The sequence below is a fragment of the Nocardia grenadensis genome (genome assembly GCF_050942415.1).
In the GTDB taxonomy this organism is placed as follows: Bacteria; Actinomycetota; Actinomycetes; order Mycobacteriales; family Mycobacteriaceae; genus Nocardia; species Nocardia grenadensis.
On the sequence record NZ_CP192054.1, the window covers coordinates 5,553,311 to 5,610,127 of the forward strand.

51 protein-coding genes, 1 tRNA gene and 2 pseudogenes (2 of these 54 only partly in view) are annotated in these 56,817 nt (G+C 68.0%); 25 read left to right on the plus strand and 29 right to left on the minus strand.

Going from position 1 to position 56,817, the window contains the following annotated elements; translation table 11 throughout:
- The 4 genes in view from egtA to egtD are tightly spaced (at most 26 nt apart) and all read left to right on the plus strand, a layout consistent with a single transcriptional unit that may run on beyond the window.
- On the plus strand, window positions 1–253 hold the 3' end of the coding sequence (egtA, locus tag ACQPYS_RS25550; RefSeq protein ID WP_433491039.1) for an ergothioneine biosynthesis glutamate--cysteine ligase EgtA. 1,124 nt of this gene lie to the left of the window's left edge; only the last 253 of its 1,377 coding nucleotides appear in the window; its start codon lies beyond the left edge, outside the window; its stop codon occupies window positions 251–253.
- A gap of 26 nt (window positions 254–279) precedes the next feature.
- On the plus strand, window positions 280–1,590 hold the full coding sequence (egtB, locus tag ACQPYS_RS25555) for an ergothioneine biosynthesis protein EgtB (RefSeq protein WP_431940188.1): 1,311 nt from the start codon (window positions 280–282) through the stop codon (window positions 1,588–1,590).
- Complete coding sequence (egtC, locus tag ACQPYS_RS25560) at window positions 1,590–2,426, plus strand: ergothioneine biosynthesis protein EgtC (protein WP_431940100.1); 837 nt, start codon at window positions 1,590–1,592, stop codon at window positions 2,424–2,426. The genes egtB and egtC overlap by 1 nt, the downstream gene beginning before the upstream one ends.
- Window positions 2,423–3,394 (plus strand): L-histidine N(alpha)-methyltransferase, encoded by a 972-nt coding sequence (egtD, locus tag ACQPYS_RS25565; protein ID WP_433491040.1) that lies wholly within the window; start codon window positions 2,423–2,425, stop codon window positions 3,392–3,394. The genes egtC and egtD overlap by 4 nt, the downstream gene beginning before the upstream one ends.
- A 116-nt stretch (window positions 3,395–3,510) precedes the next feature.
- Here egtD and pth read toward each other — a convergent pair whose 3' ends face one another.
- Both pth and ACQPYS_RS25575 read right to left on the minus strand, forming a co-directional pair.
- Window positions 3,511–4,086 (minus strand): aminoacyl-tRNA hydrolase, encoded by a 576-nt coding sequence (gene pth, locus ACQPYS_RS25570; RefSeq protein ID WP_063037052.1) that lies wholly within the window; start codon window positions 4,084–4,086, stop codon window positions 3,511–3,513.
- A gap of 17 nt (window positions 4,087–4,103) precedes the next feature.
- Window positions 4,104–4,700, minus strand: a complete 597-nt coding sequence (locus tag ACQPYS_RS25575; RefSeq protein WP_431940097.1) for a 50S ribosomal protein L25/general stress protein Ctc — start codon at window positions 4,698–4,700, stop codon at window positions 4,104–4,106.
- Between the two features lie 289 nt (window positions 4,701–4,989).
- Here ACQPYS_RS25575 and ACQPYS_RS25580 point away from each other — a divergent pair, with 289 nt between their 5' ends.
- Window positions 4,990–6,633: a peptide chain release factor 3 gene (locus ACQPYS_RS25580; protein ID WP_433491041.1), complete on the plus strand. Its 1,644-nt coding sequence runs from the start codon at window positions 4,990–4,992 to the stop codon at window positions 6,631–6,633.
- A gap of 162 nt (window positions 6,634–6,795) precedes the next feature.
- On the opposite strand, the pseudogene ACQPYS_RS25585 reads toward ACQPYS_RS25580, so the two are convergent.
- Window positions 6,796–7,287, minus strand: a pseudogene (locus tag ACQPYS_RS25585) (nuclear transport factor 2 family protein); the annotation flags it as partial.
- A 337-nt stretch (window positions 7,288–7,624) separates the two neighbouring features.
- Window positions 7,625–8,626, minus strand: coding sequence for an Abi-alpha family protein (locus tag ACQPYS_RS25590; RefSeq protein WP_433491042.1), 1,002 nt, complete (start codon window positions 8,624–8,626; stop codon window positions 7,625–7,627).
- Window positions 8,627–8,852: 226 nt separating this feature from the next.
- Here ACQPYS_RS25590 and ACQPYS_RS25595 point away from each other — a divergent pair, with 226 nt between their 5' ends.
- Entirely contained in the window at window positions 8,853–10,175 is a 1,323-nt protein-coding gene (locus ACQPYS_RS25595) for a hypothetical protein (RefSeq protein ID WP_431940095.1), read from the plus strand.
- Between the two features lie 101 nt (window positions 10,176–10,276).
- The gene (locus ACQPYS_RS25600; RefSeq protein ID WP_433491043.1) at window positions 10,277–11,026 is read left to right on the plus strand and encodes an Abi-alpha family protein; all 750 of its coding nucleotides are present in this window, start codon (window positions 10,277–10,279) and stop codon (window positions 11,024–11,026) included.
- A 10-nt stretch (window positions 11,027–11,036) separates the two neighbouring features.
- Here ACQPYS_RS25600 and ACQPYS_RS25605 read toward each other — a convergent pair whose 3' ends face one another.
- Entirely contained in the window at window positions 11,037–12,842 is a 1,806-nt protein-coding gene (locus ACQPYS_RS25605) for an ABC-F family ATP-binding cassette domain-containing protein (RefSeq protein WP_433491044.1), read from the minus strand.
- 222 nt (window positions 12,843–13,064) lie between these two features.
- Window positions 13,065–14,033 (minus strand): 4-(cytidine 5'-diphospho)-2-C-methyl-D-erythritol kinase, encoded by a 969-nt coding sequence (locus ACQPYS_RS25610; RefSeq protein ID WP_084481028.1) that lies wholly within the window; start codon window positions 14,031–14,033, stop codon window positions 13,065–13,067.
- Between the two features lie 390 nt (window positions 14,034–14,423).
- Here ACQPYS_RS25610 and ACQPYS_RS25615 point away from each other — a divergent pair, with 390 nt between their 5' ends.
- On the plus strand, window positions 14,424–14,633 hold the full coding sequence (locus tag ACQPYS_RS25615; RefSeq protein ID WP_433491045.1) for a heavy-metal-associated domain-containing protein: 210 nt from the start codon (window positions 14,424–14,426) through the stop codon (window positions 14,631–14,633).
- A gap of 27 nt (window positions 14,634–14,660) precedes the next feature.
- Here ACQPYS_RS25615 and rsmA read toward each other — a convergent pair whose 3' ends face one another.
- From rsmA to ACQPYS_RS25630, 3 genes are all read right to left on the minus strand, one after another.
- Complete coding sequence (gene rsmA, locus ACQPYS_RS25620; protein ID WP_373861424.1) at window positions 14,661–15,527, minus strand: 16S rRNA (adenine(1518)-N(6)/adenine(1519)-N(6))-dimethyltransferase RsmA; 867 nt, start codon at window positions 15,525–15,527, stop codon at window positions 14,661–14,663.
- A 63-nt stretch (window positions 15,528–15,590) separates the two neighbouring features.
- Window positions 15,591–15,779, minus strand: a complete 189-nt coding sequence (locus ACQPYS_RS25625) for a hypothetical protein (protein ID WP_433491046.1) — start codon at window positions 15,777–15,779, stop codon at window positions 15,591–15,593.
- A gap of 145 nt (window positions 15,780–15,924) precedes the next feature.
- Window positions 15,925–16,761: a TatD family hydrolase gene (locus ACQPYS_RS25630; protein WP_063037033.1), complete on the minus strand. Its 837-nt coding sequence runs from the start codon at window positions 16,759–16,761 to the stop codon at window positions 15,925–15,927.
- Window positions 16,762–17,039: 278 nt separating this feature from the next.
- On the opposite strand from ACQPYS_RS25630, the gene metG reads away from it, so the two are divergent.
- A complete protein-coding gene (metG, locus tag ACQPYS_RS25635) occupies window positions 17,040–18,605 on the plus strand; it encodes a methionine--tRNA ligase (RefSeq protein WP_433491047.1) in 1,566 nt (521 codons plus the stop codon).
- A 16-nt stretch (window positions 18,606–18,621) separates the two neighbouring features.
- Here metG and rsmI read toward each other — a convergent pair whose 3' ends face one another.
- Window positions 18,622–19,467, minus strand: a complete 846-nt coding sequence (rsmI, locus tag ACQPYS_RS25640; protein WP_245664600.1) for a 16S rRNA (cytidine(1402)-2'-O)-methyltransferase — start codon at window positions 19,465–19,467, stop codon at window positions 18,622–18,624.
- Window positions 19,468–20,019: 552 nt separating this feature from the next.
- Here rsmI and ACQPYS_RS25645 point away from each other — a divergent pair.
- Window positions 20,020–21,666 (plus strand): dolichyl-phosphate-mannose--protein mannosyltransferase, encoded by a 1,647-nt coding sequence (locus ACQPYS_RS25645; protein ID WP_433491048.1) that lies wholly within the window; start codon window positions 20,020–20,022, stop codon window positions 21,664–21,666.
- A gap of 6 nt (window positions 21,667–21,672) precedes the next feature.
- On the opposite strand, the gene ACQPYS_RS25650 is transcribed toward ACQPYS_RS25645, so the two are convergent.
- Both ACQPYS_RS25650 and arcA read right to left on the minus strand, forming a co-directional pair.
- Window positions 21,673–22,032: a GntR family transcriptional regulator gene (locus ACQPYS_RS25650; RefSeq protein WP_063037025.1), complete on the minus strand. Its 360-nt coding sequence runs from the start codon at window positions 22,030–22,032 to the stop codon at window positions 21,673–21,675.
- A 29-nt stretch (window positions 22,033–22,061) separates the two neighbouring features.
- Window positions 22,062–23,327, minus strand: a complete 1,266-nt coding sequence (gene arcA / locus ACQPYS_RS25655) for an arginine deiminase (protein WP_433491049.1) — start codon at window positions 23,325–23,327, stop codon at window positions 22,062–22,064.
- Window positions 23,328–23,453: 126 nt separating this feature from the next.
- Here arcA and soxR point away from each other — a divergent pair, with 126 nt between their 5' ends.
- On the plus strand, window positions 23,454–24,020 hold the full coding sequence (gene soxR / locus ACQPYS_RS25660) for a redox-sensitive transcriptional activator SoxR (protein WP_084481019.1): 567 nt from the start codon (window positions 23,454–23,456) through the stop codon (window positions 24,018–24,020).
- Here soxR and ACQPYS_RS25665 read toward each other — a convergent pair.
- Window positions 23,941–24,855, minus strand: a complete 915-nt coding sequence (locus ACQPYS_RS25665; RefSeq protein WP_433491050.1) for an SDR family oxidoreductase — start codon at window positions 24,853–24,855, stop codon at window positions 23,941–23,943. The genes soxR and ACQPYS_RS25665 overlap by 80 nt on opposite strands.
- A gap of 159 nt (window positions 24,856–25,014) precedes the next feature.
- Between ACQPYS_RS25665 and ACQPYS_RS25670 the strand changes: the two genes are divergently transcribed.
- Both ACQPYS_RS25670 and ACQPYS_RS25675 read left to right on the plus strand, forming a co-directional pair.
- Entirely contained in the window at window positions 25,015–25,299 is a 285-nt protein-coding gene (locus ACQPYS_RS25670; protein ID WP_431940089.1) for an NAD(P)H-binding protein, read from the plus strand.
- Complete coding sequence (locus ACQPYS_RS25675; RefSeq protein ID WP_433491051.1) at window positions 25,299–26,120, plus strand: SGNH/GDSL hydrolase family protein; 822 nt, start codon at window positions 25,299–25,301, stop codon at window positions 26,118–26,120. The genes ACQPYS_RS25670 and ACQPYS_RS25675 overlap by 1 nt, the downstream gene beginning before the upstream one ends.
- 60 nt (window positions 26,121–26,180) lie before the next feature.
- Here ACQPYS_RS25675 and ACQPYS_RS25680 read toward each other — a convergent pair whose 3' ends face one another.
- Entirely contained in the window at window positions 26,181–28,385 is a 2,205-nt protein-coding gene (locus ACQPYS_RS25680) for a hypothetical protein (RefSeq protein WP_433491052.1), read from the minus strand.
- Window positions 28,386–28,866: 481 nt separating this feature from the next.
- Between ACQPYS_RS25680 and ACQPYS_RS25685 the strand changes: the two genes are divergently transcribed.
- From ACQPYS_RS25685 to ACQPYS_RS25705, 5 genes are all read left to right on the plus strand, one after another.
- A complete protein-coding gene (locus tag ACQPYS_RS25685; protein ID WP_030522317.1) occupies window positions 28,867–29,310 on the plus strand; it encodes a GyrI-like domain-containing protein in 444 nt (147 codons plus the stop codon).
- Window positions 29,307–29,759: an effector binding domain-containing protein gene (locus ACQPYS_RS25690; RefSeq protein ID WP_433491053.1), complete on the plus strand. Its 453-nt coding sequence runs from the start codon at window positions 29,307–29,309 to the stop codon at window positions 29,757–29,759. The genes ACQPYS_RS25685 and ACQPYS_RS25690 overlap by 4 nt, the downstream gene beginning before the upstream one ends.
- A gap of 270 nt (window positions 29,760–30,029) precedes the next feature.
- Entirely contained in the window at window positions 30,030–30,803 is a 774-nt protein-coding gene (locus ACQPYS_RS25695; protein ID WP_433491054.1) for a hypothetical protein, read from the plus strand.
- Entirely contained in the window at window positions 30,793–32,943 is a 2,151-nt protein-coding gene (locus tag ACQPYS_RS25700) for an Rv1355c family protein (RefSeq protein WP_433491055.1), read from the plus strand. The genes ACQPYS_RS25695 and ACQPYS_RS25700 overlap by 11 nt, the downstream gene beginning before the upstream one ends.
- Window positions 32,944–32,960: 17 nt before the next feature.
- Complete coding sequence (locus tag ACQPYS_RS25705; protein WP_431940083.1) at window positions 32,961–34,823, plus strand: bifunctional diguanylate cyclase/phosphodiesterase; 1,863 nt, start codon at window positions 32,961–32,963, stop codon at window positions 34,821–34,823.
- Between the two features lie 234 nt (window positions 34,824–35,057).
- Here the strand turns inward: ACQPYS_RS25705 and ACQPYS_RS25710 are convergent, their stop codons facing one another.
- Window positions 35,058–35,552, minus strand: coding sequence for a DUF4254 domain-containing protein (locus ACQPYS_RS25710; RefSeq protein WP_431940082.1), 495 nt, complete (start codon window positions 35,550–35,552; stop codon window positions 35,058–35,060).
- Window positions 35,553–36,179: 627 nt separating this feature from the next.
- Between ACQPYS_RS25710 and ACQPYS_RS25715 the strand changes: the two genes are divergently transcribed.
- Complete coding sequence (locus ACQPYS_RS25715; RefSeq protein WP_433491056.1) at window positions 36,180–36,617, plus strand: SPW repeat protein; 438 nt, start codon at window positions 36,180–36,182, stop codon at window positions 36,615–36,617.
- A gap of 1,388 nt (window positions 36,618–38,005) precedes the next feature.
- Here the strand turns inward: ACQPYS_RS25715 and ACQPYS_RS25720 are convergent.
- The 5 genes from ACQPYS_RS25720 to ACQPYS_RS25740 all read right to left on the minus strand — a co-directional run bounded on the left by ACQPYS_RS25720 (window position 38,006) and on the right by ACQPYS_RS25740 (window position 42,404).
- A tRNA-Ala gene (locus tag ACQPYS_RS25720) sits at window positions 38,006–38,081 on the minus strand.
- Window positions 38,082–38,205: 124 nt separating this feature from the next.
- A complete protein-coding gene (sepX, locus tag ACQPYS_RS25725) occupies window positions 38,206–39,216 on the minus strand; it encodes a divisome protein SepX/GlpR (RefSeq protein ID WP_063037498.1) in 1,011 nt (336 codons plus the stop codon).
- Window positions 39,217–39,479: 263 nt separating this feature from the next.
- Window positions 39,480–40,130, minus strand: a complete 651-nt coding sequence (locus ACQPYS_RS25730; RefSeq protein ID WP_063037497.1) for a GNAT family N-acetyltransferase — start codon at window positions 40,128–40,130, stop codon at window positions 39,480–39,482.
- Window positions 40,131–40,142: 12 nt separating this feature from the next.
- Entirely contained in the window at window positions 40,143–41,402 is a 1,260-nt protein-coding gene (glp, locus tag ACQPYS_RS25735; protein ID WP_063037011.1) for a molybdotransferase-like divisome protein Glp, read from the minus strand.
- A gap of 36 nt (window positions 41,403–41,438) precedes the next feature.
- Entirely contained in the window at window positions 41,439–42,404 is a 966-nt protein-coding gene (locus ACQPYS_RS25740) for a UTP--glucose-1-phosphate uridylyltransferase (protein WP_063037495.1), read from the minus strand.
- Window positions 42,405–42,496: 92 nt separating this feature from the next.
- On the opposite strand from ACQPYS_RS25740, the gene ACQPYS_RS25745 reads away from it, so the two are divergent.
- The 3 genes from ACQPYS_RS25745 to ACQPYS_RS25755 all read left to right on the plus strand — a co-directional run bounded on the left by ACQPYS_RS25745 (window position 42,497) and on the right by ACQPYS_RS25755 (window position 44,363).
- Window positions 42,497–43,099 (plus strand): 5-formyltetrahydrofolate cyclo-ligase, encoded by a 603-nt coding sequence (locus ACQPYS_RS25745; RefSeq protein ID WP_084481015.1) that lies wholly within the window; start codon window positions 42,497–42,499, stop codon window positions 43,097–43,099.
- A 116-nt stretch (window positions 43,100–43,215) separates the two neighbouring features.
- Entirely contained in the window at window positions 43,216–43,524 is a 309-nt protein-coding gene (locus ACQPYS_RS25750; protein ID WP_084481013.1) for an FmdB family zinc ribbon protein, read from the plus strand.
- Window positions 43,525–43,667: 143 nt separating this feature from the next.
- A complete protein-coding gene (locus ACQPYS_RS25755; RefSeq protein ID WP_433491057.1) occupies window positions 43,668–44,363 on the plus strand; it encodes an SAF domain-containing protein in 696 nt (231 codons plus the stop codon).
- A gap of 113 nt (window positions 44,364–44,476) precedes the next feature.
- Here the strand turns inward: ACQPYS_RS25755 and ACQPYS_RS25760 are convergent, their stop codons facing one another.
- The 9 genes from ACQPYS_RS25760 to ACQPYS_RS25800 form a co-directional block, all read right to left on the minus strand.
- Window positions 44,477–45,145: an MspA family porin gene (locus tag ACQPYS_RS25760; protein WP_063037007.1), complete on the minus strand. Its 669-nt coding sequence runs from the start codon at window positions 45,143–45,145 to the stop codon at window positions 44,477–44,479.
- A gap of 74 nt (window positions 45,146–45,219) precedes the next feature.
- Window positions 45,220–45,894 carry an MspA family porin gene (locus tag ACQPYS_RS25765; RefSeq protein WP_433491058.1) on the minus strand — a complete coding sequence of 225 codons (675 nt, stop codon included), beginning with the start codon at window positions 45,892–45,894 and terminating at the stop codon, window positions 45,220–45,222.
- Window positions 45,895–46,222: 328 nt separating this feature from the next.
- Window positions 46,223–46,888 carry an MspA family porin gene (locus ACQPYS_RS25770; protein ID WP_063037005.1) on the minus strand — a complete coding sequence of 222 codons (666 nt, stop codon included), beginning with the start codon at window positions 46,886–46,888 and terminating at the stop codon, window positions 46,223–46,225.
- A 77-nt stretch (window positions 46,889–46,965) separates the two neighbouring features.
- Window positions 46,966–47,640: an MspA family porin gene (locus ACQPYS_RS25775; RefSeq protein WP_364600807.1), complete on the minus strand. Its 675-nt coding sequence runs from the start codon at window positions 47,638–47,640 to the stop codon at window positions 46,966–46,968.
- A 547-nt stretch (window positions 47,641–48,187) separates the two neighbouring features.
- Window positions 48,188–48,382, minus strand: a complete 195-nt coding sequence (locus ACQPYS_RS25780; RefSeq protein ID WP_433491059.1) for a hypothetical protein — start codon at window positions 48,380–48,382, stop codon at window positions 48,188–48,190.
- A gap of 15 nt (window positions 48,383–48,397) precedes the next feature.
- Window positions 48,398–48,892 carry a MogA/MoaB family molybdenum cofactor biosynthesis protein gene (locus tag ACQPYS_RS25785; RefSeq protein WP_039826743.1) on the minus strand — a complete coding sequence of 165 codons (495 nt, stop codon included), beginning with the start codon at window positions 48,890–48,892 and terminating at the stop codon, window positions 48,398–48,400.
- Between the two features lie 59 nt (window positions 48,893–48,951).
- Window positions 48,952–50,361 carry a trypsin-like peptidase domain-containing protein gene (locus ACQPYS_RS25790; RefSeq protein ID WP_433491060.1) on the minus strand — a complete coding sequence of 470 codons (1,410 nt, stop codon included), beginning with the start codon at window positions 50,359–50,361 and terminating at the stop codon, window positions 48,952–48,954.
- A gap of 254 nt (window positions 50,362–50,615) precedes the next feature.
- Window positions 50,616–52,052, minus strand: a complete 1,437-nt coding sequence (locus tag ACQPYS_RS25795; RefSeq protein WP_063037485.1) for a sensor histidine kinase — start codon at window positions 52,050–52,052, stop codon at window positions 50,616–50,618.
- 89 nt (window positions 52,053–52,141) lie between these two features.
- A complete protein-coding gene (locus ACQPYS_RS25800) occupies window positions 52,142–52,828 on the minus strand; it encodes a response regulator transcription factor (protein ID WP_030522341.1) in 687 nt (228 codons plus the stop codon).
- Between the two features lie 453 nt (window positions 52,829–53,281).
- Here ACQPYS_RS25800 and ACQPYS_RS25805 point away from each other — a divergent pair, with 453 nt between their 5' ends.
- The 3 genes and pseudogenes from ACQPYS_RS25805 to ACQPYS_RS25815 form a co-directional block, all read left to right on the plus strand.
- Window positions 53,282–56,068: an ATP-binding protein gene (locus ACQPYS_RS25805; RefSeq protein ID WP_433491061.1), complete on the plus strand. Its 2,787-nt coding sequence runs from the start codon at window positions 53,282–53,284 to the stop codon at window positions 56,066–56,068.
- Complete coding sequence (locus tag ACQPYS_RS25810) at window positions 56,065–56,472, plus strand: roadblock/LC7 domain-containing protein (RefSeq protein ID WP_058854582.1); 408 nt, start codon at window positions 56,065–56,067, stop codon at window positions 56,470–56,472. The genes ACQPYS_RS25805 and ACQPYS_RS25810 overlap by 4 nt, the downstream gene beginning before the upstream one ends.
- Before the next feature lie 176 nt (window positions 56,473–56,648).
- Window positions 56,649–56,817 (plus strand): annotated as a pseudogene (locus ACQPYS_RS25815) (DUF742 domain-containing protein); its annotated part runs 170 nt beyond the window's last position; the annotation flags it as partial.

Here is a 56,817-nt window from a genome sequence, read left to right on the forward strand (position 1 = left end):
CGCGGCGGCCGCGGTGGGCGCCACGGCCGGACGCTGGCACGACGCCGCCCGGCACGGCCTCGCCGAGCCGGAGCTGCGGGCCGCCGCCGTCGCCGTCCTGGAGGCCGCCGCCGCGCACAGTTCCCGTCCGGAGCCCCTGCTGTATGCCGCGATCCGCCGGTGCGCCGCCGGGCGGCCACCACAGGACGAGTCCGGCCATGGCGCGCCGGCGCACCCCACCGATCCCCCGTCGACGAGCGGAGCAGCATTGTGACCCGCACCCGGCCGAACGCCGACCTCATCGAGACCGAGCGCCTGCGCGAGCACATCGCGGCCACCCTCATCCGGGCCCGGCGACGGACCGCCGCGCTCACCGACTGCCTGGACGATGCCGAATTGCGCGCCCAGCATTCGCCGCTGATGAGTCCACTGGTCTGGGATCTGGCCCATATCGGCAGCCAGGAGGAGTTGTGGCTGGTTCGTGATGTCGGCCGCCGCGACCCGGTGCGCCCCGATATCGACGAACTGTACGACGCGTTCAAGCACGCGCGCCCGAATCGGCCGCAGCTGCCGCTGCTGGGCCCCGACGATGCCCGCGGCTATGTCGGCACGGTACGCGACAAGGTGTGGGATGTGCTGGACCGTAGCCCTCTCCAAGGCGACCGGCTGGTCGCGGGCGGTTTCGCGTTCGGGATGATCGCCCAGCACGAGCAGCAGCACGACGAGACCATGCTCGCCACGCACCAGCTGCGCGCCGGTGCACCGGTCCTGACCGCCCCCGCCCCGCCCACCGCGCGCACGGTGGTGCGCGGTGAGGTGGTGATCCCCGCCGGTGAGTTCGTGATGGGTACCTCCACCGATCCCTGGGCGCTGGACAACGAACGGCCGGCACATCCGGTGCACGTCCCCGCGTTCGCGATCGACGCGGCACCCGTCGGCAACGCGCAGTACCTCGCGTTCATCGACGACGGCGGCTACGAGCGACGGGAGCTGTGGTCGACGCGCGGTTGGGCGCATCGGCACGAGGCCCGGCTCACGGCCCCGCAGTTCTGGGAACGCGATACCGACGGCCGGTGGTGGCGGCGGGTGTTCGGGGCGCTGCGGCCGCTGCGCCCCGAACAACCGGTGGTGCACGTGTGCTGGTTCGAGGCGGAGGCCTACGCGAACTGGGCCGGTAAACGGCTGCCCACCGAGGCGGAGTGGGAGAAGGCGGCCCGCTACGACCCGGATACCGGACGCACCCGCGCCTACCCGTGGGGCGATGCCGAACCGGACTCCACGCATGCCAATCTCGGCCAGCGGCACCTGGAACCGGCCGATATCGGCGCCTATCCCGCGGGCGCCTCACCCGCCGGGGTGCACCAGCTGATCGGCGATATCTGGGAGTGGACCTCTTCGGGTTTCCATCCCTACCCCGGTTTTCGCGCCTTCCCCTACCGGGAATACTCGGAGGTGTTCTTCGGCGGCGACTACCGCGTACTGCGCGGCGGCTCCTTCGGTACCGATCCGGTCGCCTGCCGCGGCACCTTCCGCAATTGGGATCATCCGATCCGCCGGCAGATCTTCGCCGGTTTCCGGCTGGCCCGCACCGTGGGCCCGGAAGAGGCCTGATGTGCCGGCACATCGGCTATGTGGGCGCACCTGTGCCGGTGGGCGACGTGCTCACCCGCGGCCCGCGTTCGCTGCGCACCCAGGCATGGGCACCGCGTGAGATGCGCGGCGGCGGCACGATCAATGCCGACGGCTTCGGTGTGGCCTGGTGGCGTCCGGACACGGCGTCGGTGACCCGCTACCGCAATGCCGATCCGATCTGGACCGATCCCGCGGTGGACGAGGTCCTGCCGCAGCTGACCTCGCACGCGGTCCTCGGATCGGTCCGCTCGGCCACGGTCGGTATGCCGGTGGAACGCGCGGCGTGCGCGCCGTTCTGCGGGGCGAACTGGGCATTCAGCCACAACGGTGTGGTACCGGGGTGGCGTTCGGTGCTCACCGCGGTCCTGTCCGATCTCGACGTGGCGGCCACCCGGGCCGGGATGACCCGCCGCTACGAGACCAGTCATCTCCTCGAAGCCGAGGCACTGACCGATTCCGCCGCACTGTGGGTCCTGTTGCGTCGGCTGCTCGACCCCGAACCGCCGGCCGGCCTCGCCGAAACTCCCGGCACCGCGCTGCGGCTGCTGGTCACCGGGGTGCTGCACCACGCGCCCGACGCCCGGGTGAACCTGTTGCTCGGCAACGGCACGGCGCTGTGGGCCACGACCTGTTACCACTCGCTGTACGCGCTGATCGATGACGAATTCGCCGTACTTTCCTCCGAACCCTACGACGACGACACCCGGTGGCAGCAGCTGCCGGATCGGAGTCTCGTGCATGCCGAACCCGGCGAGCTGAGTGTCGAAACCCTCGACCTCGGCCGCTCCACCGCGACCGAAAGCCTGACGCCATGACCCAGCCGATCGTGGAAGTCCATCTCACCGACGCCGCCCTGACCGAGGCGCTGCGCGCCGACGCGCGACGCGGTCTCACCGCGAGCCCGAAATGGCTGCCGCCGAAATGGTTCTACGATGCCCGCGGTAGCGAGCTGTTCGAGCAGATCACCGCACTGCCCGAGTACTACCCCACCCGCACCGAACGCGCCCTCCTGGAAGCGGTCGCTCCGGCCATCGCCCGCACCGCGCAGGCGGAGGTCCTGGTCGAACTGGGGTCGGGATCGGCAACCAAGACCCGTATCCTGCTCAACGCTCTCACCTCGGAGGGCCCGCTGAAAACCTATGTCCCGCAGGATGTCTCGGCCACAGCGCTGCGTGCTTCGGCGGACGAGGTAGCCGCGGACTTTCCCGGCCTGGCGGTCCACGGGGTGGTCAGTGATTTCACCGATACCCTGGGTACGCTGCCGCGCGGCGGACGCCGAATGATCGCGTTCCTCGGCGGGACCATCGGCAATATGGTTCCCGACGAACGTGCCGAATTCCTCACCGGAATCCACGATGTCCTCGAACCGGGCGAACAACTACTACTGGGCGCGGGGCTGGTGGTGGATCCCGAAATCATGGTCCCCGCCTACGACGATACCGCCGGCATCACCGCGGAATTCAACCGCAATGTGCTGCGAGTCCTCAATTCCCGGCTGCGCGCCGATTTCGATCCGGATGCCTTTCGCCATATCGCGCACTGGGATGCCGGCAACGAATGGATCGAGATGCGGCTGGAAGCCATCCGGGACATGGCGGTGACGGTCGCCGATCTCGGTTTCACCGCGCGTTTCGCGCAGGGCGAGCAGATACGCACCGAGATCTCCGCGAAGTTCCGCCTTCCCGGGCTCGACGGCGAACTACGAGCCGCCGGTTTCGCGACCGAACACGCCTGGACCGACCCAGACAACCGTTTTGCTCTCGTCCTGGCTGCCCGGATCTGAAACCGGGCAGTAATTTCACAACAACCCGAGCTTCAACATCAGTGCCCGGTCCAGTTCGGACGCAGGTGGTGTCCGCTACCGCCCACCGCACTATCCCGACATCCGGTCGCCCGCGCTCAGTGCAGTTGATTCTGGGCGGCTTCCAGCCCCACCCGCAGCAGCAGTTCCACCGCGTCGGCGGCCTGCTCCACCACCGTCGGGAGCTCTTTGCGCTCAACCGACGAAAAGGGCTTCAACACATAATCGGCCGGGTCCTGCCGGCCGGGCGGTCGCCCGATACCGATCCGGGTCCGCAAATAGTCCTTGCTGGTGAGAGCCCCGGACACCGACCGTAGGCCGTTATGTCCGCCCTCACCCCCGCCACGTTTGAGCCGGATCTCACCGAACGGGATATCCAGCTCGTCGTGGATCACCACGACCTCGGTGGGCGGCACCGAGAAGAACCGGGCCAGCGCCGCCACCGGCCGGCCGGACAGATTCATGTACGACCGCGGTTTCGCGATCAGTACCTGTCGTCCGTCCAACCGCGCCTGCAACAGATCGGCGCCCGACTTCTTGTGCGCGGTGAACCGGCCGCCGACCCGCTCCGCGAGCGAGTCGGCGACCAGGAAGCCCACATTGTGCCGGGTGCGCTCGTAGGCGGGACCCGGATTGCCCAGGCCGACGACGAGCGCCGGCGCGGTATCGGCCATCGAGAGGGGCCGGTTCTTTATTCGGCGCTCTCGCCCTCGGCGCCCTCGGCCTCGGGCTCCGGCTCGGCGGCGCGGGGCTCGACGATATTCACGATCAGGGCTTCGGGGTCACCGGCCAGGCTGACGCCCTTGGGCAGCTCGATGGCGCCCGCGGTGATCTGGGTGCCCACCTCGGCGCCGGCTATGGAAACCTCGACCGACTCGGGAATGTTGAGCGCCTCGGCCGATACCGAGATGGTGGTGGCCTCCTGGGTGACCAGGGTGCCCGGGCCGGCCTCACCGGTGAGGGTGACCGGCACATCGGCGGTGACCTCTTCGCCGCGCTGGACGATCAGCAGGTCGGCGTGCTCGATGTAGCGGTGGATGGGGTGCACCACGACCGACTTGGTCAGCGCGAGCTGCTTCTTGCCCTCGATGTTCAGGTTCAGCACCGCATTGGTGCCGTGCTGACGCAGGATGGCCGCGAACGACAGCGCGTCCAGCGACAGATGCTGGGGGTCCGACTGGTGCCCGTACAGCACGGCCGGCACGTTGCCCGCGCGGCGGGTACGGCGCGCTGCGCCCTTGCCGAACTCGGTGCGGATCTGCGCTTCGAGAAGGTTGACGTCGGACATGACTGAAATAACTCCTACGGCTATACCGGACTGGTGGGCGGTGCCAGGGTAATCGCGCCCCTGGTCGGTTGGTCTGCTCGTCAGGCGAGGACCGATCGGAGGCGGCCGGAAGCCGCGCCGCGTCGATCACGGTGCCGCAGAAATGCGAACCCTCGCCGAGACAACCCGAATACTGTAACTCAGTCCCCGAATAACTCCTGAATCGGGTAGTGGGCGGCACGTGGACGCCTGGTCAGCACCGTCACGTAGCCTGGACAGGTTCTCCCTATCGTCCGAAAGGTTGTTTCCGTTGACCGCCTCCACCGAGGGCTCCGTCGCACCCGCTGCGCGCGGATTGGCCGCCGAGGTGTCGCGGCGCCGCACTTTCGCCGTGATCTCCCACCCCGACGCGGGTAAATCGACGCTTACCGAAGCTCTCGCGCTGCACGCGCGCAAGATCGCCGAGGCGGGCGCTATCCACGGCAAGGCCGGACGTAAATCTACGGTGTCGGACTGGATGGAGATGGAGAAGGCGCGCGGTATCTCGGTGAGCTCCACCGCGCTGCAGTTCAACTACCGGGCCGCCGGCTCCGAGATCGACAATGTGATCAATCTCGTCGACACCCCCGGTCACTCCGATTTCTCCGAGGACACCTACCGCGTACTGACCGCGGTCGATGCCGCGGTGATGCTGATCGACGCCGCCAAGGGCCTGGAACCACAGACCTTGAAACTGTTCCAGGTGTGCCGGCATCGCGGTATCCCGGTGATCACCGTCATCAACAAATGGGACCGGCCGGGCCGCGCTCCGTTGGAACTGCTCGACGAGATCGACGAGCGGATCGGTCTCACGCCGACCCCGCTGTTCCTCCCGGTCGGGATCGCCGGCGATTTCCGCGGCCTGCTGCGTCGCGGGCCCGACGGCACCCCTGCCGAATACATCCATTTCACCCGGACCGCCGGCGGCGCCACGATCGCGCCCGAGGAATCGCTGACCCCGGCGGCCGCCGAAGCCCGGGAGGGTGAGCCGTGGACCACCGCCGTGGAGGAGAGCGAACTGCTCTCGGCCACCGGTCAGGACCACGACCAGGAACTCTTCCTCGCCGGGCAGACCTCGCCGGTGATCTATGCCTCGGCCATGTTGAACTTCGGAGTCCGGCAGCTGCTGGAAACCCTGGTGGCGCTCGCGCCCGCCCCCGGCGCACGGGACGCGGTGGACGGTACCCCGCGGCAGCCCGCGGATCCGTTCAGCGCGGTGGTGTTCAAGGTGCAGGCCGGGATGGATACCGCCCATCGCGACCGGCTGGCCTTCATGCGGATCGTATCCGGGGAGTTCGAACGCGGCATGGTCGTCACCCACGCCCAGACCGGTCGCCCGTTCGCGACCAAATACGCTCTCACCGTATTCGGCCGGGAACGCGCCACCGTGGATACCGCCTATCCCGGTGACGTGGTGGGCCTGGTGAACGCGACCGCTTTGGCCCCCGGCCACACGCTGTTCGTGGACAAGAAGGTCGAGTTCCCGCCCATTCCGTCGTTCGCGCCGGAACATTTCGCCGCGCTACGAGCGCAGAGCGCGGGCAAGTACAAGCAGTTCCGCAAGGCCATCGACCAGCTCGATTCCGAGGGCGTGGTGCAGGTCCTGCGCAACGATTCGCGTGGTGACGCCTCCCCGGTTCTCGCGGCGGTCGGTCCCATGCAGTTCGAAGTGGTGACGGCCCGTATGCAGGGCGAGTTCGGTGTGGAGACCCAACTCGACAACCTCGCCTATACGATCGCCCGGCGCACCGACGCCGAATCGGCACCCGAACTCGACCGTCAGCGCGGGGTGGAGGTGTTCACCCGTAGCGACGGCGCGATCCTGGCCGTCTTCAGCGATAAATGGCGGTTGCAGTACATCCAGAAGGAGATGCCCGATCTCACGCTGGAACCGCTGGTCGCCGCCGCCGACTGACCGGGCTCAACCGGCCGCCCGGTTCTCCGGGCCGGGATACTCGCGGTCGGTGTCGACCTCCCCATCGCCGGCCGGGGGACCTGCCTCCGCGTTACCCGTTCCGGCACCCGCCTGCGGATGGTCGCGTGGGACGCGCTCGACCTCCTCGACCCCGGTGGCCTGCTGCATCAGGCCCCAGCGGTTGGCGGTCAGCCGCAGGCTGGGCAGGTCACTGAGCGAGAGCACCACTTCGTAGGTGCGTTCGTATCCGGTGCGCGATATCCGCCAGTGGCCATCGTCGCAGCGCACGTATTCATCGTTGTAGAAGGCGGAGCCGCGCAGCAGCATATTGTTCTCCGGAATCAGCGCGGTATCGGACAGGTACCAGATTCCGGTGGCCCGGTCTCCGTTCACATCGATCTCGGGGTGATCGCAGCGATGTTCGGTGATGACGTGCGGCCCGAGGGTATTGCGCAGGAATGTGAGGAATGCTTCCCGTGATTCGAACTGGAGGTATTCGCTGTAGGTGGCCGTCGCCTCCGGCACCATCGTGTCCGCGAGCTCGTCCCAGTGTTTGGTGTCCAGGGCACGCAGGTATCGGAATTTCAGGCGATGTATCGCGAGGATATCGTCGGTCGGCACAGCGTTCACCCCGGATCGTTCGCCGGGCCGCATCGGCCCCATCGTCAGCGGCACATCTGCCTCGGGCTCGAGCCGCGGAGGCAGCGAGACGTCGAGTCCGGCCCCCAATGCGGCCGCGAGTGCGGGGCCGGAGAAGGCCATGGTGTCGCTGCTCTGGCCCGGCCGCCGCGGAAAACCACCCGGGCGTGGCCCGGGATCGTTGCGCTCTTCGCCCTGGTCCATCCCTCCACCATCCCACCTGAAATGGACAAAATGGGAGGTAATTCAGATCTGTATCGGATTGCTATCCTGCGTCGGCGATATCACGGACTCCGGGCGCGGATCACCGATTACGAAAAGGTCCGCGCAGGCCCGGTTCGCCGGATCGATATCAGGGCCGCTCGCCGTTGCCCATGGTGAAGCAGGTCCGGCAGAAATCCTCTCCGAACTCGGTCAGACGCAAGCTTTTGCGGACAATTTTCGGTGCGCGGCCCGCTTTTTTCAGCGCTGCCTCCACGATCGGCTGAACCTCCAGCACCATATAGCGACTCAGTACCACCGGATCGTCGGAATTATCGGTCAGACCCAACCGGCCGAGGTTGATCAGGTACGAGCGCGCGCGGTCCATGTACCGAACCCCGGCCTGCTCCGGCACCGACGTCAGCCCCCCGGCGATCAACTCCGATCCGATACCCAGTGGGCGGTTGGTGCGCACATCGACCGTCGGCTGCGGCCCGTTGAGGGCCATATAGCGCAGGATGCGGGCCTCGTCGGGCGCCAGTTCGTCCAGGATCCGGTCATAGGCCGGATGCACCTCTTCGGTGAAGTACACATCCGCCGACCGGGCCAGCAGGGCGTCCCCGCGGCGGCGCAGTTCGGCGACGCTGGCCGAACGCAGATAGGAGCCGACCGCCACGGTCTGCTGGGGCGGGGTCTGCCCGGTGGGGACATAGCTGACGATCTCGCGCACCGAACCCTCGGTGACGCCGAGGGCATTGCGCGCGATGGAGCGCAGCGCGTTACCGGTCCGTTCGGCGATCTCGGCCGAGGATTCCCCGTCCAGGGCGGCCTGGGTGATCTCCCGGGTCATCTCGTAGGAGGTGTTGACCGCCCACTGGCCACCGCGCACCACACTGCCCGCCGCCAGGCCGGCCGCCCGGAACACACCGCGGATGAGACGGGCCTCATTGCTGATCTGCCGCTGTTCGATATCGGCGCCGCGTTCCACACTCGACGGGGGCCGGCGTTCGACGTCCGAGGTAGCCGCGCGCACACCGTTCGGGGACGCACCGCGCGCGTTTCCCGATACCCGCCCGGCCCCCGGGGGCCCGCTGCGCTGCACGGCACGGGAACCGGTCCGGGGGATCTCCTGTCCGGTCCTGTCGTCTGCCACGTCTACTCCGATATCGCCAGATGAACGAATCCGCTCACCGATTATTGCCCATTCGCCGCGATCACTCGCCGCCGGACCATGAATCCGGCTCTCGTCTGGGACACTGGTGTGCCGGACCCGAACGCGCTACCGCCGGGACGTCCGCCGCGGCGCGGTCGCCGTCCGGTGGTGGTGCTAATTTGAGGGTCCCGGTGAGGCGGCGATCACCGGAGCAGGAGGGTGTGTCGTGTTGGAGAGTGTATTCGGGGTACACCCGACGATCCTCCTGGAATTGCTGACCATTCCGCTGTTCACTGGAGTCATCGGCTATGTCACCAACTGGACCGGTGTGCTGATGCTGTTCCGGCCGATCGCATTTCACGGTATCCGGGTGCCCGGCCTGCGGTATCTGTACCCGTACCTGCCCAAGCGTATCCAGATCCTGCCGTTGCTCAGCGATGACGGCCGCTTCGGCTGGCAGGGCATCGTCCCCTCACGGGCCGACAAGATGGCCAGTATCGCGGTGGACAAAGGCCTTTCGAAACTGGGTAGTGTCGCCGACTTCTATCGAGAACTGGAACCCGACGCCCTCGCCGAGCATCTGGCGGGGACGGCCGAGACCCAGATCCGCGATATCGTCGAGTCGATCCTGCGCCGTGAGCATCCGCAGCTCTGGTACAACCTGCCCGGTCAGGTCCGGGAGATGGTGCACGAGAGAGTGCGCCAGCAACTGCCGGATATCCTGCGCGAGCTCACCACCGAACTCGGCACGAACATCGATCAACTGCTCGATGTCAAACAGATGGTCATTCGTTATTTCCAGGCCCGGCCGCAACTGCTCAACCAGTTGTTCCAGGTGCTCGGCGCCAAGGAATTGCGGTTCATGCAGAATTTCGGCCTCTACTTCGGCGCCCCGATGGGCGTCGTGCTGGTCGCGATACTGCATGTCACCGGCTGGCCCACGCTGGCGGTGCTGCCGATCGGCGGGGTGATCATCGGCTGGGTCGTCAACTGGGTCGGCCTGAACATGATCTTCGCCCCCGCCGAGCCGAAATGGTGGTGCCCGTGGCGGCAGGGTCTGCTGATCAAACGCCAGGACGAGATCACCACCGGATACGCCGAACTGGTCTCGACCCAGGTGATGACGGTGGCCAATATCGGCGACGAGCTGCTGAACGGACCCAAATCCGACCGCACCCTGCAAATGCTGGAAGACACCCTGCGACCCGCCGCCGACCGGGCACTGGGACCGGCGCGCGGGGCGGTGAAACTGGTACTCGGCAGCCGTGACTACCGCACGCTGACCGAGACCCTGACCTCCGAGGCGATGGCCATCGCGCCGCTCGCCTTCGCCGACGAGGACTTCAACGTGCGCCAGGGCAAGCAGATCGGCGCCTATATCTCCAAGCAGATGTCCGAACTGTCGCCCAACGATTTCGTCGATATGCTGCGGGCCGCGATCAAACAGGACGAGTGGCTGCTTTTCGTGCACGGCGGCGTACTGGGACTGTTCGCCGGATACGCGCATATCCTGGTCTTCGGAACGGGGGTGGCGACGACATGGCTGTGAAACGGGAAACGCGGGACAGCGGTGAGCCCGAGCGGCGCGACGGTAGCGGTCGGGCCGGCGGGAGCGGGCGGTCCGGCGGCCCCGCCGCCACCGTACGGGCCGTGAGCGGAGTCGCACGGGTCGCGGCCTCGGCGGTATCGGGCACCACCCGCTGGGGTGTGCACACCGCCCTCGATATCACCGAGACGGTGGTGCGCGGCAGTATGGCCGGGCTGCCCCCGGCCGAGATCCGCACCGAGGCGGTCGCGCGGGCCCAGGAGGCCCTGCGCCGGGCGCTGGGTGTCGCCGCGGCGGAACCGTCGGCTCTGGACAACCCCACCGAACGCTCATTGCGCGAGCAGGGTGCCGCGCTGTTGCGCCTGGCCGCCAGCCCGCGGGCCGCCGACGAGGGCCATCCGGCCTTCGCCCGCATTCTGGCCGAGCTCACCTCCGACGAAGCCCGCATCCTGCGCCTGCTCCGCCTCGACGGGCCGCAACCGGCCGTAACCGTCCGCGGCGGCCGCCGCGCCCGGCGCGCTTCGCGTAAGGCGGACCAGGGATCGGGTACGGCCGAGGTCGGGGTGAGCATGATCGGCGAGCACGCCGGGCTGCGCCATCCCGACCGGGTCCAGCGTTACCTGGCCAATCTGCGCCGGATCGGGCTGATCGAGTTGCTGCCCGAAGCGGTGGGCACCCCCGAGCGCTACCAACTGCTGGAAGCCCAGGCACCCGCGATCGAATTGCTGAAACAGGCCGGTGGCCGCGGCAAACTCCAGCACCGCGGTATCGCGCTCACTCCGTTCGGCGGCGAGTTCGTCCAGGCGAGCCTCCCGATCACGGGGGAGAACGGCCCGGCGGCCCAGAACCACTGAGCGCGGGCACTCATACCTGGTCGGCGAGTTCCATCCAGCGCTCTTCGGCCGTTTCCTTCTGGGCTTGGACATCCTTGAGTTCGGTGCCCAGTGTCACCAGTTTGCCGGGGTCGGTGGCGGCCTCGGCCAGCGCCGCGTGCAGGGCCGTCTCCCGCTCGCCCAGTTTGTCGATGGCGCGTTCCAGCCGGGTCAGTTCCTTACGGGCCGCGCGGTAGGCCGCGGAATCGGTCTGCGCCGCCGCGGGCTGCGATTGCGCCGCCGCCCGGGCGGAACCGCCCGCCGCGATTTCGGCGCGGCGGCGCAGGTACTGGGCGATACCACCGGGCAGGTTGGTGAGCGCGCCGTCACCGAACAGCGCCCAGGTGCTGTCGCAGATCCGCTCGACCAGATAGCGGTCGTGGCTGATCACCACCAGGGTGCCGGCCCAGTTGTCCAGCAGATCCTCCAACTGCTGGAGGGTGTCGATATCGAGGTCGTTGGTCGGTTCGTCCAGCAACAGCACATTGGGTTCGGACATCAGAATGCGTGTGAGTTGCAGGCGCCGCCGCTCGCCACCGGACAGGTCACGAATCGGGGTGCGCTGGCGGGCCGGGGAGAAACCGAGCCGTTCGGCGAGCTGCCCGGCCGAGAGTTCCAGCGCCTTGCTGCCTTCGCCGAGGGTGATCCGCATGGCGATCTCCTGCACCGCCTCGAGCACCCGCATATCGGTGGGCAGATCATCGAGCTCCTGGCGCAACCAGCCGATCCGGACGGTCTGGCCCTGGATCCGTTTCCCGGACACCGGGTCGATATCACCGGCGAGCGCGCGCAACAGCGTGGTCTTGCCGGATCCGTTCACCCCGACCAGACCGACCCGTTCACCGGGGGCGAGCCGCCAGGTGAGGTCCCGTACCAGTTTCCGACCGTCCGGGGTGGCGAGGGTGGCGTCCTCGAGTTCGACCACCACCCGGCCCAGGCGCTTCTTGGCGAACGCGGCGAGCGAGACCGAATCGCGCGGCGGCGGCACCTCGGCGATCAGCGCCTCGGCGGCCTCCACCCGATACCGCGGTTTGGACGTACGGGCCTGCGGGCCACGCCGCAACCAGGCCAGTTCCTTGCGCGCGAGGTTGCGGCGGCGAGCCTCGGTCGCATCGGCCTGCCGGGCGCGTTCGGCCCGTGCGAAGATCCAGTCGCCGTAGCCACCCTCGTAGGTTTCGACCCGGCCGCCCACCACCTCCCAGGTGCGGGTGGCGACCGTGTCCAGGAACCACCGGTCGTGTGTGACCACGACCAGCGCGCTACGCCGGGCCAGCAGATGTCCGGCCAGCCATTCCACCCCTTCGACATCGAGATGGTTGGTCGGTTCGTCGAGGACCAGCAGATCCAGTTCCCGCACCAGCGCGGCCGCCAGCGCGACCCGTCGGCGTTCGCCACCGGACAAGTTGGTGACCGACGTTTCCAGACCGAGGTCCGCGATACCGATACCGTCCAGCACCGACCGGATGCGGGGATCGGCGGCCCATTCGTGTTCGGCGATATCGCCGGTGGGGGCGTCGTCGGCCAGTCCGGCCAGCACCACCTCGCCGATGGTGGCTCCCGCGGGCAGGACGCCCCGCTGTGTGACCACCGCCATGCGCAGCCCGCCGAGCCGGCTCACCCGGCCGCTGTCGGGCTCCTCGATACCGGTCAGCACCTCCAGCAGGGTGGTCTTCCCGCCGCCGTTGAGGCCCACCACCCCGATCCGGTCGCCGGCGTGCACACCGAGCGAGACTCCGTCGAGCAGCGGTGTGATCCCGAAACTCTTGCTGACCTGTTCGAGGTTGATCAGGTTGGACATGGATCCTTCCGCCTCCGGCTGCCGGCCACGCCTCTACGGGGCCCCGATCAGCCTAATAGGCACTGCCGGATGCAGCCCATCCGCAGCCCACGCACGCCCGGAGGTGCTCCTGACGGGCACCGTTCGGCGCAACCCGTTCACTGTTCGTGCATGGGCTCTGGAGCGGGTGCGGTGGTACCGGGCCGCCGAGAGGTGCCCGGTAGCGGTTCCGGTGTTCGGCGCTCAGGCGCGGCGCGGGCCCGGCCCGGGGTCGGGCGCCGGTGGGTGCGGCTCCTCGTGGCCGATCACCCGTGCGCCGGGAACCGGGCCGCTGGCCGTGCGCACGCTGCGGGCCACCCCCGCGCCGGACAGTTCCGCCGCGACCGCCACCGCCGATTCCGCCGATTCGCACAGGAACGCGCAGGTCGGGCCGGAGCCGGAGACCAGTCCGGCCAGTGCGCCGACCTCTACGCCCGCCCGCAATGTGCGACGCAACTCGGGGCGCAGCGAGACCGCGGCGGCCTGCAGATCGTTGCCGAGCAGTGGGGCGAGCTGGTGCGCGTCGCCGGAGGCCAGCGCCTGCATGATCTCCTGGGGTTCGCCGAGCCGGGGCGGTTCGCCCTGGACCCGCAGCCGGTCGAGTTCGGTGAACACCTCCGGGGTGGACAGCCCGCCCTTGGCCAGCGCCAGCACCCAGTGGAAGGAATTGCGGGACAGCACCGGCAGCAGGCGTTCCCCGCGCCCGGTGCCCAGCGCGGTGCCGCCGTGCAGGGCGAAGGGCACATCGCTGCCCAGTTCGGCGCCCACCACGGCGAGTTCGTCCCGGTTCATCCCGAGTTCCCACAGCTCGTTCAGTCCGACGAGCGCGGCGGCCGCGTCGGCGCTGCCGCCGGCCATACCGCCGGCGACCGGGATGCCTTTGTCGATGACGATCTCCACCAGGGGCGCGCGTCCGGCCACCTGGGCGAGCCGGACCGCCGCCTTCCACACCAGATTGGTCCGGTCGGTGGGCACTTCGGCGGCGCCCTCCCCGGTGACCCGCAGGGTGAGCGAGTTGGCGGGAGTGATCTCCAGATCGTCGGCGAGTGACAGCGCCTGGAACACCGTGGTGAGCTCGTGGTAGCCGTCGGCGCGCAGGTCACCTACTCCCAGATGGAGGTTCACCTTCGATGGAGCCCGCACGGTGACGGGGCTGGGCACAACGGACAGCACGGTGACCCAGCCTAATGGGCGCGGTTGGACGAAGCCCATCCACAATCCGCGGACGGCCCGAGCGGGTGCGGAGGCATGCCGGGGGCCACAGTCGGGCGAGACCCATCGATGACCCGCGCACGGCCGAGGCGAAGGCGGAGGTATGCCGGGACACACTCGCGAGACCCGTCCATGGCCCGCGCAGGTGGCGGCACCAGCGGTGGTTCGCCCGATGCCGGTCCCGGGACCGCGGGCACAGCGAAAGGTCCTGCACCGAGGATCTCGTTCGGAGCCGGCCGGTGAGCTCGGCCCAGCGGGTGCGTTGGACAACACGCCATTGCCGCAATTACCCCCCGGGGGTATATTCGACGGCAGGACTTCCCGAACGGGAACGAGCACGAAGGAGATGTCATGGCCACGACCAGCACCTACACCGTCACCGGTATGACCTGCGGACACTGCGTCCAGTCGGTACAGACCGAGATCGGCAAGATCGACGGTGTCACCGGCGTCGACGTGGACCTCGCATCCGGCCGGGTCGTCGTCGAGGGCAACGCACCCATCTCCGATGCCGATATCGCCGCGGCGGTGGACGAAGCGGGTTACGAGATCGCCGGGTAATCAGGGGACAGGGTCGATCCGAACGGATCAGGATTGCGCGGCGAGACGGACGAACGCCGCGGTGTCCAGGGTCTCCCCGCGGGCAGTCGGTGCGATCCCGGCGGCGAGCAGCCGCCGCTCGGCTTCCGCGGGGCCACCCGCCCAGCCCGCCAGCGCGGCCCGCAGTGTTTTGCGGCGCTGCGCGAACGCCAGATCAACCACCTCGAATACCCGGCGCCGGTGCGCCTCGTCGACCGGCCAGGGCGATTCGGCGAACCGATCGATGCGCACGAGACCCGATTCGACCTGCGGCACCGGCCAGAACACCTGCCGGCCTACCGCACCCGCTTTGCGCACGGTTCCGTAGAACCCCGCCTTCACGCTGGGCACTCCGTACACCCGGCCACCCGGCTTCGCGGCGAGCCGGTCGGCCACCTCGGCCTGCACCATCACCAGTGTGGTGGTGATACTCGGGAACTCGGCGAGCAGATGCAGCAGCACCGGCACGGCCACGTTGTAGGGGAGATTCGCGACCAACGCGGTCGGCGCCGCCGCCAGCTCCGCCGACCCGATCCGCAGTGCGTCACCCGGGATCACGGTCAGCCGATCGGCCAGCGTGGCCGCCCGCTCCCGCACCGTCGCGGGCAGTTGCCCGGCCAGCACCGGGTCGATCTCCACCGCGAGGACGGTATCCACCACATCCAGTAGCGCCAGGGTCAGGGAACCGAGTCCGGGTCCGACCTCCAGCACGGTATCCGCCCGTCCGACACCGGCCGCGGTCACGATGCGCCGGACGGTGTTGCCGTCGTGTACGAAGTTCTGGCCGAGCTGTTTGGTCGGGCGCACACCCAACCGTTCTGCCAGTTCGCGCACCTGCGCGGGGCCCAGCAGTTCGGCCTGACCACGCACCATCATCTCGGCATCGGACACCGGGAGAACCTACCAACCCGGGCCGGGCCGCCCGCGCGGGCGGGAAGCTCAGGCCGCGTCGAGCGCCGGCGCGCGCGAAAGGTCCGCCGGGGCGGAGTGCGCCCGTTCGCCACCGGAGTCGTGCGTGGCGATGGCCGCACCGGCGCCGGCGATCAAGGCCAGCAGCACAGCGGCGATGACCAGGTACAGCATGAGCGAGCGGGAGGAGTTGATCCTCGCAAAGGGTGACACGGTCACGAGACGATAACGAAGCGGATGGCCGCCGACAACCGGCACGAACCGACCCGCCGATTCTTCACACCACCGGTGAGCGGTCGCGCCCCAGGTAGACGAAATCCCGGCGGGTCGAATTGTGATTCAGATCACTCAAGATCAACGCGGCTCAACTACGGCCGAATCGATAGATACGGCGCGCGTTCGCAGTGCTGATCTCGGCCAGTTCACCCGGGTCCTGACCACGGGCCTCGGCCACCGCGCGCACGGTGTACGGCAGGCAGTACGGCTCATTGGGCGCGCCCCGGTACGGATGCGGAGTCAGATACGGCGCGTCGGTCTCGAACAGCAACTGCTCGTCCGGCACCACCCGCACCGCCTCCCGCAGTTCGTGCGCGTTCTTGAAACTCGCCGTCCCCGAGAAACTCAGGACATACCCCTCGGCCACACACGACACCGCCATATTCGCGTCCGAGGAGAAACAGTGGAAGATCACCGTCTCCGGGGCGCCCTCGTCGAGCAGCACGGTCAGCAGATCGTGATCGGCTTCCCGGTTGTGGATCATCAGCGGTTTGCCGATGCGCTTCGCCAGGTCGATATGCCAGCGGAAACCCTCGATCTGGGTCGCCACATCCGCGCATCCCTCCAGCTTGCCCGGCCAGTAATAGTCCAACCCGGTCTCACCCACCGCCACCACCCGGGGGTCGGCGGCCAGCTTCTCCAGCTCGGTCCGCGCCGCATCGTCGAGCGCGTTCGCCCGGGTCGGATGCAGCGCGACGGCGGCATACACCCGGTCGTCCCAGTTCGCGGCACGGACCGCCCAGCGGGCGGCGTCCAAATCGTCGGCGACGGTCACCACCCGCCCCACGCCCACTCCGGCCGCCCGGTCGACCATCTCGGCCACCGACGCGGCATCGGTGGCACCGCAGGCATCCAGATGGGTATGCGCGTCGACCAGCGGCGTCAGCGGCTCCGGCAGCGGCGGCGCGGGACGCTTCGCGCTCATCGGTCCGCGACCCGGCGCCGAAGCGGGCGAACACTCAGGACGGTGCCCGCCGCGCGGGCGGGGCGGAATTCACGCACACGATCGAGAAGAGGCACGGGCACCACACTAGAGACCGCGTCCGGCCGCACGGCGGGCAGCGCGCACCGCCATTCCGCCGCGCGCGGGCGGTCCCCGCCGGATTCGATCCCGGCCCGCGACGCCCGGCAAGTACGCTCTGATGGCATGAACACGCAGTCGAGTCGGCTTCACTGCGGTCCGCATGATGAAATCGACACACCATGAGCGCAGTCGATCGTCCCGCCTTCTACCTCACCACGGCCATCGCGTACCCCAATGGTGCGCCGCATATCGGGCACGCCTACGAGTACATCTCCTCGGACGCACTCGCCCGGTTCAAGCGGCTCGACGGGTACGACGTGTTCTTCATGACCGGAACCGACGAGCACGGTCAGAAGATGCAGCAGACCGCCGCCGCCGAGAACACCCCGGTGGAGGAGCTGGCCGCCCGTAACTCCGATGTGTTCGAGGCGATGGACAAGACCCTCGACGTCTCCTACGACCGGTTCATCCGCACCACCGACGCCGACCACCAGCTCGCCAGCGCCACCATCTGGCAGCGGATGCTGGACAACGGCGATATCTACCTCGACAACTATTCGGGCTGGTACTCGGTGCGCGACGAGGCGTTCTACACCGAGGAGGAGACCACGCTGCTCGACGACGGCAGCCGTATCTCCACCGAGACGAAAACCCCGGTCACCTGGACCGAGGAATCCAACTTCTTCTTCCGGCTCTCGGCCTATCAGAACAAACTGCTCGCGCTCTACGACGAGCACCCCGAGTTCATCGCCCCGGCCACCCGGCGCAACGAGATCGTCAGTTACGTGAAGGCCGGTCTCAAGGACCTGTCGATCTCCCGGACCACCTTCGACTGGGGTGTGCCCGTCCCCGACCACCCCGACCATGTGATGTACGTGTGGGTGGACGCGCTCACCAACTACCTCACCGGTGTCGGATTCCCCGATACCGAGTCGGCCGCGTTCCGGAAGTACTGGCCCGCCGACGTGCACATCATCGGTAAAGACATCACCCGCTTCCACACCGTGTACTGGCCGGCGTTCCTGATGTCGGCGGGGATCGAACTGCCGCGCCGGGTCTTCGTGCACGGCTTCCTCTACAACAAGGGCGAGAAGATGTCGAAGTCGGTCGGCAATGTGGTCGACCCGCTGGACCTCGTCGATGCCTACGGCCTGGACGCGGTGCGCTTCTTCCTGCTGCGCGAGATCTCCTACGGCCAGGACGGCAGCTACAGCCACGAGGCGATCGTCTCCCGGATCAATGCCGACCTCGCCAACGAATTCGGCAACCTGGTGCAGCGCAGCCTGACCATGGTCGCCAAGAACTGCGACGCGGCCGTCCCCACCCCGGGCGAGTTCACCGCCGAGGATCGGGCGTTGCTCGACCGCGCGAACGGACTACTGGAACGCTGCCGGGCCGAATTCGACGTCCAGCAGATGCATTTGGCGCTCGAACAGATCTGGCTGACCCTCGGCGAGACCAACCGGTACTTCAGCGCTCAGGCGCCGTGGGCGCTGCGCAAATCCGGTACCGAGGCAGACCTCGCCCGGATGGCGACGGTCCTCTACGTCACCCTCGAGGTGGTCCGGATCGTGGCGATCCTGGTCCAGCCGGTCCTGCCCGGCTCGGCCGCACGGATCCTGGACCTGCTCGCCCAGCAGGACCGCGATTTCGCCGCGCTCGCCACCCCGCTGGTACCCGGTGTCGCGCTCCCGGCGCCCGAACCGGTGTTCCCGCGCTATGTGGAGCCGAAAACCGAGGACTGACCATTCCGGCGCCGGCTCAGTCCACCGCGGCGCGGCGGGCAGCCAGTACGGCATCGTAGAGTTCCCGCCGGGAGACCCCGGCGACCTCGGCGATCTCCGCACTCGCGTCCTTGAGACGCAGCCCCGCCGCGGCGCGTTCCTCCACCTGCGCCACCAGATCCTCCGGATCGACCACGGTGGCCGTGGCGCCCGCGAGCACCACGGTGATCTCGCCGCGCGCCCCGTCCACCGCCCATTCGGCGAGTTCGGCCAGCGTGCCGCGCACGACCTCCTCATAGGTCTTGGTGAGTTCCCGGCACACCGCGGCCCGGCGGTCGCCACCCAGCACCTCGACCGCGTCGGCCAGGCAATCCGCCAGCCGGTGCGGCGCCTCGAAGAAGACACACGCCCGTTTCTCCCCCACCAGCGTGCCCAGCCACTCCTTGCGCCGGCCCGGCTTCCGGGGTGCGAAACCGTCGAAACAGAACCGGTCCACCGGCAGCGCCGAGAGTGCCAGCGCCGTCGTCACTGCCGAGGGGCCCGGCAGACAGGTCACCGGTAGGCCGCGTTCGGCACAGGCCGCCACCAGCCGGTAGCCGGGGTCGCTCACCGACGGCATCCCGGCATCGGTCACCAGCAGAACGCTCCGGCCGTCCGCGATCTCGGTCAGCAGCGCCGGTACCCGCGCCTCCTCGACATGATCGTAGAAACTGACCACCCGGCCCCGGATCTCCACTCCGAGCGCGTCCGCCAGCGACCGGGTCCGCCGGGTGTCCTCCGCCGCCACGATATCGGCGCTACCGAGCGCCTCCCGCAGGCGCAGCGACGCATCCCCGATCGCCCCCAGCGGTGTCGCCGCCAAGATCAGCCCACCCGTGGTCACCACGCTCCTATCTTTTGGCGCCGCCTTCGGCGTCGCGGGGTCGAGGCCCCCTTGGTCTCGACCTCTGAGGTGTCTCGCAAGCCTCGACGCAGATAGGTTACGTCGCCATTCGATGTCCGGATCGGCAGGTGGGGCGGAGGGGGGCTCCCCCTGACCCGTGACACCGAAGGTCAGGGCGTGCGTGAGCCTGCTCGTAAAGGTGGGGATGCGGGCTTGCTCGTAAAGGTCTGTGTTTATTGACGGCGCCTCCGGCGCCGCGGGGTTGAGGCGTCTCGCAACACTCGGCACATACGGGTTGCGTCAGCATTCGACAGCCGGATCCGATGCCGACTCGTTCGAAACGGATGCCAACTCGACCACCCCGCCGACCTGGCATCCGATCGTCTTCACGAACAGCAGCGCCCTCTCGGTGCCGAGTCTTACGAGGCCATGAAAGGGTCGAGGCCCGTCCCGCCGTTCAGCGCCCGAAGTGCATGCGCGAAGCGCGAGTCTCGGGCGCTGAACGGCGGGACCTTCGGGGGCCTCGACCCCGCGACGCCGAAGGCGGCGCCAATGAGCACAGCACATAAGCTCACACCCGTGACTCAGCTGACCGAACCGCGCCGCCCCGCGGCCTGGCGGCCGCAGCGCGCCTGGTCGAGCCCGGCCCCACTGCGGCCGACACCGGATTTCGGTCCCACCGATACCGCGCGCGGCTGGGTGGTCAGCCTGTTCCTGACGGTGATCGCGGCCATCACCCGCTTCACCATGCTCAACTATCCGACCGACGCGGGGACGCCGGTCTTCGACGAGAAGCATTACGCCCCGCAGGGCTGGCAGTTCCTCACCGGCGGTATCGAGGACAATCCCGGTTACGGGCTGGTGGTGCATCCGCCGGTCGGCAAACAGATGATCGCGATCGGCGAGGCGCTGTTCGGCTACAACGGCTGGGGGTGGCGGTTCTCCGCCGCGCTGGCCGGTACCGTGCTGGTCCTGCTGGTCATCCGGATAGTGCGGCGAATGACACGCTCCACGATGCTGGGTGCCTTGGCCGGAATCCTGCTGATCGCGGACGGGACCACCTTCGTCTCGTCCCGGATCGGGATGCTCGACATCTTCATCACCGTATTCGCCACCGCCGCATTCGGATGCCTGATCGTCGACCGGGACCAGGTGCGGGCCCGGCTGGCCCGCGCCGACGCCGAGGGACGGATCGGCGAGACGCCGTGGGGCCCGCGCCTGGGTGTGCGGTGGTGGCGGTTCGGCGCGGGAGTCCTGCTGGGTCTGGCCTGCGGCACCAAATGGTCCGGGTTGTATTTCATCGCCGCGTTCGGGTTGCTGAGCATCCTGTTCGACCTGTTCGCGCGCCGCACCTACGGTGTCGGCAAACCGCTGTACGGCACCGCCGTCCGCGATCTCGGCCCCGCGCTGTACTCGCTGGTGCTGATCCCGCTGGGTATGTACCTGGCGAGCTATGCCGCCTGGTTCCGGAGCGAGACCGCCGTCTACCGCTATATGGCGGGTAATCCGTCGGCGCCCGAGGACGGGATCGGCACCGGTGGATTCTGGTCGCATCTGGTGCCCGACGCCATGCGTTCGCTGTGGTACTTCCACTCCCGCACTCTCGGGTTCCATTCCGAGCTCACCAATTCCGCCGGCAACCATCACCCGTGGGAATCCAAACCGTGGACCTGGCCGATGGGGTTGCGGCCGATGCTGTACTACTACGCCGACGACGGGGTCACCGGCTGCGGGCAGACCGAATGCGTGAAAGCCGTCATGCTGGTCGGTACGCCCGCCCTGTGGTGGGTGTCGCTTCCCGTACTCGCGTGGGGTATCTGGCGCTGGATCGTGCGCCGGGACTGGCGGTACGCGGCCGTGCTCACCGCCTACGGCGCCGCCCTGCTGCCCTGGTTCCTGACCCTCGACCGCCAGATGTACTACTTCTACGCGGTCACCCTGGCCCCGTTCCTGGTGATGGCGGTAGCGCTGGTGCTGGGCGACATACTCGGCACCACCGGGCGCCCGGCCGCGCGGGGATCCGGCGGCGAGTTCCTACCCGCCCGGCCCAGTGAACGCCACAGCCTGAGCCTCCTGGTGATCTGCCTTTACCTGGCCCTCGTGATAGCGAACTTCATCTGGCTCTGGCCCATCCTCACCGGCCTCCCCATAACAGCGAACAACTGGCAAGACCACCTGTGGCTACCGAGCTGGAGATGATAGTTCTCAGCTCCCCAGCGCGACCCTCACGTAGTGGATCGCCGCCTCCCCGTCCAACCCCAGCCGCCGGGTGGTCGCCACGTACTCCGAGGCCGCCCGCCCCGCCGCGTCGGCGGTGGGGTCGCCGGAGGAGGCGATGAACGAGCCCAGCCGGCCACGGGTTTCCAGGACTCCGTCCTGTTCCAGTTCACGGTAGGCGCGGGCCACCGTGTTGGGGGCGAGGCCGAGCTGGGCCGCCAGGGCCCGCACCGTGGGGATCTTGGTGCCCGCGGCCAGTTCACCCGCGCGGACCCGGGCGATGACGGCGAGCCGCAATTGTTCGTACGGCGGGACGCCCGAATCGTGGGACACCGTGATCTCGAGCATGGCTCGTTCTTACCGCATCCGGCCGGATTTCATACCGGATCGCGGGCAAGCGGGCAGGACAGGCAGCGCGGCCCGCCGCGACCCGAGCCCAGTTCCGAGCCGGGAATGCGCAGCACTTCGATACCGGCATCCTCCAGCCGCGCATTGGTCATTTCGTTGCGTTCATAGGCGACGACGACGCCGGGGCCCAGTGCGAGGGTGTTGTTCCCGTCATCCCACTGTTCGCGTTCGGCGGTGACTCCGTCGAGTCCGGTGTCGATTACGCGGAGTTTGTCGATCCCCATAGCTGCCGCCGCGGCGGGCAGGAAGGGTTCGGGGCCGGTGACGATACAGTCGCCGGAGGTGTCGTCGCGGTTGATCGTGTAGGTGGTGAGGGTTTCGCGAACTCCCGGATACATCACCACGGCGTCGGTATCGACCATGGTGCACACGGTGTCCAGGTGCATGGTGGCGCGGTTCTGCGCGATCGGCACCACCAGCACCGTATGCGCGAGGCGGTCGTCGAACAGGCTGCGTGCCAGAGCTTCCGCACCGGCCGGTGAGGTTCGTTCGCCGACGCCGACCGCGACCACTCCGGGTGCCAGCAGCAGCACATCGCCCCCTTCGATGGGCGCGGTATGCGATTCGTAGGCCCGGCGTACGCCGAGGAAACGCGGATGGAAGGCGTAGATCAGATCGGTGAGGGAGGTTTCCCGGGCACGGGCCGGAAGGGCCAGGGCGGTGATGGCGACCTTGGGGCCGACCCAGAACGAGGAGTCTCGGGTGAACAGCAGGTTCGGCAGCGGATCGATGACGAAATCGCCGCCGTGGTGCATCCGGCGGACGAGTGAGGTGTTGTCGGCGGCGAAGGGTAGTTCGTCGAAGGTCATACCGGCCATAAGGATTCGGGCCAGGTCGGCGGCCGGGACCCCGCGCAGGTGGCCGGCCAGTTCGGCGGCGAGGGCGTGCCCGAGACGGCGGGCGTGTACGGCGGCGGAGATGCCCTGGATACGGGCGGCACCGCTCACCTCGAGCGTTTCGGTGAGCACATCGGCCAGCAGCGCGACCTCGACTCCGCGGTCACGCAGCACCTGGGCGAAGATGTCGTGCTCCTGCTGCGCGCGTTCCACCCAGGGGATTCCGTCGAACAGCAACTGGTCGTTGTTGCGCGGGGTGAGGCGGCGCAACTCGTCACCGGGGCGGTGCAGCAGTACCGCGCGCAACGCACCGACTTCGCTGGTCACCCCGTAGCCGACGGCGGGAGGCCGGTTCTCGTCACGGACGGATGTCGGATCGGGTACGGCATCTGGTCCCATGTCCCGACATTAATGCGCGATCGCGGTGTGGGCACGGCGACGCCCACCCGTTCGCGGGGTAGTTGCCCCGATTCCGCCCCGGCCTCCAGCAACCTGAAGTATTGTTCAGATAAAGGAGGAGTATCGATGCCGACAGCGGATTGGAAGACCAGAGAGCTGACCCCCGGCCAGCTTTCCGAGCGTAGCGGAGTAGCCGTGTCCGCGTTGCATTTCTACGAACGCGAAGGCTTGATCTCCAGCCGCCGGACCAGCGGGAATCAGCGGCGCTACACCCGTGAGACGCTGCGCCGGGTGGCGTTCATCCGGATCTCGCAACGGGTCGGCATCCCACTGAGCGATATCCGGGCCGCCCTGGACCGTTTGCCGGAAGGTCGCACGCCCACCCGCCGCGACTGGGAGACGCTGTCCACCGCCTGGCGCGAGGACTTGGACGAGCGGATAACCCAACTGGTCCGGCTGCGCGACAATCTGACCGGATGCATCGGCTGCGGCTGCCTGTCCCTGGGGAGCTGCAAACTGGTGAACGAGTACGACCGCCTCGGCGCCGAGGGCCCGGGCGCGCGCGTGCTGGATGTGCATCTGAACTGCCCGGAGTCCGGCTGCGACGATGCGCTCAGTGCGGTGCCGGAGAGTCCGGACTCGTTGTGTTCCCCGCTGGCCGATCCCGATTCACCGACTGCTTCAGCGTGCTGAACTGCAGATTGGCCTGCCGCATCAGCAGTTCGTAGGGGAAGGCGAACTTCCGCTTCCACCAGTATCCGAACCGGATATCGAACGAGCTGTACACCAGGAACCGGTTGCGTTCGATGCCCTTCAGGATCACCGCGGCGACCTTCTCCGGCGCCACGGCGTGCCGGGTGAACAGCGAGGTGACCCGCTGGACCCGCGGGTGCTCCTTGTCCACGCCGACCAGGTCGAAAGAGCGCACCAGCGGGGTGGCGACCGCGCCCGGGGTCACCACGTGCACCGAGATCCCGTGCTCGGCCAGTTCGAAGCGCAACACCTCGGACAGGCCGCGCAGCCCGTATTTGCCGGCGCTGTAGGCGGCGTGCCACGGCAGCGCCAGCAAACCGGCCGCCGACGATACGTTCACCAGCGCGCCGCCCTGACCGGCACGCACCATCGGCGGCACGAACCGCTCGATCACATTGATCGGGCCCAGCAGATTGATATCGATCATCCGCCGCCAGTGCCGGATCTCGAGACTGTCGACCGTGCCCCAGACCGAGGTCCCGGCCACGTTCATCACTACATCGAGGCTGCCGAATCGCTCGTGCACGGCCGCCGCGAATTCGGCCACGGCGTCGTAGTCCGAGATATCGAACGCCTGGGCGATGAGCACGGTGCCGCCGGACCGCTCGATCTCGGCGACGGTATCGGCCAGCCCGGCGGCATCGATATCGGTAAGCACCAACTGCGCCCCGCGAGCGGCCGAGGCCAGCGCGGTCGCCCGGCCGATACCGCTGGCCGCGCCGGTGATCAGCGTTTTCGCGTTCTGCACCGATTTCCTGCGGTCGACCCGCCCCATGCTGCTACTCCCGATCGTCCGACTGCGCTGTCGGCAGCAGCTTACCGACCCGGGCGCGCGCGGGCACGGTGGAAACGGTGCCGGACGGACCGCGGAGCGTCGGCGCCGAGACGGAGGATGTTAGTGATTACCAACCACGATTTTCCTGGAGGTTCAGCAATGCGTCTCGGTATCTTCGGTACCACGGGTGGCACCGGTGGACATCTGATACAGCAGGCTCTCGTTGCCGGGCGTGACGTCCGGGCGATCGTTCGGGATCCGGCGGACCCGGCCGGCGCGGAGCATCCCGGACTCGACGTGCGCACCGGCGACGCGAAGGACCCGGACGCGATCGGCCCGGCGGTCACCGGTCCAGGCGCGACGGCCCCGGCACGCGGATCGGCCGCCCGCACCGCACCGGCCGAGCCCACCGCCACCGGGCGCTCGATCGGCCCGATGGACTGATGCGACCACGGATCACCCGCAGCAGACTGCTGGTCGCGCTCGCCGTCACACTCGCGGCCGTTGTCGGTACCGTCGGCACAGCCGGCTACCTGACCTTCGTACGGTCCGCCGCCGACTCTCCGGGACAGGCCTGCGCCGACGGAAAGCCGGGTGACGACCGGCCCGTTGTCGTGGCGGCGGGGGCCAGTACGACCCGCGGCACCCTCGGCGCCGACTGGGTGGGCGCGCTCCGGAAACGCGCGGAGTTCGGTGATCACCGGATCGTCAACGCCGGGGTCAACGGGAACACCAGCGCGGATCTGCGGGACCGGCTCGACACCGACGTCCTGGCCTGCCGGCCGGACGCGGTCATCGTCCTGGTGGGCACCAACGACGTCCGCGACGATATCGCCCTGGACACCTACCGCGACAACCTCACCGCGATCGTGGACCGCATCACCAACGCGGGCACGGCGCGGGTGGCGCTGATGTCACTCCCCCCGCTCGGCGACGACCTCGAGGACGAGATCAACCGCCGGCTGACCGGATACAACCGGGTCATCGCCGAAACGGCCACTCGTACCGGCGCCGACTATCTGCCCCTGCACGAACGGATCGCCGGCCTCGTCCGGCGACACGGCGTTCCGAGCGCGCGCTACGACTTCGGCTTCACCCTGGCCTTCACCGCGGCTGCGCAGCACTACCTGTTCGGGCGCAGCTGGGATCAGATCGCGCGCAGCCGCGGCTCGGACCTCTTCGTCGACGGCATCCATCTCAGCGACCGCGGCGGCGCCGAGGTGCTCGACCTCACCGCGAACTGGTTGGCGACCGTGCTGCGCTGAGCCCCGAGGATTCACCGCCCGCCCAGTCGGGTACGAGCACGGCCCGACGCCGACCGCAATTCACAGGTCCCAGGGGTCCAAACCGAACTCGGGAACCGTGTGGTCGAGATTGGCGAGACGCTTGACCGAGGTCAGCAGAGCCTCGTGATTCGCGTGCGTCGGGTGGTCACTGAACGTCCGCGCGATCGCATAGTGATCGGTGGCCAGCCGATGAGCGATGGCGGTCCTGGTGGCACGGCCGACCGAGTTCCATTCTTCCGGGGCGATATTGGCCCGCAATGCCCGGTCGGAATCCCAGTGCTGCTCGACTCGTGCGATGAAGCCGTGGTCGAGCTGCGCGGCGGGGTCCGGTGCCAGGGTGTGCCGGGCCAGGCTGTCGGCGTCGGCCACCGCCTGGGCCGCGAACGCCGCCTGGGCGTCGGTGCCCGCATGGTTCGTCACCGCGTTGCCGGAGGCGACCGCCTTCTGCAGGGGGGCGAAACCGTACGGATTACGCGATCTGGTCTCGTCCCGGACCGAACGGGCGCGCAGCGCCTGGTTCACAGCACCGTGGGTGGCACCCGCGTCCAGCAGCACGGCAGACATGTGGCTATAGGGCACGCGGTTGTTGTCGAGGTATTTGATCGCGCGCGCGAGTCCGAGCTCGGTTTGGATCCCGCCCCACGCGTCGGCTTCCCGCCGCGCCAGCAGCCGCCAGTTCTGCCGGGCCATCGATGCCCATTCGTGCCCTTCCAACCGGCTCGCCGCGGTGGCCACGCTCACCCGGTCGCTGCGCATCTTGCCCCGCGCCAGCGGACTGAGCGGGTTGACCGTGCGCCCCGCGGACCAGGCCGTGAGCGGCGAGGAGTTGACGGTATTCAGCGCGGCGAGACTCGCGATCGCGCTGGCACTCGAACCGCCCCCGGAACTCTTCCCGCCGCCGCCCATACCGAGCGCGGTACCACCCGAGCCACCGCGCGCGCCCTGGATCGTGAGCGCGACCCGGTTGGTCATCCAGTTCGAACCGCGGGTCAGCCCCTTACCCAGCCGGCCGAACTGCAGGATCGCCACGATTTCCACGACCGCCGTGATGACAATGACCGCGAGCACCTGTCCGTGCGCCTGCTGGAACAGATTGCCGAGGAACAGCAGGTACACGCCGATGAAGACGGTGTAGGCGCACATCCGGGCCGCGGCGACACCCGTATTCACCAGGTTGCGCACCAGGAACGTCTGACTGGGCCCGAAGACGAAACCGCCCGCGGCGAATCCGAAGACCGCCATGAACCCCTGCATGATCGCGTCCAGCGCGGCCCGCATCAACCGATAGGACAGCACCACCGCGAACAACAGCAGTACGGCCGCCGAGACCAATAGCAGCAGACCGGTGCCGATCTGCCCCACGCTCGGGTGGGCGGCGGCCGCGGCCGCCGCGGTGTCCCCGCAGGCTTCCAGTGCGCGCTGGGCGCGGTGGCTGTCCCCCGCGCTGACGCCCGAGGACCACGCCGCGGCACACGCGGATCGGTTGTCCACGATATGACCGAAGTTCCACACCTGCACCGGACGACGCGCGAAATTATCGGCCATATCGCCCTGCAGGGTGCTCACGGCCAGATCCGGATTCCGGTTCATGGACCCGTTGAGCCCCGACGCGACCGCCAAGCCGACGTCACGGCCCCGGGCGAGTACTCCGTCGGATCCCAGTGCGGCCGCCAGCGGGTCGGCCAGGAACAGCGGGCCCAGCACCGCCACCGCGAGCATCGTCACCGTCTGGATCGCCGCGCGGGCGTGGAAACCCCGCACGATGAACCACGCCACGAAGAAGGCGCCGATCGTCGCCGCGGTGATCAGGACGGCGGGCGTGGCGAGCTGGGCGACCAGCGCGCCGGCGGTACCGCGCAGCGCATCGGCGAAGAAGTCCAGCCAGGCGAAGCTCAGCGCGAAGCCGATGAACCAGATGGCGGTGGTCACGATGATCATGTAACCGGCGAACTCCAGGCCGACGATCGTCCACACGACCGTGCCGCCCGGGTCGAGCAGCCCGCCTTTGTCACTGACATAGGTGTAATCGGCGAGCGGCACACCGAAGGAGTCCCGGATATTCATCCAGGCCACCCCGTCCATCCGGCTCGACCCGGTCGCACCGTCCTGCGCGACGGCCACCGCCCCGAGCGTCCCCGGCAGTACGGTCAGCACGAAGAGGCCGGCGAAACACCAGAGAAGTCGGCGTCCCCATCCGGCTGCCGTCCGTGGTGCGCTGCTCCCGCGCTCACCCCACAGGCCCATAACCGTAGGATCCGGCTACTGGTCTGCGCGTTTCGCGCGCTCGCCGGGTGCGGGCACGGCCCGCCGGTCTGGTCTGCCGATCATATTGGCATTGGTATCGACGCCGAATGAAATTCAGCTGAACTGGCAGTGGCGGATCGGACCCACCGCGGTGAATTACGAAACAATACCTGGAAAAATTCCCACCCCTGAGAAGGGGGTAGAATGTCGAATTCAATTCAAAGTAAACGGAATTCGGGAACAGGGTCGATTACTCTCGAATTGCCCGGCCTCGGCGTCCGGAGAAATTTCGTCCCATGATAGTGGGTTCCGGATCGGGCCGTGGGAACTCCGTCGATCCCGCCGCGCCGCGAGCGCGGGCCCGGGCGGCGGCGCCCGGCGCGGGCAACCGGCCGGCATCGCCGTCGGTTGATAGCATGGCGGATCCAGCCGACCATTCGGTCGGCTTGCCGACCAGGACACATCTCGAAAGAGTCGTTCCATGCAGTTTGAATTCGTCGAGCGGGACGAGACGTGGGTGGCCGGACTTCCGGTACGCAGCCCCAAGCGTGCGCTCGGTGAGTTGTACGACCGCGACCTCGAAGGCGCCTGGGCGTCGGTACTACATCACGAGCTGGGCGGCCCCCTCGCCACGGCGTACACGGATTACTCGACGGAGCTGGGCACCTACAACACCCAGATCGTGGGATATCGGTGCAGTTCGTTCGACGAGGTCACCCGTGGTCATCTGGTCGCCCGGCTGCCGCGCGGCACCTATGCGAAATTCTCCTCGGTGGGTAACTTTCCCCAGATCATGACCAGCCTGTGGACACAGATCGCCTACGCCGAGGAACACCACCAGATCAACCGGACCTTCTCCGGTGATTTCGAGTTCTACCCGCACGCCTACAAGATCGATCTGTATCTGGCGGTCGAGGCCCGATGACCCACACGATCGTGGTGCGCGGCGAATCCGTGTACGCCGGACTCGTCTTCCCGAAGGTCCGGCCCAGTTTCAAGGTCAGCAACAGCGAGCTCATCGAGTTCCTCAAGGACCGGGTGCGGGAGCGACTGGACGCCGCCGGCTCGCCCGACGGACAGCGGCCCATGTACACCGTGTACGTCCGGACACCGACCGGAACCTACAACGCGCTGGTGTGTTTCGAGTACACCGACCCGGGTCTGGCCCCGGTCGGCGATGTGCTGGTCCGGGTGCCACGGGGGGTGTACGCCCGGTTCGTACCCAACGGCGACTACCACGACCCGGTCGAGGACGTTTGGGCCCAGGTCGACGACGCGACCGCGTCGGCGGAGATCACCCGCGCCTACCGCGAGGAGATCGAGATCTGGCACGGTTCGGAATCGGTGGAGCTGTTCATCTCCATCACACCCTGACCTCGGGGCGGAACAGATCGTTGCCTGCCGGTAACCAACTCGGTACCAACCGGTCTGATGGTAACGGCGCGTGTCGACTTCATTGCGATTGACCTGCGATAACGATCGCACACCGAGCCGGTTTCCGGAAGATTAACCAGAGTTCTGGTCAATTGTCTTCCGATGACGGATACTGCACTGGGCACGCCGACGAGCCGGGGCGTCGGTCGGGCTGCTGGACAACGAATCCCGCACGGCCCTCGCGTCGTGCGGCGAAAGATTAGGAACTGCATGACTGTCGAAACGATCGCAGTCGGCCAGGAAGACCCGAGCCGCGGCCGCACTGTGAGATTTCGCGACAACGTATCCGGATACGCCCTCTGCGTAACCACCCCACATCTCTCCCCCGGCCTGTGGCGCCGATATCTGGCGGGAGCGCGGGAAGCGTACCGCCACTTCGGCAACGAAGCCGCCCTGGATTACGACGGCGTACTGGACGGGTCCTCGACGGCCCTGTTCTTCGCCGCCACCGACGTCCGCGGCGACGTGGTCGGCGGACTACGCGTCCAAGGCCCCTACAGCTGGGTATCCGAGGTCGGCTCGCTCACTCCGTGGGCGGGCCGGGCGGGCGCGGCCGAACTGGGCCTGATGATGGCCCGGCGCATCCCGCGCGGAGTGGTGGAATCCCGGGCGGTCTGGGTCGCCCGGGACGCGCCCCGGCGCAATGAGCTGGCCGCGGCGATCTCCCGCTGCATGGCCCACGCGCCGCGCCTGCTCAACGCCCGGTACGGCTTCGCCACGGTCGCCTCCTTCACCACCGAACGGCACCGCGCCAGCGGCGCAGTGGTGGCCCAGTCGATCCTGCCGGTGCCGTATCCCGACGAGCGCTATCGCACCCTGCCCATATGGTGGGACACCCGGACCTACCACGTATTTGCTGACAAGTTGCAGTATCTGCTGATGCGTGGTGAACTTCGCGCTATGGGATTAGCTGAGCCTAGGTCACGGCGGTCGAACCGACTGTTCGGGCACGGCGGGGAGGAATGCTGCGCATATGGTCGGTGAGGCAGATCTCGGGGTGGAATACCGGCCGCTGATCCTGGACCCGAGCGATCCCGACGACGAACGCGCCCTCGCGGGGCTGCGCGCCACCCCGCATACCGAGTTCATCGATCTGCGCGGCCTGCTGGCCGCGGAGTTCGGTCGGCTCAACGATCCCCCGGACACCGGGGAGAGCGCCGCCGACGACCGCTGGATCTACTACCCGTGGCGGCGCAGCGTGCTCGTCCTGCCGGGACCGCGGACCTTCCGCGCGATCCGCCTGGACCGCAACCGCAACAAGCTGACCCGGGCCGAACAGGACCGGTTGAGCACCGTGGCGGTCGGGGTGGTGGGCCAGAGCGTCGGTCACGCCATCGCCTACACCCTGGCGCAGGAGGGCGTATGCGGTGGGCTTCGGCTCGCCGATTTCGACGAACTCGAACTGTCCAATCTCAACCGGGTACCCGCCACGCTGTTCGATATCGCGGTGAACAAGGCGATCGTCACGGCCCGGCGGATCGCCGAACTCGATCCGTACCTGCCCGTGGAAGTGCGCGGCGGCGGCGTGGACGCCGAAACCGCGGACGATTTCGTCGACGGTTTGGGAATCGTTGTGGAGGAATGCGATTCCCTGGATATCAAACTACTCATCCGGGAAGCGGCCCGGCGCCGCCGGTTACCGCTGATCATGGAGACCAGTGACCGCGGTCTGCTCGATGTGGAACGTTTCGACCTGGAACCGGACCGGGCCCCGTTCCACGGTCTGCTCGGCGATACCGGGGCCGAACAACTGCGCGGCCTGTCCACCCGCGACAAAGCGCCCTACGTCGTCGGCCTGCTCGGCGCGCGCGACCTGTCGGCCCGGATGGCCGGCAGTCTCGTGGAGGTCGGTGAAACCCTCAACAGCTGGCCGCAACTCAGCGGCGATGTGGTACTCGGCGCGGCCAGTGTCGCGACGGCGATCCGCCGGATCGGGCTGGGCCGGCCGCTACGGTCGGGCCGTACCCGGGTCGATGTGGAGCAGGCACTCGACGCGCTGGCCGACCCGGATATCGACACCGAGCGATATCCCGCCGACACCGACCCCGACGACCCGGCCGGCAGCACCGTCGACCGCATCCTGGTCTGCGCCCAGCGTGCGCCCTCCGGCGGCAACATCCAGCCGTGGTCACTGCGCACCGCGCCGCAGGAGCTGCGGATCACGCTCGACACCCGCTACACCACCGCCATGGATATCGGCTATCGGGGCAGCGCGGTGGCCCTGGGAGCGGCCCTCTACAACGCCCGGGCCGCGGCCGCCGCCTACGACGTACTGGGTCCCTGCGAATACCTCGAAGGCACCGAACCGGACTCCCCGCTCACCGCGGTACTACGGCACGGCGCCGACACCGACCCGGCGCTGGCGGCGGACTATCCCTACGCACTCGCCCGGGAGACCAATCGCCGGCTCGGCTACGGCGGGCAGATCCCGGCCGGCGTCCTGGCCGGGCTGGCCGCGGCCGCGGCGGCCGAAGGCGCACGGATGCGGGCCGTCGCCGATTCGCCGGGGATCCGTGCGCTGGCCGCCGTCCTGGCCGAATCGGACCGCATCCGCTACCTCACGCCGCTGCTGCACCGCGAGATGTTCGCGGAGATGCGCTGGCCCGGCGAGGACCTGACCGACGGTATCGACACCCGGTCGCTCGAACTGGCGCCCGATGAGCGGGTTGCCCTGCAGATCGGGCGACGCGCCGATGTGATGGCCCAATTGCACGACTGGTCGGCGGGCGCGGCACTGGGCGACTACGCCCGGGACAGGGTGCGCTCGAGCTCGGCCGTCGTCGCCCTGACCTTCACTCCCGATCCCGGCGCCTTGCCCGGGGCATTGACCGGTTACGCCCGCGCCGGGGCCGCGGTACAGCGGCTGTGGATCCAGGCGCAGCGGTCCGGTCTGGCCGTCCAGCCGATGTCCCCCGTTTTCCTCTTTTCTCGATCCCGTACCGAACTGGATGCGCTGTCCCCGGCATACGCGGATAGACTGTCCACACTTCAGGGTCGTTTCCTGGAAATACTGGAAGTGCCGGAACAGGACAGCGTGGCGCTGGTACTACGCCTGAGTTACGCGGCAGCTGCCAGCGTGCGGAGCCGACGGCGCCCGGCACCGGGCGCGGACAGCCGAAGATAGTTGTGATCGGAGATCAGGTGCCTCGGCGGACACTCGACTCGCTGGTGACCGAAGTCGCCGCGGAGCTGATGGGCGTCGACTCGGCGACCATGGTGTCGGCGACCGAGCAGGTGCTGGCCATGCTGATCGACTATTTCGACGTCGACTTCAGCTACCTGCGGCACAACGATCCCGAGAACCGATCCACGGTGCTGGTGGCCGAGTGGCCACCGCGCCAGGACGTGCCCGAACCGGATCCGCTCAAGATCGTATATTTCGATCAGGCGGATTCGGTTTTCAAATCGCTCGAGCACGCCACCGAACCATTCCTCATCCCGGCCAGCGCCGCCGACTACCAGCAGACCATCCATTCCGCGTCCGGGCTCGGCGACATCAGCTCCGCGGCGGTACCGCTGGTATCCCGCGGCCGGGCGACCGGCCTGCTCGGTTTCGTCAAAGTCGGCGACCGCGACTGGAGTACCCGGGAGTTGAACGTGCTCAAAGCGATCGCCACCCTGTTCGCGCAGTTGCAGGCCCGGGTGGAAGCCGAGGAGAAGCTCCGTTTCATCGCCCTGCACGATGACCTGACCGGTCTGGCGAACCGCCGCGCACTGCTGGAACATATGGAGCAGCGGCTGCAACCGGGCAGTCCCGGCCCGGTCGCGGCCTTCTTCCTCGATCTGGACCGACTCAAGGCCCTCAACGACTTCCTCGGCCACACCGCCGGGGACAAGTTCATCCGGACCTTGTCCGAGCGGCTACGGGACAATCTGGACCCCAACGATATGATCGCCCGCCTCGGCGGCGACGAGTTCGTGATCGTGCCCGCCAAACCCATGGATACCGTCGCCGCCGAATACGAGGCGACGCGGGTCCAGGAATTGATCAGCCGCCGGGTCACTGTGGGCGGTGAGTCGGTGAGCCGGGGTGCCAGCGTCGGGGTGGCCGTCGGTATCCCCGGGGAAACCACCGTCGCCGATATCATGCGGCGCGCCGACCACGCGCTGCTCTCGGCCAAATCCGGCGGCGGCAACGGGGTGGCCCTGTTCACCGATGCCATGCGGGCCCAGTTCGAACTGCAGGACGATGTGGAACTGAACCTGCGCAGCGCGGTGGCCGACGGATCGCTGATCCTGCACTACCAACCCGAGGTGGATCTGCGCACCGGCCGGATCGTGGCGATGGAGGCGCTGGTCCGCTGGATGCATCCGACCCGCGGCCTACTCCCGCCCGGCGCGTTCGTGACGGTGGCCGAGGCCACCAACCTCGCCGGCGAGCTGGGTCGCTGGGTGCTGCGTACCGCCTGTGCGCAGTTCGCGCAGTGGCGGCGGCAGGGTCTGGCGACGAATATGGTCATGCGGATAAATGTGTCACCGGTGCAGCTGGTGAGCCTGGATTTCGTGGAACGTATCGAGGACATTCTCCGGCATTTCGGCATCGACGGGAGTTCGATCTGCCTGGAGATCACCGAGCACGTGGTGGTCCAGGATCTGGCCCGCACCCAGGTCACGCTGCGTGGGCTCAAACGGATGGGTGTCCAGATCGCCATCGACGATTTCGGCACCGGCTACTCCTCGCTCTCCCATCTCAAGGCGCTGCCGGTGGACGCGGTGAAGATCGACCGCGGCTTCGTCCAGCGTCTGGGAGCCAGTACCGACGATCTGGCCATCGTGAAATCGATCATCGGTCTGGCCGGATCGTTCGGCCTCGGAGTGGTGGGCGAGGGGGTCGAGACCCCGGTCGCGGCCCGCACACTGGTCGGTCTGGGCTGCTACCGGGCCCAGGGTTTTCTCATCGCGCGCCCGCTGCCCGCCGACGAGGTCGGCGAACACCTGGCCCTCGGGCGGATCCCGCTGAATCTGGACCTGCCGCGAGTGGGCCGCGGTATGCCCGCTCCGTAGCCGCTCACCGACTGCGGCGCCGTCGCCGCCGACGATCCGGCGGCGTTCGCGCACGCGGTCACCGATGTACTGGCCCGCCCGGCCGCGCAGCGGCGTGGCGCGGCCCGGCGGCGGGCCGAGCAGTTCACCTGGCCGGCGGGCCGCCTCGGGGATGCTCGCGGTGCTGGACCGCTGATGCCGGTGGTGTGGCCGAGCCGGATCGCTCGCGCCGCCGGGCAGCACCGCGGGCGGGCCTCACGGCCGGCCGGGTAGCCGCCGCCTGCCCCGGAGTAGCTCGGTGATCAGTTCCGTGTACCCGTCGATCATCTCGGCCAGCCGGTGCCAGCGTTTGCGCGCCTGACGCTCCCGGGCGCCGTCGATCTCGACAGCCTGGTTGGCATCCACCCAACGCCAGGCCATACGGTCGATCACGGCGCCCAGCGTTTCGGTGTGGATCAGTACGTCACCGTCACGAGGCGCCGACCATGCGACGATCCAGTCGTCGATGTCCTCGACCAGTTCCCGGCGGCGGTCGTCCACCTCGGCCACCGAACGCGCGTCCCGCAGAGTCATCCGATGGCCGTGCAGTAATGCCAGAGCCCGGGCGGTACGGAGTATGTCGTGGTCCTCGAACCGGGTGCCCTGGAAACTGCACAGCAACTGGGTCGCCGTGGGCAGGTTCGGGGAGGCCGGGGCTGCGGCCGTCCTCGCATGAACGTCACCCGGCACCATCACACTCTGTTCAAACATGATCGGCTCTCGATTCGGTCATACCGCGTATCGGACATGTTTTGTTCAGTCGACGACAATAGCTGATCAACATAACTCAGAGGATGTACGAAATGCGCTATTGCGCTTGCCGGTTCGAGCCCGTGCGGCACTCGATCTCGCACCGGATCGATGTGTCCGCGAAAGCAATCGACAGCTCCCGCGGCCGCGGACTGCGGCGGACCGACCACGACCGCACGAAGGAATCCGGTCACTCCCGTCTCGGCACCGGACGACCGTCCGGACGGCCCGATTTCCGCACGCACGCGCCGTCTCGCCCGGCGAAGAAGTACCCCGGACAGGAACCGCCCGGCCGTGGCGTCGGGCCCGAGGACTGTCGTCCTCGCAGGAAGGACCGTAGGCCCTACTGCCGTGCAGTGGTGAACGAGTCCAATCGAAACGTTATCCCTTGTTCTCGTTCCCTTCGTGGGAGGCACACCATGTCAACCGGGGGCGTCGGCTCGATGATCCGTCCTCGCGCCGACCGGCCGAGGCACTCGCCGGAGTCCGCCAGCGCGCGGTACGTGCCGGAAGCCGTCCGCATTCCGAGCTCTTTCCATCCACTGAACCCACCCGCCGCGGGGAGAGCCCGCTGAGGAGATGAGCGCCATGTCGGCATCAACGCATACCTCGCTCGAGACCCATCCGGATATCGTCGCACTCCGCGAGCGCTACGACCATGCAGGCGGACAAGCCCCCGTCCAGGTCGCCGACGGTCTGCTGATGCTGTCCGGCCTATATGCGGCGGCCTCGGCGTGGATCGTCGGCTTCGCCGGCCAGACGTCGCTGACGATAAGCAATCTGATCTGCGGTATCGCGATCGCCGTGCTGGCATTGGCGTACGGATCCGCATACGGACGCACCCACGGCATCGCGTTCGTCGCCCCGCTGCTCGGTGTCTGGCTGATCGTTTCCCCGTGGATCGTCTCCGGTGTCGGTACCACGGCCGGGATGATCTGGTCCAACGTCGCTGTCGGGGCTGCTGTATGCGTGCTGGGCCTGCGCACTGTCGCACTGGCCATGAGCCGGCCCGCCCGTACGCGGTGACTCCCACCACGGCCGGGGAAAGAACCTGCTGGCGAATCGGCGAGCAGCACTCCCGGCCGACCACCCGACCGTGCGGACTCCCGACGTGTTCGACACCAGCAGTGAACAACCGGGCCTTACGGGACCAGAATCCGGAGATAAAGCCTGAACAGGGAAGATAAAGAGAAACGTATATCTCGCTCGACTGCACCCTGGATGAGCGATTCCCGACTCTGTCGGCGTGGAAACTCGAGTTCGGATGCGACGGAGGGTATCGAGGGCAACTTGTGACGGACGACCTCGACACCCTCCTGGCGGCACTATGTGCTTGTCGATGACCGTGTCGTGGCGACGCGCCATCGGCGTCCGGGCAGGCCCGAGAAGCCGACCGACGCCGAACTGGTGTGCTTGACATCGTGCCCGTTGTGACCGACAACCTGCGCCTTGGTCGATGCCACTCCGATTCCGTGCGGGGCATCACGACAGACCGTGCGCCGCTCACGGCCGGCCGGAAGGGCCCACTGCAGCCACCATAGGCGGGGCCAGAGGTGACATGGGCCATGGCCCGAACACGGCTGCGGCCCCTCACGAAGGGGGCGTGAGGGGCATAAGCGGCAAATCCCAGCCCGGGGAAGTGTGCCGACGCAACGCTACGGTGGAACCCCCCGAATGGGATCCCCAGCTCGTACACCCGGGCGCGAATCCCGAACCGAGACAAGGGCGGTCGCCGGCCGTCCCTATGCAATCGAGCAAGGAAGTACCGATGATTTCTGATAAGAGCCTTGGCCGCACACTGGTACGCGTCGCAGTTTCGGCCTCGCTCGTACTTGCACCGGCCGCGGTCCTGGCAGCTCCCGTGTTCGCCGCCCCGCTGGTACTCCAGCCCGCCGAACAGACCACCACGTCCACTGATCAGACCACGATCAACCAGGGCGACCCCATCCACCGTGGTGGTCGGGGGCATGGCCGCGGGCATGGGCACAGCGGGTCCGCTGGAAGCTGCTGAGGACACGGCTACGGCCCCTCGCAGGGTATGAGGGGCCGTAGGGTCCGCCGCAGCGTGTGCGACCGACCTGTACGGCGTCCCCTCGCCGTCGAGTAGCGACTGGAGCAGCAGATCGGCTCCGCGTCCCGCCCGAGCGAGTGAGCGTCCATCCGGGAAGGCGCTTGTTGATGCTGGCTTCTCCGGGCCCGCCGCCCCGGGTCGAACTCCCGGAACAGGATCTGGGTACAGGCGCCGCCGTCCTTTCGGGTACAGACTCGCGCGCTGGACATCTTCTCGACTCTGTTCGAGCCTTCTCATGACCTTCCGAACGCGCCCCCGAGACGCAAAAAACGTGCAGGTGTTGATGAAGGCCGTTGATGGCTGCTCGTTAGAAGTGCCATCGTGACCAGGACCTGCACGGTCGTGGTGGAGCTAAGGGGAATCGAACCCCTGACCTTCTCGATGCGAACGAGACGCGCTACCAACTGCGCTATAGCCCCGTGCGGTTCGGTGAACCGCGCTGTGCCACTCTAGCAAACAGGGCCACCGGAATCCGAATCGACGCTCTGAACTGGGGTTTTTTCTCTACTCTGCGGGTTTCCGCGCGACAGGATCCGCTACCGGTCACGCACCCGCGGCCCGACGGATATCACCGCCGGTCGCCCGGTTGCGCACGGTGCGGGCGACGGACGCGTCGTAGGCGTCCAGATGGTCGAACGCCGGATCTTCGTCATCGGGTTCGAGCAGATGGGCACGACGACGCAGCGCGCGGGCGGTATCCCGGTCCATTCCGGGCCGCGCGCCGCGCGGCGACGCCGTCCCGGCATCCGCGGGTCCGTGCCCGGCCGTTTCCTGGCCCCGGCCGGCCAGCCGGGCACTACGCCGCCGGCGGATCTCCTGTTCGATCCGGACCTGTTTGCGCAGATAACCCAGATAGGTCCCCAGAGACAGCACGGCACCACCGCAACCCCACCAGAATATGGGTGCGACGGCGACCGCGAGGCCGCCGCACAGCACGGCACCGAGCACGAGGGCGACCACGGCGCGCTGCCGGAAGGTATAGCGCGCGGCCCGGGCTATGGCGTCGGCTTCGGGATCGTAACCACCGCGTCCGCGGCGGGTCGGCACGAACTCCTCGTCGTACTCGAGTTCGGGGTCCGGCGCTCGCATCGTCGCCCGCACCGGGGGGATACGCGCGGGAACGTTGGGCTCGGGGAGCTCGGCCGAACCCCGCTCCTCGTCGCGTCCGGATTCGTCGTCGTCCCAGGTCTCGCCGGTTTCGGTGTCGTGCACGGTACCGTCCGCACCGGATTCGGGTTCGGCACCCCCGGGCCGGTCGCCGACGGCCTCGTCCGCTTGCTCCTCGTCAGCCGCGGTACCGTTCTCCTCGGCCGATGTGCTCATCGGATCCTCCGCATCATTGGCGTGGTGACGCTTTCGGTAAGGCCGCGTGGTCCGCTTCTTGCGGGCATGCCCACTTCCCTTACGCCGTTTGGAATCTCCACGATGCAGTACCCGCGTGGCCAGGGCCGTGTCGGTGGTCCGGCGAATTCTGGGATGCCGGTCGGCAAGGATAGGAAACAGGACGAAGACCCACAGCACGACCAGCCCGATCCACAGGATCGAATTCGGCATCGTCGTCAGCACCTCCGTCCCGCCTGGTCGTCGTCCGAGCCGCTGCCATGAACCGTGTGCGTCCCGGCGCCGGAGTCCTTCCCCGCGGGTACGTCTCGCAGATCGTGGTACGAGCTCTCCACCGGTGGCACAGGACGCACCACCGACGTCCGTAGGTTAATTCCGAGTAGGGACGCAATACGGCAGGCGCGCCGTGCACTTCCGCCACATGAGTCACATTTCCACCAAAGCCGGGTCCGGGCAGGCCGGTTTCCGGCGGCATGTCACCGCAGCGTCAACCGTCCTTCCCGCGCCAGCCGATCGACCACCCGTCCGGACAGCTCCTCCACCGTTATCCCGACCAGCAGATGATCGCGCCAGGCCCCGTCCACATCGAGATACCTACGCAGCAGCCCTTCTTCACGGAAGCCCACATTGCGCAGTACCGCCTGGCTCGCCAGATTCTCCGGTCGCACGGTCGCCTCCACCCGGTGCAGGCCCACCGGACCGAAACAGTGATCGAGTCCCAGCGCCAATGCCGCGGTCGCGACCCCCTGCCCGCCGAGGTCCTTGGCGACCCAGTACCCGATCCACGCCGAACGCAGCGCGCCGCGCACGATATTGCCGACCGTCAGCTGCCCGCTGAACGCGCCGTCGACCTCGATCACCAGCGGGATCATCGCGCCGCGGCGCGCCTCCGCCTTCAGGCTCGACCACAGCGGCGGCCAGTTCGAGGCGTGGTTGCGCGCGTCCCAGGTCCCGCGCCCGGTGGGCTCCCACGGTTCCAGATGGTTGTGGTCCCGCAACCTGATCCGGCTCCACGCCGCCGCGTCGCGCAATCGCACGGGACGCAACGTCACCTCTCCGGCGGACACTCGCACCGGACCGAGGTGCGCGGGCCACCCGGGGTGCTGGGTGGCCCGGAAAACGTTCATGGACTCCACTTTCTAGCCGCGCTGCGCCAGAAACGCGACCCGAACCTTGTCACCGGTGCGAATTTCGGTGTCGTCGGGTTCGACCACGATGAGACTGTTGGCCTCCGACATGGCGGCCAACAGGTGTGACGACGCCCCGGCACTGTTGCCGAGCGGCTGCACCAGGTACTCACCGGTGGCCTCGTCCCGCATCAACTGGGCACGCAGATAACCCTTGCGGCCCGCCATCGACTGGATGGGAGTTATGGTCCGCGCGCGGACGATCCGGCGCATCGGCTGCCGCCTTCCCAGCGCGATCCGAATCAGCGGTCGTACCATCACCTCGAAAACCACCAGGGCACCCACCGGATTGGACGGCAGCAGAAAGGTGGGCACCTCGTCGCGGCCCAGACGGCCGAACCCCTGAACCGAACCCGGATGCATCGCCACCCGGGCGATCTCCAGTTCACCGAGCCCCTCCAGCGCCTCACACACCTGATCGGAGGCCCACCCGCCGACCGCGCCGGCGATCACCACCACCTCCGCGCGCACCAGCTGACCCTCGACCACATCCCGGAGCCGGCGGGGGTCGGCATCGACGATGCCGACCCGGTTCACATCCGCGCCGGCATCACGGGCCGCGGCGGCCAGGGCGTAGGAATTCACGTCGTAGACCTGTCCGGGCCCGGGCGCCCGATCGATATCGACCAGTTCCTCGCCGATGGAGATCACCGACAATCGCGGCCGCGGATGGACCAGCACCTTGTCCTGGCCCACCGCGGCCAGCAGACCCACCTGCGCGGGACCGATGATCGTACCGGCGTGCACCGCGACATCCCCGGGCTGCACATCGTCACCGGCACGGCGTACATAGTCGCCCGACCGCACCGGTTCGTAGACCTTGAGCCGTCCCCGCCCGCCGTCGGTGAAGTCGAGCGGCAGCACCGCGTCGGCGAGGGTGGGCAGCGGCGCACCGGTCGCGACCCGGACCGTCTGCCGGGGCTGCAACCGGATCGGCTGCCGGGAGCCGGCGAGCACCTCCCCGACCACCGGCAGCGTCAGATCGACCAGTTCGCCGTCCTCGTCACGGATATCGGCCCCGGCGGACGTCACATCCACACTGCGTACGGCGTAGCCGTCGATGGCGGCCTGATCGAAACCGGGCAGCGGCCGCTCGGTCACCACGTCCTCGGCGCACAGCAGGCCCTGGGCCTCGGAGATCGCGACCCGCACGGGCCGCGGCGCGACGGCCGCGGCGGTCACCTTGATCTGCTGATCCTCAACAGAGCGCATCCAGCCCTTCCCGATGTCCTCGCCCCGCAGGCGATCTCATTCGTCCGCGGTGAGTTGCGGGTTCCATTCCGGACTCAGCCGGTACTGGAGCCACTCGCGCAGCGCGGGACCGTATTCCTCGCGCTCCAGTGCGAAATCCACCGCAGCACGAAGATAGCCGCCCGGGTTGCCCAGATCGTGGCGCGACCCACGGTGGACGACCACATGCACCGGATGCCCCTCGTCGATGAGCAGCGAAATCGCGTCGGTGAGTTGCAGTTCCCCGCCGGCGCCGGGCCCGATCCGGCGCAGGGCGTCGAAGATCGCGCGATCGAGCAGGTAACGCCCGGCGGCGGCGAAGGTGGACGGGGCCTCCTCGAGGCCCGGCTTCTCCACCATGCCCTTGACCCGCAGCACATTCGGATTGACCGCGTCGGGCACCGGCGCCACGTCGAACACACCGTAGGCGCTTACCTGTTCCTTGGGGACATCGATCGCGCACAGCACGGATCCGCCGCGTTTACGGCGGACCCGGTTCATCACGTCCAGGACCCCACGCGGCAGCACCAGATCGTCGGGCAGCAGTACCGCGATGGCGTCCTCGTCGGCGTCGAGTACCGATTCGGCCTGGGCCACCGCGTGACCGAGACCCAGTGGTTCCTCCTGCACCACCGAGCTCACATCGAGCAACCCCGGGGCCTTGCGCACCTTCTCCAGCAGCTGGAACTTGCCGCGCTCGGCGAGCGTGCTCTCCAGCACCAGGTCCTCCACGAAATGCGCGACCACCCCGTCCTTACCGGGCGAGGTCACGATCACCAGGCGGCTGGCCCCGGATTCGGCCGCCTCGCTGGCCACCAGCTCGATACCGGGGGTATCGACCACCGGCAGGAGTTCCTTGGGGACCGTCTTGGTCGCGGGCAGGAACCTGGTTCCCAGCCCGGCCGCGGGTACGACGGCCGTCCGGAAACCCGGTTCCGGCGCGGAGGCGCCCTCGCTGCCCTGTTCTGCGGCCTTTTCTGTCATATACACACCCTATCCACCCGGAGTGCCGCCCAAACGGCTGTACACCGGCTCGCTGCGGACTCACGAGCCCGAACCGGCACCGGTAAGAGCCTATGGTTGTCGCCGTGCCTCTGCCCGACGAGCGTGACAAGCAGGCCTGGCGCGCGGAGATCCGTGCCCGCCGGGCGCGACTGCCCGAACTCGTGCGCGCCACGGAGGCTGCGGCACTGGCCGCCGCGGCCGGGGATCTCGGTCCCGCCGAGTGGGTGTGCGCCTATGTGCCGATGCGCGCGGAACCGGGCTCGGTGGCCGTGCCCGAGGCGCTGCGCGCGGCCGGTAGCCGGGTGTTGTTACCGGTGACCGGGCCCCCCGGCCCGCTGTGCTGGGGCGAGTTCACCGGCCCCGGATCGCTGCGGTCGGGTCGCTACGGCCTGCTGGAACCGGCGGGTCCGGTACTCCCGCCGGAAGCGGTCGCGCGGGCCGGGGTGCTGCTGATCCCGGCACTGGCGGTGGACCGGCGCGGGGTCCGGCTCGGCCAGGGCGCCGGCTACTACGACCGGACCTTGGGTATGGCCGATCCCACTGCCCGGCGCACCGTGATCGTCCGCGACGACGAGGTGGTCGAGCGGCTGCCCGAGGAACCGCACGATATCCGGATGACCTGGGTGCTCACCCCGGGCGGCGGCCTGCGCCGGCTCGATCCGGCAGCGCGGTGAGAGGCCGCCGCCGTGGTACTGGGCACAATGGAGGGCGCCCGGGAATCAATCGGCGATTGGCACTGTTGGCACTGTCGGCTGTAGAGTGCTAAGTCTCGAATACTGCGGAGGACCCAGTGCCAACCTATTCATACGCGTGCACCCAGTGCGACAACCGCTTCGATATCGTTCAGTCTTTTACCGATGAGGCACTCACTGTCTGCTCGGAGTGCTCCGGCGCTCTGCGTAAGCTCTTCAATTCGGTGGGCATCGTCTTCAAGGGCAGTGGCTTCTACCGGACCGACAGCCGCAGCGGCACCTCGACCGCCAGCGAACCGGCCAAGTCCGACAGCTCCACGTCGAGCTCTTCGGGATCCGGTTCGAAATCGGGCTCGGACAAGGGCTCCTCGGGTACCTCCTCGGCACCCGCCGCCGCGGCCAGCTGAGAGCGGGACCGCGGCCCCGCTCCGCCGGCACAGATCGTTGACAGCGGCCGGGTATCGCGGATGATCCATCCACAACCCGGAAGTTGTCCACAACCGCGCACAACCCCGGGTTCACGGCCGGAAAGTATCCATACGCTCGGCCCATGAGCCGTACCCGACTCCCTGCCCGCACGGGCATCGGCCGTCGCTCCCCCCTCGGTGCGGGCGATACCTTGCGCGACGCGTTCGCCGATCGCCCACCCTGGGCCGACGGGGTCCTCCTGCGCCGTGCGCTGGCCGTACTGTGCGCACTCGCGGCCGTCACGCTGTTCCTCCGCGGCGATCCGGGCCACGCGCGTATCTCTGTCGTGGTCGCGACCCGCGATCTGCCACCCGGCCACCTGCTCGCCGCCGCGGATCTGCGCCTCGCCGCCTACCCTCCCGACGCCACCCCCGACGGCGCGGCCGCCGACCCGGCACCGCTGCTCGGCGCCGTGCTCACGGCCGCCCTGCGCGCGGGTGAGGTCCTCACCGATGTGCGCGTGGTCGGGCCACGGCTCGCGGAGGCGGCCACCGGACGGCCGGATGCCCGGATAGTGCCCGTCCGCCTGGCCGATTCCGCGATCACCGAGATCCTGCGTGCCGGCGACCGGGTGGACGTAGTGGCCGCCGGCGCCGAGGATCCGGCACTCGCGCACACCCTGGCGGTCGACGCCGCGGTGGTGCTGGTGTCGGGACCGCCGGCGGATTCGGGCAACCGGCGCACCGAACGGGTCATCCTGGTCGCACTGGACGCTCGCCGGGCGGCGGTCGTCGCCGCGGCCTCGTTGAACAGTGCACTCACCGTGATCTTCCACTGATCGCACCGGGCGCCCACAACGAAGGGACCCACCGCGCGCACGCGGTGGGCCCCCACACCTGGTTGTGGGTCCGGCCGAGCCGGGAACCCGGCCGGATGAGCGCTACGGCCGGATCAGCCGAGGCTGAACGGCTGACCCCACAGGGTCACCACGGACATGACGTGATCGGTCTCGACCTTGACCTTCACGAACGCGCGCGCCTGCGCGTAACCACCGCAGCCGTTGACGGCGATGGTCTGGTCGGACCAGGTCACCGAACCGCTGTTGCCCTTGAACTTGTTGTTGGTGGCGTGGTCCTCGTCGCCGTAGTCATCCGGCTTCTCGATATCCAGGACATAGAAGGACTTCGCCTGACCGGGGCCGAGAGTCAGGTTGGCGCCGCCTTTACCGCTCGGGGTGAGCTCGCCGGAGCCGTCGCTGACCTTCACGTCACCGGTGACGCTGCCGTCGACGCCGCCACCGGAAATATTCACCTGGCAGCCCACGACGTAGCCGGGGTAGATCTTGCCGCCTTTCCCGCCGGCGATCTCGACCTGCGCGCTACCGGAGACCCACGCGTTGCGGTGGACCGGGGTGGCACCCATGGACGGGCTGATGTTGGCGGATTCGCCGACCAGGCGCACGGTCACCGCGGTGCCGTCGGACAGGGTCTTGACGATTTCACCGCCGGGCAGCGGGATGAAGGTATCGGCGTTGGCGGCTCCGGTGGAGAACAGGCCCAGCGTCATCGAGGCAGCGGCGCCGACGCCGGCGAGGCGCGCCAGATTCTTGCGGTTGAACATGTGTTTATGCCCCTCTGGGGTTGAATTCGCGACAGCGAGAAGTGTGGGTTGAGTGAATTCGGCCGGTATCGGCGTCAGCCGATACTGAACGGCTGCCCGTAGAGGGTGGTCTTGGAGTAGTGGTCACCGATGATCTCGACCACGGTGTAGGAACGTGCCTGCGCGTAACCGGCACAGCCCTGGATCGCGATCTCGACGTCCTGGTACTCGACCGAGTACACACCGGGCTTCTCGATGTCCTTGAAGTCGACCTGCACGAACTTGACCTCGCCCGGGCCCAGCTTGAGGCCGACCGAGCCGCCGATGCTGCCACCGTCGAGTTTGACGCCGACCGAGCCACCCAGGCTGATCGCGTTGTCGGCGATGCTCACCTGGCAGCCGACGATGTAGCCGGTGTTGAGCTGCGAAGCACCGTGGGTCGAGGAGTTGTTGGTCCCGTTGGCGCCGGTCGGGCCGTTGTGCGGACCGGCTTCGCCCTCGGGGGTCACCGCCACGTCGGCGGACGCGTTGCCCGAGACCCAGACGGTCCGGCCCGCGCCGTTGGCGGCCAGGGAAGGCGAGATCAGTGCGCTCTCATGGGTGCGGGTGATCTTCACGCCGGGTCCGAGTTTTTCACCGTCGGGCAGCGGAACGAAAGTGTCCGCGTTCGCGGCACCGGTCGAGAACAGGCCCATGGCCACGGCCGCGACAGCGCCCACGCCCAGAGCGCGCGCGCCGCAGCGCAGACCGGTGGTGCGGTTCTTGCTCATATTTCCCCTCATCAAGGTTTTCAGCGACACCCGGCATCGCAGCGAATCGATGTCGGGGCGGCCCGAGAACAGGCTGCAATGAGCTTGCGGGACGGCTGTAGCCACCAGATGAACCAAAAACCACACAGCCGGTGAACACTCGAATACCGTGCCGCCGACACGGTGTGTCGGCGGGATGAGTGCCAGGTAGCCGGGAAGTGACGGGTGCTGGGGAAACGTACCCCGGCACCGGCGTGCACCGTTCTGCCGGAACAGAATACGGGCCCGCCGCGGCTCTTGGCTGCGGCGGGCCCGTATTCGTGCCACTATTGTCGGATTCGGCCGGATATCAGCCGAGGCTGAACGGTTGCCCCCACAGCGTGACGAAGGTGATCACGTTCTCGGTCTCCACCTCGACCTTGACGAAGGACCGGGCCTGCGCGTAACCACCGCAGCCGTTGAGGCCGATGGTCTGATCGGACCAGGTCACCGAACCGCTGTTACCCCGGAACCTGTTGTTGGTGGCGTGATCCTCGCTGCCGTAGTCGTCCGGTCCCTCGATATCGAGGACGTAGAACGATTTCGCCTGACCGGGGCCGACGGAGAGGTTGCCGCCGGTTTCGGCGCTCGGGCTCACAGCGCCTTCGGTGTCCACTTCGGCGCCGGCACCACCCTGGGCACCGCCACCGTCGATATTGACCTGGCAGCCCACGACATAGCCTGGGTAGATCTTGCCGCCCACGTCCTCGCCGCCGGCGATCTCGACCTGCGCGCTACCGGAGGCCCACGCGTTGCGGTGGACCGGGGTGGCACCCATGGACGGGCTGATGGTTGCCGATTCGCCGACCATGCGCACGGTCACCACCGTGCCGTCGGACAGCGTCTTGACGAGTTCGCCGCCGGGCAGCGGGATGAAGGTATCGGCACTGGCCGCTCCGGTGGAGAACAGGCCGAGCGCGACAGTGGTGGCGGCGCCGACGCCGGCCAGGCGCGCCAGATTTTTGCGGTTGAACATGAGAGTTACACCCTTCGAGGGGAGAGCTCGCGAAATGCGCGAGAGAGATTCGATGCGACGTGGACGGGCGCGGCGGCTCAGCCGATGCTGAACGGCTGGCCGTACAGGGTGGTCTTCGAGTAGTGGTCCCCGATGATCTCGACCACCGTGTACGACCGCGCCTGCGCATAACCCGCGCAACCCTGGATCTCGATCTCGGCATCCTGGTACTCCACCGAGTACTTGCCGGGCTTCGTGATGTCCTTGTAGTCGATCTGCACGAATTTGACGTCGCCCGGGCCCAGTTCGACGCCGACGGAGCCGCCGAGGCTACCGCCGTCGAGGGACAGGCCCAGCGAGCCGCCCAGGCCGATCGCGTCCTCGCCGATGCTCACCTGGCAACCGACGATATAGCCGGTATTGAGCTGCGAGGCGCCGTGCGTGGACGAGTTGTTGGTCCCGTCCTCGCCGGTCGGACCGTTGTTCGGACCCGGTTCGCCTTCGGGCGTCACTGCGACGTCGGCAATGGCGTTTCCGGAGACCCAAACCACCCGGCCCGCGCCGTTGGCCGCCATCGAGGGCGAAACGACGGCATGCTCACCCGTACGGGTAATGGTCACTCCGGGGCCGGCCTTCTGGCCGTCGGGCAGCGCCACGAAGGCATCGGCATCTGCGGCGCCCACCGACAACAGGCCCACGGCGACGGCGGCCGCGGCACCGACACCCGCGATCCTGGCGCCGTTACGTACACCGTCGGTGCGGTTCTCGCTCATATTTCCCCTCATCATGTCGGACAAACAGCATGGCCTACGAGACTCGGACAGCTGACTCGCCGGCTGCGACCAGTGTTTCGCTCGTTTGTTACCTACAGGTGACCTGTTGTTATTTCGGTGCAACGCCGCAAATCGGACAATGCACGCCAATGCGACCGGCGGGGTTCCACAAAGTGAAGTCGCGCCGGACCACCATTGCGGCGGTCGACGAAGCCGAGATTAAACGGTCGGTAACAGGTTCGACAAAGGGTGCTTTCGCTATACGTTAATGTGATCCAAATCACATTCGAATCCGAGGCGTAGTGCGGCGGTGCGCAAATGCAGGTGGCAGCCCTAGGGCAGGTCGTCGGCCGTGGAAATCCCCCGCAAAGAATTCGTCAAAAAAATAGCCCCCTTTAAATTACCGACATCGAGGGCCGAATATTATAAACCGCCGAATTCGATACCGGACAATTTCGAAAGAATTCACATCCCCCTTTACCTCCCCGGGATTTAACGCGCCGACGCCGAATGCAATCGAAAAGCGTTGAGCGCCAATACCTTTCGGTCAGCCGGCGCCGCCGTGATGCGGTGGCACCTGGGAACGCCACCACTCGTCGTCGGCGCCGGATAACGCGCTGTCGTCCCGCTCGTCGCGCGTGGTGGACGGCAGCACCTCGCCGAAGATCCGGTCCAGACGCGCCGGGTCCCCCGTCCGGCGGTGTGCCCGACGGGGGACCTCGGGGTTCTCACCCTCACTCATACCGTGCGCTCCGGCTCATTCCAGCAGCCCGGACAGCTCACCGATCACCCGGCTCGCCAACGGCCCCAGGGTCGCCATCCCATCGCGGATCGCGGCCCGGGTGCCCGGCAGGTTCACCACCAGCGTGCTCCCCGAGATACCGGCCAGCCCACGGGAGAGCCCGGCGTCCAGCGAACCGGCCACCCGCCCCGAGGCCCGCAACGCCTCACTGATCCCGGGCAGATCCCGGTCGAGCACCTCGGAGGTGGCCTCGGGTGTGACATCACGCGGCGACATACCGGTGCCACCGACCGAGATCACTATGTCCACCCCACCGATCACCGCGGTGTTCAACGCGTTCCGGATCGCCACCTCGTCGGCCTCCACCGAGACGGAGGCGTCGACGAGGAACCCCGCCTCGGTGAGCAGTTCGGTGACCAGCGGGCCCAGCGAATCCTCGCCGCCGTGCGCCGTTCGATCGTCCACCACCACGACCAGTGCACGCCCCGCAACAGGAGCATCGATTTCCATACCGCTCACCGTAGCGCCGACCGCTAGCGCCGCGTGCCCACCCCCGGTCACCTTCCGCATCATCGGCCGCCCTCCACCGCGGCGGCGGCTAGGGTCACCTCGGCCGTGCGGCTGTTTCCACCACGTTCATCGGTATAGGTCACTGTCACCTTTTCTCCCGGCTGTTTCGATCGCACCGCGGCGACCAGCGCGTCACCGGAATCGATCGTGCGGTCGTCGAGCCGGGTCACGATGGACCCGGACGGGATCCCCGCCGCGGCCGCCGGGCCGTTCGGCGTGACATCGAGAACCCGCGCACCGTGCACCGATTCGTCCCGCTGCACCGTCATCCCGATCTGCGCGTATGTCGCGTGACCGCTCTTGATCAACTCGTCGGCGACCCGGCGTGCCTGATCCACCGGGATCGCGAAACCGAGCCCGATGGAACCGCTCTGCTGACCTCCCGCGCCCGAGGATCCCAGACTCGCGATCGCGGTATTGATCCCGATCAGCCGGCCCTCGGCGTCGACCAGCGCACCACCGGAATTACCCGGGTTGATCGCGGCATCGGTCTGGATCGCATCGATCACCGGATTCGGCACGGTCGGGTCGTTGCCGCCCTCTCCGGTGGTCGACACCGGGCGATTCATCGCCGAGACGATCCCGGTGGTCACCGTGCCTGCCAGCCCCAGCGGCGAACCGATCGCCACCACCGGCTGACCGACCTGTAGATTCGCCGAACTACCCAGTTCGATCGGCTGCAGATCCGTCTTCCCGCGCACCTTGATGACCGCGAGATCGGAGACCGGATCGGCACCGACCAGTGAGGCCTGCGCCGTGCTGCCGTCGGAGAAGGTTACCGACATTTCACCGTTCCCGCCGCCACCGGCCGCGACATGGTTGTTGGTCAGGATCAAACCGTCCGAGGAAAGAACCACCCCGGACCCCTCCCCCTGCCCGCGGTTACTGGCCACCTCGATCATCACCACCGACGGCAGCACCCGCTGCGCCACCGCCTGGGTCGACCCGGCCGGCGCATTCGCCGTGTTCTGCACCTTCGGCACCGGCCCGTCCAGCGCGTTGGTCACCGCCGGACGATCGCCCGAATCGCTGACCAGCGCACCCACCGCGCCCCCTATACCGCCGCTCACCAGGGCCAGCGCGACCGCCCCGGCCACCAGACCGGTCCGCACCGAGCTCCGGCGCGGCGGTGGCGCCGCGGCCGCGTAGAACTGCCCGGAATCGCCGGGCGGCGGCCCGGCGAATGATCCGCCCGCGACCGGATACGCAGCAGTGTCGCCCGGCCGGCCGCCCGGGAACGGCGGTGCACCCGGATACTGCGGTGCCCCGCCACCCGGCATCCCACCGGGCCCGGCCGGCTCGCCGCCGGCCCCCGAACTCGGCGGCGGCCCCGCGTGCGGTTGCGGAGTCGAGGGCGGCACCGGTCCCGATTCCGGCCCGGCCGGCCGATTGGTGAAATCCTCGGTCATAGTTTCCCTTTTCTGCTCATATCCGCTGTCCAGCCTGCCGACCACTACTGAGAACGAACTGAGAGCCGCATTAATTTGCGGTGCCTATAGCCGCGCCTCCGGTCGCTACGTGGTCGCGGCACCGGATGACCCGATTCTTCATTCCACCGATCGGTCGCTGCACTCCGCATCGGTCGCTCCGGAACCGGGGCGGGCCCCGACTACGGAGGTGGATCATCCGCAATCGATCGGAGAAGCGCGCGAACATACACGAATTATTCGCCTTCGGCGCTTTCCGGACGATATTCCTCCGGCGGCGGATTTTCACCCGGCAACACGATGCGGATGAGCGCGCCGCCGCGCTCGGAGGTATCGATGGCAATGGTTCCGCCGTGTTTGGTCACGACCTGTTTCACAATTGCCAGGCCGAGTCCGGAACCGGGCATGGAGCGGGAGGCGGTGGTGCGGTAGAAACGCTCGAAAACCAGCTCGCGCTCGCCCGGTGGAATACCGGGTCCGGCATCGTCGACCGACAATTCCAGAAGCCCGCGGCCGGTCTCGGCCATCCGCACGCGGACCTGCTCGCCGGGCGGGTTCCATTTGGCGGCATTGTCGAGAACATTGAGAATCGCGCGTTCCAATGCGGCGTCGTGTCCGTACACGAACCAGGGGCGCAATTCGGCGGCGAAATCGGACGCGCCGCGGCGGCGGACCCGTTCCAGTGCGCGTTCGGTCACCTCACCGAGGTCGACCCGCTCGTACACGGTTTCCGGGGCGTCCTCGCGGGCGAGATCCACCAGGTCGCCGACCAGGTTGGACAGTTCTTCGATCTGCGCCATCACATCCGACCGCAGTTCGGCCATGTCCTCCTCGGGGATGGCCGGGGCGTCGGGGCGGCTCGAGGCGATGAGGAGTTCCATATTCGTGCGCAAGGAGGTCAGCGGGGTGCGCAGTTCGTGGCCGGCGTCGGCGACCAGCCGCCGCTGCCGGTCCCGGGATTCGGTGAGGGCGCGCAGCATGGTGTTGAAGCTCTCGGTGAGCCGAGCGAGCTCGTCGTCACCGGTCACCGGAATGGGGGTGAGGTCGTCGGTCCGCGCGATCCGCTCGGTGGCCGCGGTCAGCCGGGCGATCGGGCGCAGCCCGGTCCGCCCCACAGTGGTACCCGCGCCGGCGGCGAGGACCACCCCGGACGCGCCGACCGCGAACAGCAGCCAGGCCAGCCGGTCCAGCACCTCCCGGGTCGGTTCCAGGCGTTGCGAGATGATCAAAGTGACGCCGGAATCCATACGCTCGGCCAATACCCGCTGATTGTTGTAGGTGCGCAGGGACGAATCGCGGGTGCCCTGCGCCACCGCGATCTCCTCGGTTCCGATGGGCGGTGTGGTCGGCTGTGGCGGGATATAGGCGGGCAGGCTGGGACGCTGGGTGGACTCCTGATTGGCGGGCGGATAGATCAGCGCTACGCCGATATCGTTGGAGAACAGTGTCGCCACGCCCAGCGATTGGAAGGCCATACTGTCGATATCGCCGCTGATCATGGTGGCGGCGCGGGCCCGCAGTTGCGCGTCGACCTGCCCGTAGAGGGCGCGGGCGACCATGGCGTAGGCGGCGATCGAGGTGATCGCCACGAAGATCGCCACCAGCGAGGCGGCCAGCAGAGTGACCCGCCACCGCAGGGATACGGTGCGGGTCAGCGGAGTCGGGGGGCGCATAGGGGTCGGCTCGTCCGGCCAGGGGCCGCCGAGTGGCGCGACCGAATGTTTCTTCGCCGCGGAACGGGAGGTGCGTGCCATATCCGCGCTTACGGGGGCGTTTCACGCAGGACGTAACCGACCCCGCGGACGGTATGGATGAGCCGGGGTTCGCCGTCGGCCTCGGTTTTCCGGCGTAGATAGCCGATATAGACCTCCAGGGCGTTTCCGGAGGTGGGAAAGTCGTAGCCCCACACCTCCTCGAGTATCCGGCCGCGGGTCAGTACCCGGCGCGGGTTGGACATGAGCATTTCGAGCAGGGAGAACTCGGTGCGGGTCAGCGAGATGGACCGCGAACCGCGGGCAACTTCCCGGGTGACCGGGTCGAGCGAGAGGTCGGCGAAGTGCATCGCCTCGGAGATCTCGCCGGTGTCCGGGGCGCGGCGGCGCAGCAGCGCGCGCAGCCGGGCCAGCAGTTCTTCGAGCGCGAACGGTTTGGGCAGGTAGTCGTCGGCGCCGGCATCGAGGCCCGCCACCCGCTCGGAGACCGAATCCCGCGCGGTCAGCACCAGGATGGGCAGATCGTCTCCGGTGCTGCGCAGTCGCCGGCACACTTCGAGCCCGTCCAGTCGAGGCATCATGACATCGAGTACCAGCGCGTCCGGGCGGTCGGCGGTCGCCTTCTCCAATGCGTCGATACCGTCCACCGCCAGATCGACGGTGTATCCGTTGAAGGTCAGCGACCGGCGCAGTGACTCCCGCACGGCACGATCGTCGTCGACCACCAGAATCCGCATAACACCAGTTTGACCGCAGCGACTGAGAGGCTACTGAGAGGGTCCGCCGCGCCGCGAGTCCGCTGACCACCGGCGTCGTCGGACGGATTTTCCGAATCCGGCGCGAAGGCGGGTCGAATAACAAGCGAAACTTCCCCCTCATGGGAAGATGTCGGACGGTCGACCTAATGGCGACGAACTCGCGGCGTTCCTTGCGCAGGCATCTCGACCTGGGAATTCATCCGCCGACCGGACGATCCATTACCACCCTGTGATATGCCACGAAACCTGTTCCACATCCGCTTTATTCGCGGCATAACCGTCTGAACGTCCCGATTGCCCGCCGCTACCATGCACGGTATGTTCCGATCGGTAAAAACTAGACCTCCGGTTGGTTCGGTGTGCAGTGAATCATAACTGAAGCGCCCACGCGCCAATAAGAGGTCGATCGTGATGCGGAGGCGACAGAGGCGGATGGAAACCCCGCGACCGTGGCAATTCAGCCTGTCCAACTGGTCGGTCACCCGCAAGGTCGGCATCGTCCTGGTCCTGCCGGTCGTCCTGGCGACCCTCTTCGCGGTGCTGCGGATCAACAACGAGCTGCGCACCCTGGAACAGCTCGAGGCCGCGACCGACCAGTCCCGCATCATCGCGCCCATCGTCGGCTACAACGCCGCCGCCGAGCACCTCGCGGTCACCGCGACCGCCGGCTGGGCCGACAACCGCAATCCGCGGGCCTCCGCGGCCCTCGCCGGGTTCGACGCGGCCCACGAAACCTTGGAAAGAGCGCTGGACTCCAATCAGATCCGGCCGGAGGTCTCCCGGGAACTATCCTCGGCACTCACCATCGGCGGCACCATGCGCAGCGGCCTCAGCAACGGATCGCCCGCCATGGTGGGCGATCAGGCCGACGAGATCGCGGTCCGGATCGGCAATGCGCTCGCGCAGTCACCCACCGTCGAGGACCTCTCGATCCAGCGCTACTTCCTGCAGGTGAGCGCCATCCAGAACGCACGGCGGTCGCTGACCGCGCAACGCCTGGTGATCAGTTCGCCCACCGCCGAGGACAATCCGGCCATGCGCGCCCGGGTACTCACCTCCGGTGGCGCCGAGCTCACCATGATCCACCAGTACGGACAGATCATGCCGGATGTGGCCGGCAATATGCGGCCGCTCCTGGACGCGGTCCAGACCCGGCTGGCGATCTTCAGCCAGGGCACCCAGGGCGCGATGACCGATCCCGCCGCGCTGAAATCCCTCGACACCAGCTCGCGGGCCTACCAGGTCACCACCGACCAGCTGATCGCCACCATCAGCGGCGCGCTGCACCATGCGACTGTTTCCGCCCAGAACAGCGCGCTGCGGGAGACCGCACTGCTCATCGCCGCCCTGCTCGGCGGCCTGACCCTCGCCCTCGCGGTCGCCCGGACCTTGGTCGTCCCAGTGCGCCGGCTGCGCCGTGACGCACTGGAAGTGGCCCATGTGCGCCTTCCCGAGGAACTCGAGCAGGTCCGCGGTGGCGCCGAGACCCCGGAGATCGAGCCGGTCGGCGTCCAGGGCACCGAGGAGATCGGCCAGCTCGCCCGAGCGGTCGACGAAATGCACCAGCAGGCCCTCAATCTGGCCGCCGACCAGGCACGTCTGCGGGTGCAGATCGGCAACATGTTCGAGACCCTGTCCCGGCGCAGCCAGTCGCTGGTCGAACAGCAGCTGGGCATCATCGAAGAGCTCGAACACGACGAGGACGATCCGAAACGGCTGCAGAACCTGTTCCGGCTCGACCATCTCGCCACGCGGATGCGGCGCAATGGTGACAACCTGCTCGTGCTGGCCGGTACCGCGCTGCGTCGCGGCCAGCTCGATCCGGTCCCGCTCTCGGATATGCTGTGGAGTGCGGTTTCCCAGGTCGAGGACTATCAGCGGGTCGAGATCGGTCATGTGCCCGAGGGTGTGGTCGCCGGTGAGCCCGCGGTCGATATCGAACACCTGCTCGCGGAGGTCATCGACAATGCGCTGCGGTACTCCCCGCCCAATACGCCGGTGGCGGTGACCGTCTCCCGCGCGGTCGACGGCGGGTACCTCATCGAGATCACCGACCGGGGACTGGGTATGGCCACCGAGGACCTGCAGGCCGCCAACGCGCGCCTGGCTTCCGGTGGTGAGATCAATGTCGAAACCGCACGCCGGATGGGTCTCTTCGTCGTCGGCCGGCTGGCCAAACGGCATCAGATCACCGTGGGGCTGCGGCGTACCTCGACCATGGCGCAGCAGCCCGGTATCACCGCCAGCCTGCATCTACCGGGCCTGTTGATCTCCCCCGATACCGGGTCGGACAACTCGAACGTACTCACCGCCGACCTCTCCGCGGCCCCGCCGCAACTCCAGCACACCTCGCAGCTGCCGCAGCTCCCCCCGCCGCCGGCGCCGCGGCAACTGACCCCGGTGCCCGACCTGCCGTCCGCGGATTCGTGGACCTCGCGGACCGATCTCCCCGCGGTGCGGCCGCTCACTCCCGCACCCGTGACATCGAGTTTCGGTACCACGTCCACCGGGCTACCGCAGCGTCGCCCGTCCACGCACGGTCCGGCCGCCCTCGGCAAGGACACCAACGGCAGCGGCTCCCGGGACACCTTCTCGGCATTCGATCCCATCCCCGAGTCCGCGGCCAACGATGAATCGCCCACCGGGATCTGGTCGGAAACCTACAAGACCCAATCCTTCCCGGCTCCGGTGGAGACCTCGGCTCCCGACACCCCCGACCCCCGTCCGGCGTCCGAACCGGAGCCGCCGGCGGTCACCGCCCGCTCCGGCTTGCCGATCCGGCGTCCGGGTATGGACCACGACGACCCGTTCGGCCGCACCGCGGAGCGTCGCGACGAGCCGGCGCCGAATACGACCACCTCCGCCCGGCTGCAACCGGTGGGCGGCGAAACCCCCACTCCGATCTACCAGCGCATGGTCTCGGAATGGCTGGTCGAGCCGGCCACCACGGCGGACCAGCCGCGGCAGGACTGGACCACTCCCGCCGATATCGGCTGGCTGGCCGCAGAGGACGCTGCCAAGCCGAGCTCGGATTCCAAGACCGCGAACGGGCTCCCCATCCGCCGGCCGGGCGCGCAACTCGTACCCGGGGGGCTGACCCCCGTCGAAGACGAGGTTCCACGGGACCCGGCGGAGATCCGGAGCAATCTGACCAGACACCTGAGCGGGGTCCGCAGTGGGCGGGCCGACGCGCAGAACAATGACGGAGGGCTTGTATGACCGATCCGAAGAGCAGCACGGACGAGAACTTGAACTGGCTCGTCGCCAGATTCACCCGGGATGTGCCGGGTGTCTCCCATGCCGTCCTGGTCTCCGCGGACGGCCTGTTGCAGGCTGTCAGCCCCCATCTGCCCGCCGATCGTGCCGAACAGCTCGCCGCGGTGACCGCGGGCCTGGCCAGTCTCTCGACCGGCGCGGCACAGTTGTTCGACGGCGGCAAGGTGATGCAGTCGATCGTGGAGATGCAGCGCGGCTACCTACTGGTGATGAGCGTCGGCAACGGCTCGCATATCGCGGTACTCGCCAACAAACAGCACGATATCGGCCGAATCGGTTACGAGATGGCCCTGCTGGTCGATCGCGTGGGTTCGGTCGTCAGCGCGACCGCCCGATCCACCGTCTGAGCACGATGTCCCAATTCGGCCAAGGCTTACCCGATCCGCACACCGGCGGACCCGGATTCGGCTCCCCGGACCACAACTACGGTCCGGGTGCACAGAACTTCGGACCCGGTTCCTCGCAGTACAACACCGGTGCCTATCGATTCAACGCCCCGGCGCAGCCGAACAGCCCGCGCCGGCCCGGACGTGTCCGTCCGTACGCACTCACCGCCGGCCGAACCCAGCCCGCAGTCGATCTACCGATGGAGGCGGTTATCGAAACCATCTCCTATCATGCACAATTCGATTGGCCGTCCGGTGACATCCGAGCCGAGATCCTCCGGCTCGGAACCCACCAGCTGTCGGTTG

Coding starts and splice junctions, on each gene's coding strand:
- egtC (WP_431940100.1), top strand. CDS start 1,590: ATGTGCCGGCACATCGGCTATGTGGGCGCACCTGTGCCGGTGGGCGAC.
- egtD (WP_433491040.1), top strand. CDS start 2,423: ATGACCCAGCCGATCGTGGAAGTCCATCTCACCGACGCCGCCCTGACC.
- pth (WP_063037052.1), bottom strand. CDS start 4,086: ATGGCCGATACCGCGCCGGCGCTCGTCGTCGGCCTGGGCAATCCGGGT.
- ACQPYS_RS25575 (WP_431940097.1), bottom strand. CDS start 4,700: ATGTCCGACGTCAACCTTCTCGAAGCGCAGATCCGCACCGAGTTCGGC.
- ACQPYS_RS25605 (WP_433491044.1), bottom strand. CDS start 12,842: ATGTCCAACCTGATCAACCTCGAACAGGTCAGCAAGAGTTTCGGGATC.
- ACQPYS_RS25615 (WP_433491045.1), top strand. CDS start 14,424: ATGGCCACGACCAGCACCTACACCGTCACCGGTATGACCTGCGGACAC.
- rsmA (WP_373861424.1), bottom strand. CDS start 15,527: ATGATGGTGCGTGGTCAGGCCGAACTGCTGGGCCCCGCGCAGGTGCGC.
- ACQPYS_RS25630 (WP_063037033.1), bottom strand. CDS start 16,761: ATGAGCGCGAAGCGTCCCGCGCCGCCGCTGCCGGAGCCGCTGACGCCG.
- metG (WP_433491047.1), top strand. CDS start 17,040: ATGAGCGCAGTCGATCGTCCCGCCTTCTACCTCACCACGGCCATCGCG.
- ACQPYS_RS25645 (WP_433491048.1), top strand. CDS start 20,020: ATGAGCACAGCACATAAGCTCACACCCGTGACTCAGCTGACCGAACCG.
- ACQPYS_RS25650 (WP_063037025.1), bottom strand. CDS start 22,032: ATGCTCGAGATCACGGTGTCCCACGATTCGGGCGTCCCGCCGTACGAA.
- arcA (WP_433491049.1), bottom strand. CDS start 23,327: ATGGGACCAGATGCCGTACCCGATCCGACATCCGTCCGTGACGAGAAC.
- soxR (WP_084481019.1), top strand. CDS start 23,454: ATGCCGACAGCGGATTGGAAGACCAGAGAGCTGACCCCCGGCCAGCTT.
- ACQPYS_RS25665 (WP_433491050.1), bottom strand. CDS start 24,855: ATGGGGCGGGTCGACCGCAGGAAATCGGTGCAGAACGCGAAAACGCTG.
- ACQPYS_RS25670 (WP_431940089.1), top strand. CDS start 25,015: ATGCGTCTCGGTATCTTCGGTACCACGGGTGGCACCGGTGGACATCTG.
- ACQPYS_RS25675 (WP_433491051.1), top strand. CDS start 25,299: ATGCGACCACGGATCACCCGCAGCAGACTGCTGGTCGCGCTCGCCGTC.
- ACQPYS_RS25680 (WP_433491052.1), bottom strand. CDS start 28,385: ATGGGCCTGTGGGGTGAGCGCGGGAGCAGCGCACCACGGACGGCAGCC.
- ACQPYS_RS25685 (WP_030522317.1), top strand. CDS start 28,867: ATGCAGTTTGAATTCGTCGAGCGGGACGAGACGTGGGTGGCCGGACTT.
- ACQPYS_RS25690 (WP_433491053.1), top strand. CDS start 29,307: ATGACCCACACGATCGTGGTGCGCGGCGAATCCGTGTACGCCGGACTC.
- ACQPYS_RS25695 (WP_433491054.1), top strand. CDS start 30,030: ATGACTGTCGAAACGATCGCAGTCGGCCAGGAAGACCCGAGCCGCGGC.
- ACQPYS_RS25700 (WP_433491055.1), top strand. CDS start 30,793: ATGGTCGGTGAGGCAGATCTCGGGGTGGAATACCGGCCGCTGATCCTG.
- ACQPYS_RS25710 (WP_431940082.1), bottom strand. CDS start 35,552: ATGTTTGAACAGAGTGTGATGGTGCCGGGTGACGTTCATGCGAGGACG.
- ACQPYS_RS25715 (WP_433491056.1), top strand. CDS start 36,180: ATGTCGGCATCAACGCATACCTCGCTCGAGACCCATCCGGATATCGTC.
- sepX (WP_063037498.1), bottom strand. CDS start 39,216: ATGCCGAATTCGATCCTGTGGATCGGGCTGGTCGTGCTGTGGGTCTTC.
- ACQPYS_RS25730 (WP_063037497.1), bottom strand. CDS start 40,130: ATGAACGTTTTCCGGGCCACCCAGCACCCCGGGTGGCCCGCGCACCTC.
- glp (WP_063037011.1), bottom strand. CDS start 41,402: ATGCGCTCTGTTGAGGATCAGCAGATCAAGGTGACCGCCGCGGCCGTC.
- ACQPYS_RS25740 (WP_063037495.1), bottom strand. CDS start 42,404: ATGACAGAAAAGGCCGCAGAACAGGGCAGCGAGGGCGCCTCCGCGCCG.
- ACQPYS_RS25745 (WP_084481015.1), top strand. CDS start 42,497: ATGGTTGTCGCCGTGCCTCTGCCCGACGAGCGTGACAAGCAGGCCTGG.
- ACQPYS_RS25755 (WP_433491057.1), top strand. CDS start 43,668: ATGAGCCGTACCCGACTCCCTGCCCGCACGGGCATCGGCCGTCGCTCC.
- ACQPYS_RS25760 (WP_063037007.1), bottom strand. CDS start 45,145: ATGTTCAACCGCAAGAATCTGGCGCGCCTCGCCGGCGTCGGCGCCGCT.
- ACQPYS_RS25765 (WP_433491058.1), bottom strand. CDS start 45,894: ATGAGCAAGAACCGCACCACCGGTCTGCGCTGCGGCGCGCGCGCTCTG.
- ACQPYS_RS25770 (WP_063037005.1), bottom strand. CDS start 46,888: ATGTTCAACCGCAAAAATCTGGCGCGCCTGGCCGGCGTCGGCGCCGCC.
- ACQPYS_RS25775 (WP_364600807.1), bottom strand. CDS start 47,640: ATGAGCGAGAACCGCACCGACGGTGTACGTAACGGCGCCAGGATCGCG.
- ACQPYS_RS25780 (WP_433491059.1), bottom strand. CDS start 48,382: ATGAGTGAGGGTGAGAACCCCGAGGTCCCCCGTCGGGCACACCGCCGG.
- ACQPYS_RS25785 (WP_039826743.1), bottom strand. CDS start 48,892: ATGGAAATCGATGCTCCTGTTGCGGGGCGTGCACTGGTCGTGGTGGTG.
- ACQPYS_RS25790 (WP_433491060.1), bottom strand. CDS start 50,361: ATGACCGAGGATTTCACCAATCGGCCGGCCGGGCCGGAATCGGGACCG.
- ACQPYS_RS25795 (WP_063037485.1), bottom strand. CDS start 52,052: ATGCGCCCCCCGACTCCGCTGACCCGCACCGTATCCCTGCGGTGGCGG.
- ACQPYS_RS25800 (WP_030522341.1), bottom strand. CDS start 52,828: ATGCGGATTCTGGTGGTCGACGACGATCGTGCCGTGCGGGAGTCACTG.
- ACQPYS_RS25805 (WP_433491061.1), top strand. CDS start 53,282: ATGGAAACCCCGCGACCGTGGCAATTCAGCCTGTCCAACTGGTCGGTC.
- ACQPYS_RS25810 (WP_058854582.1), top strand. CDS start 56,065: ATGACCGATCCGAAGAGCAGCACGGACGAGAACTTGAACTGGCTCGTC.